Raw genomic sequence first — 56206 nt, 5'->3', positions numbered from 1 at the left:
GCGATCGCGCCGCCCTCGAGCGTGGCGCTCGGATCGGGGACCACGAGCTCCTCGTCCACCTCGAGGCGCACGCCGATGCCCGTGCACGTGGGGCAGGCACCGAAGGGGTTGTTGAAGGAGAAGGTGCGCGGCTCGATCTCGTCGAGGGCCAGCGGGTGCTCGTTGGGGCAAGCGAGCTTCTCGGAGAAGGTGCGCTCGCGCTCCGGGTCCTCGGCGTCGCGGTCGACGAACTCGATCAGCACGCGGCCGTCGGCCAGGCCGAGGGCCGTCTCGACCGAATCGGTGAGGCGCTGCTGCACGCCCTCCTTGATCGCGATGCGGTCGACGACCACCTCAATGGTGTGCTTGACCTGCTTGGCGAGCTTGGGCGCGTCGGCGAGCTGGATCGTCTCGCCGTCCACCCTGGCGCGGGAGTAGCCGGAGCCCTGGAGCTCCTTGAACAGGTCGACGAACTCGCCCTTGCGGGCGCGGACCACGGGCGCGAGCACCTGCAGGCGCGTGCGCTCGGGCGACTCCATGAGCCGGTCGACGATCTGCTGCGGGGTCTGCTTGGTGATCGGCTCGCCGCAGATGGGGCAATGGGGGTGCCCGATGCGCGCGAAGAGCAGGCGCAGGTAGTCGTGGATCTCGGTGATGGTTCCCACGGTGGAGCGCGGGTTCTTGGAGGTCGACTTCTGGTCGATCGAGACCGCCGGGGAGAGGCCCTCGATGAAGTCGACGTCGGGCTTGTCCACCTGGCCGAGGAACTGCCGCGCGTAGGCGGAGAGCGACTCGACGTAGCGGCGCTGCCCCTCGGCAAAGATCGTGTCGAAGGCCAGGGAGGATTTGCCGGAGCCGGAGAGGCCCGTGAACACGATCATGGCGTCGCGCGGCAAGTCCACGCTGACGTTCTTGAGATTGTGTTCCCTGGCCCCCTGCACCACGAGGCGCGTGAGGTCTGGGCGTGCGGGCACGGAGGATCGCGAAGTCGTCTTGGGCACGTGCGCGAGTCTAGTGCTCACCCCCGACAGGAACCGTCATGCAGCTCTCATCCAGCCAAGAGCGAACGCAGCAGGAAGCGGTTGCGCACCCGGATGAGGTGGCGCAGGTACGGGACCAAGAGCACGGGTTCGGCGAGGGCGCCGGCGAACGGCGAGGCGAGCTGAATCCGGTCGATCATGCGCGTCCCGCCGCCCGCCGGGACGAAGAGGTGCTCGTGGCGGAAGGAGCCGAAGGGCCCCTTGAGCTGCTGGTCGACGAAGCGCAGGGGCTCCTCGAGCTCGCTGATGACCGAGGTCATCGTGAACGGCACCCCGAAGTGCCACGCCCGCCACGTGACGCTCTCCCCCAGCCCGATCGTCCCGCTCGTCACGCCGGCGATGGCCCGCTCGCGCGAGAAGCGCATGGAACCCAGGTGCGCGTCGATGCTCAGCGAGGCATCGAACACGGCCCGCACGGGAACGGGCAGGTGCGTGACGAGCTCGAAGCCGCGCACGACGCCTACCGCCCCGCGAGCGCGGCCCGGACGAGCCCTAGCACGGCGTCGTCCTCCATGCCCGCCTCGTGCGCCAGCTGGGCCAGCCGCTCGACGGCGCCCAGCACCTTGGCGGGGACGCTCGCCCCGCGCCCGGTCACCACCGTGCCGTTGCGCCCGCGCGTCTGCACGAGCCCTGCTTCCTCGAGCTCCTTGTAGACCTTGGCCGCCGTGTTGGCGGCGAGGCCGAGCTGGGCAGCGAGGGCGCGCACGCTGGGCAGCTTCTCCCCCACGGCGATCTCACCGGAGGCGATGCCCGCAGCGATGGCCCGGCGCACCTGCCGATACGGCGGCTCGCCGTCCTCGCTGGGGCTGAAGTCCTCGAGGATGCTCACGGGGGGCTCCTTCGTGTCGGTGGGTTTACCGTGGGGGCATGAGTTCCCCCGTGGAGATCTTCTCCGATGATGCCCTGACCGTGCACGCCCTGTCCGTCTCGGAGATGGACAACCGCTGCTACCTGATCAGCGATCGGGCCAGCGGCGCGCAGGTCCTCATCGATGCGGCCGACGACGCCCCCGCCCTGCGCGAGCTCCTCGCGGGGGCCACGTGCGAGGCCGGCGAGCTGCTGATCGTGACGACCCACGCGCATTGGGATCACACCCGCGCCCTCCCCGCCTTCAGCGGGGCGCGCCTCGCCGCCGGGGCCGACGACGTCGCCGCGATCGAGTCCCAGCGCGGCGTCCGCATCGGCGAGGCCGTGGGTCACGGCGACACGCTCGCCTCCGGCCCGCTGCGCCTCGAGGTGATCGGCCTGCGCGGGCACACGCCCGGCTCTATCGCCCTGGTCCTGCGCCGCCCGGAGGCCACCCTGCTCTTCACGGGCGACAGCCTCTTCCCGGGCGGCGTCGGCAACACCGACCACGATCCCGAGCGTTTCGCCTCCCTGCTCGGGGACGTCGAGGACCGCCTCTTCGACGCCTTCGGGGACGACGCCCGCGTGCTGCCCGGCCACGGCGAGGGCACCACGCTGGGCGCCGAGCGCCCGCAGCTCGGGGCCTGGCGCGCGCGGGGCTGGTAGCCTCCGCCCGCGGCCGGGAGGGGCCCACGAAGGCGCCGCCGCGCCGTCGTGCGTTCGGCGCGCGGGGCCCCTGCCCAGCCCCGGCGGACCCGGCCGCTCAGGCCGGGGGCCGCCTGGCGACCACGAAGATCCGGCGGAACGGGAGCGCCGTGAGCGCCGAGCCGTCCGGCGCGGCCGAGGCCGGGTAGGCGGAGCGCAGCTCGGATCCGTACTCCGCCTCGAAGGCGGCTGCCTCGCCCGCGTCGAGCGCGTCGAGGACCGGGCGCAGGCCCGTTCCCCTGACCCACTCGAGCACCGGGTCGGTGCCGGGCAGCCACTGCACGTAGGTGGTCTCCCACGCGTCCACCTCCCAGCCGGCGTCCACGAAGCCCTGGGCGTACGCGGCCGGGGTGTCGACGCTCTCGCCGCCCCTCAACACCCCGGCGAGGCGCTCGCGCCAGTGGGGGCGCCCCGCAACCTCCCGCATGAGGGTGTGGCTCGGCGCTCCGAAGTTGCCTGGCACTTGGAAGGCGAGCCAGGCGCCCGGCTTGAGTTCGCCCCGCCACCTGGCCAGCAGCTCACGGTGGTCGGGGAGCCACTGCAACATGGCGTTGGACACCACGACGTCGGCCTGGCTCAGGTCGACGGCGCGCGCGTCCTCGACGGCGAAGTGCAGGCGCTCCGTCTCGAGGGCCTTGGCCCGCTCGATCATCTCGGCCGAGGAGTCGAGCCCCAGGATCTCCGCTCCCGGCCAGCGCCGCGCGAGCGTGGCCGTCGCCGTGCCCGGGCCGCAGCCGAGGTCCACGACGTTTGACACGTCGTCGGCGCCAACCCGCGCCACGAGCTCGTGGAAGGGTCGCTCGCGGTGATCGGCGAAGCGCACGTATTGATTCGGATCCCATCGCATGGGCCTCACGTTAGGCCGGCACCGCGGCCGGCGAAACCCCGGGCGGCCGTGGTGGCTCCAGCGCCGGGGCCGCGCCGCGCCGCGTAGGCTGGTGCCCATCATGAACCTTGCCGATCGCGTGCCCACCGTCACCTCCGCCCAGCTTCCCGAGGCGGCCTACGAGGCGTTCACCGACTGGGTGAGCGACCGCGGGCTGAGCCTCTACCCCGCCCAGCACGAGGCCGTCATGGAGCTCGTGGAGGGCAACAACGTCATCCTCGCGACGCCCACGGGCTCGGGGAAGTCGATGGTCGCCGTCGCCGCCCACTTCGTGGCGCTCGCACGGGGCCAGCGCAGCTACTACACGGCGCCCATCAAGGCGCTCGCGAGCGAGAAGTTCTTCGACCTCATCGCGATCTTCGGCGCGACGAACGTGGGCATGGTGACGGGCGATTCGGCCGTCAACCCCGACGCCCCGATCATCTGCTGCACGGCGGAGATCGTCGCGAACCTGGCCCTGCGCCACGGCGAGGACGCCGATGTGGGCGCCGTGATCATGGACGAGTTCCACTTCTACGCCGATCCGCAGCGCGGCTGGGCCTGGCAGGTCCCGCTCATCACGCTCCCGCAGGCGCAGTTCCTGTTGCTCTCGGCGACGCTCGGCCCCACGGAGTTCTTCGAGGAGGACCTGGCGCGCCGCACGGGGCGCAAGACCGTCACGGTCTCCGGCGCCGAGCGGCCCATCCCGCTGTACCACCACTACGGCGTCGAGCCCGTCCAGGAGACCCTCGAGGAGCTCGTGCAGACGCACCGGGCCCCCGTCTACGTGGTTCACTTCAGCCAGCTCGAGGCGATCGAGCGCGCCCAGTCGCTGCTTTCCGTGAACCTGTGCACGCGCGAGGAGAAGGACCGGATCGGCGAGCTGATCGGCGGCTTCCGCTTCTCGGCCGGCTTCGGCAAGGTCCTGAACAAGCTGGTCCGCCAGGGCATCGGCGTGCACCACGCCGGCATGCTCCCCAAGTACCGCCGCCTCGTGGAGCAGCTGGCCCAGTCCGGCCTGCTCAAGGTCATCTGCGGCACCGACACCCTGGGCGTGGGCATCAACGTGCCGATCCGCACGGTGCTCATCACGGCCCTGTCCAAGTTCGACGGCGACCGCACGCGACACCTCGGGGCGCGCGAGTTCCACCAGATCGCTGGCCGCGCGGGCCGGGCGGGCTACGACACCGCGGGCGACGTCGTGGTGCAGGCCCCGGAGCACGACATCGAGAACGCCAAGGCCATGGCCAAGGCGCGCGGCAAGTTCGGCGACGATGCGAAGAAGCTGCGCCAGGTCAAGAAGAAGCAGGCACCGCAGGGCTTTGTCTCCTGGACGGAGAAGACGTTCGAGCGCCTCGTCAACGCCGCGCCCGAGCCGCTGAACAGCTCCTTCAAGGTCACCAACTCGATGATCCTGAACCTGCTGGCCCGCGAGGACGACTCCTTCCGCGCGGCCCGGACGCTCCTGACCGAGAACCACGAGCCGCCCGTGCGCCAGCGCGAGCACCTCCTGCGCGCCCTCGGCATCGTCCGCGAGCTCCTCGCCACGGGCGTCGTCGAGCGCACGGCGGAACCGGACCGCTACGGCAACCACCTGCGCCTCACGGTCACCCTGCAGGAGAACTTCGCGCTGAACCAGCCGCTCTCCGGCTTCGCCATCGCGGCCCTCGAGATGTTCTCCCCCGAGGAGCCCTCGCACGCGCTCGACGTGCTCTCCGTCATTGAGGCCACGCTCGAGAGCCCGCGCCAGGTCATCGGCGCGCAGATCAAGAAGGCCAAGGGCGAGGCCATCGGCGCCATGAAGGCCGAGGGCGTCGAGTACAACGAGCGCATGGCCCGCCTCGACCTCATCACGGAGCCCCGCCCGCTCGAGGAGCAGCTCCAGGCCGCGTTCGAGCAGTACCGACAGGGTGCAGCGTGGCTCTCCGACCAGGAGCTCAAGCCCAAGTCCGTGGTGCGGGACATGTTCGAACGCGCCATGGATTTTGGCGACTACGTTCAGTACTACCAGCTGGCCCGCTCCGAGGGCGTGCTCCTGCGCTACCTCACCGACGCCTACAAGGCGCTGCGCCAGACCATCCCCCAGGAGGACCGCACCGACGCCCTCCAGGACATCGTGGTGTGGCTCGGCGAGATCATCGAGCAGACCGACTCCTCCCTGCTGGACGAGTGGGAGGCGCTCGCGGCGGGCAAGGCCCCGGAGGATGCCGCCGAGGAGATCGCCAAGGCCCCAAGCCGCCTCACGGACCACGAGCGCGCCTTCAAGGTCATGGTCCGCAATCAGCTCTTCCGCCGCGTCAAGCTCTTCGGCGCCGAGGACGACCGGGCGCTGGGCGCCCTGGACGGCGAGGCCGGCTTCGACGCGGACGCCTGGGCCGATCTGCTTGACGACTACTTCGCCGAGCACGAGGATCTCGACGACGGCCCGGGTGGCCGGTCGCCGGCGCTCGTCACGATCACCCCGGGCAAGGGTGCCGACGGGCAGCGCGTGTGGCGCTGCCGCCAGGCCTTCGCGGACCCCGAGGGGGACCACGATTGGGGCTTCGACGCCGAGGTCGACCTCGACGCCTCCGACGAGGCGGGCGAGGCAGTGATACGCGTCACGCGGATCGGCCGCCTAGACGGCTGATCCGCGCGGCGGGGGCTCAGGCGAGTCGATAGACTGGCGTCATGTCGTCTTTCTCTCGCATGACCCCCGTCCGCCGCGCGGCCCTGCTGGCCGCACCCCTGGCCGTCGCCGCGGTGGCCCTGAGCGCCTGTAACCCCGTTCACGTGAACGAGATCGTCTCCCCGACGCCGTCGGGCTCGGCGCTCGCCACCCCGTACACCCCGCACGAGTCGGAGGCCACCTCCGAGTCGGCCGCCCCGGTGGATGCCTCCACCTTCTTCTCCTCGACGTCCGTCGCCAAGTACTCCGTCGCCTCGGTGACGGTGGACGGCGCCACGGTGGAGCCCGGCGTGTTCAAGGCCGTCTCCATCTTCGGCAACGCCGAGGACGGCTCCGCCACGTTGACCACGATCGGCCTGTGCGACGGCTCCGTCTACGCGCTCTCCGGCAAAGGCGCCACCGTGACCTCCACGGCCGGCGAGGCCTGGAGCACCGCCAAGTGCGGCGACGCCGAGGGCGAGGCCGTGGCGAGCAAGGTGCACTCGATCCTCGAGGGCAAGCTCACGGCCAGCGCCGAGGGCGACGAGATCACCCTCAAGGGCGCCAAGGGCTCCCTGGTCCTGACCGCGGCTCACTGACGCCCATGATTGCGCGCCCCGCCACGCTCACGTCCCGTACCCCGGAGACCACGTGGCGGGGCGCCGTCGCGTCCTCGCTGCGTTTCTCCGTTCCGCTGCGCCACGGGGACGACTCCCCCGAGGGCCTCGAGCTCTTCGCCCGCGCCGTGCGGGCCGACGCCCCCGGCAGCGAGGAGCTCCCCTGGTTGCTCTTCCTGCAGGGTGGACCGGGCTTCCCCGCCCTGCGCCCAACGGGCGGTGCCTCGGGCTGGCTCGGCGAGCTACTCCCCCGCTTCCAGGTCTTGTTGCTTGACCAGCGCGGCACGGGCGGCTCGAGCGCCGTCGAGGCCGCCACGCTTGGGGCGCTCGGCACACCCGAGGCGCAGGCCGAGTACCTCTCCCACTTCCGCGCCACCGATATCGTGGCCGACGCCGAGGCCGTGCGTCAGGCGCTCTCGATCGAGCGCTGGAGCACCCTCGGCCAGTCCTACGGCGGCTTCGTCACGCTGAGCTACCTCTCGCTCGCTCCCGCGTCGCTCGAGCGCTGCCTCATCACGGGCGGCCTGGGCGAGATCCGCGGCGACGCGGCGGCCGTCTACCGCGCCACCTACGCGCGCATGGCCGAGCGCGAGGCGGAGTTCTTCTCCTGGTTCCCCGAGGACGAGGCGCGCTTGCAGCGCGTGTACGACGTCGTGCGGGAACGCCGGGCGGCCGGCTCACCCCAGCACCTGGTCGACGGAAGCGAGGTCACCGAGACCACGGTGCAGCGCCTCGGCATGTTGCTGGGCGGCAACGGCCGCGTGCAGGGGCTGCACTTTGCGCTCGAGACCGCCGTCGTCGAGGCGCCCGAAGGTGCGCGCCTCAGCGCCGGCTTCCTCGGTGTCTTACAGGGGCAGCTGGACCACGCTGGCCACCCGTTGTATTGGCTGCTCCAGGAGAGCATCTACTCGAGCGGCGCCCCCACGGCCTGGGCTGCCTCGCGCGTGCGCGCGGCGGACTTCCCCGAGTTCCTCCCGAATGCCCCGCGCCCGCGCCTGCTCGGTGAGATGGCGCTGCCCTCGGACTACGAGGAATCGGTGGCGCTGCGCCCGCTCGCGCCGCTGGCCTGGCTGCTCGCGGAGCACGAGGGCTGGCCAGCCCTCTACCGCCCCGAAGTGCTCGCCGAGAACACCGTGCCCGTGGCCGCCGCCGTCTACACGCATGACGTCTACGTGGATCGCGAGCTCTCGCTGGCCACCGCCGCGGCCGTCCGGGGCCTGCGGGTGTGGGAGTCGGATCAGCTGCACCACGACGGGCTGGCCGACGAGCCGGGGACGGTGCTCGGCGCGTTGCTCGAGCTCACCGACGCGGCGGCCGCCGCTCAACGCTGACACCACAGCATCGCGGGGTGAGCCGCCTGCGCCCTTGCGCAGGGGGCTCACCCCGTTGTTGTGCCCGGCCGGGCCGGCTCAGCGGCGGGGCATGCGCGCGAGGATCAGCGCCGTCATGACGACCGCCACCGCAAGGCTCGCTGCGTTGAGTCCCTGGTCGCCGAGGAACTGCAGGAGCGCGCCGGAGCCGAGCCCGGCGAGCACGCCGCCCGCGCTCATGGCCGAGTCGGTCAGGCCCTGGGCCGCCACCCGGTGTTCGCTCGGCACGCGGTCGGAGACTACAGCGGAACCCGTGATCGAAGAGAACGACCACGCCAGCCCCAGGACAAAGAGCGCCACGGAGACGAGCGGGTGGTTCTGCGGCGCGAGGATGCACACGATCGCCGAGGCGGCAAAGAGCGCCTGCGCCGCGAGCAGGGCGGGGCGGTGGCCCCAGCGGTCGACGCACCACCCCACGAGCGGGCTCAGCGCGTACATGCCACCGATGTGGCCGGAGAGAGTCAGCCCGATGAGCGCCAGGACATCCGGGCTCGGGTCACCGGTGCCATGGTAGACGTGCTGCAGGTGGATGGTGGTCATGGACATCACCGCGACCATGCAGGCGTGGCCGGCGGCGACGGCCGCGACGCCCACGCCGGCGCCCGGTGCCCCGCGCAACGCGGCGAGGCCCTGCTTGAGCGAGGGCTTGTGCCCCGGCGCCGCTCCCACGCCGGGGGCGAGCGGGTCCGGCCGCAAACCAACCCAGATCATGAGGGAGGCGAACGTCAGCCCCACCGCGGAGAAAAGGAAGGCCCCGGCATCGGTCGGCAGGCCGAACGCGGCGGCGACGCGGGCCCCGGGACCGGCGAAGCTGGGGCCTAGCACGGCGCCGATCGTCAGCGCCCACACCACGAGCGACAGGTCCCGGGCGCGGCGACCCGGGGCCGAACCATCGGTCGCGGCGAAGCGCGCCTGCAGGTTCGTGGCGCTGCCGACGCCCAGACCGGCGGCGGAGAGCAGCAGGAGCGGGTAGCTGCCCAGCCCGGCGGCGGCGATCATGCCGATCGCGCCAGCGGCGCCGATGAGGTAACCTGTGTCGAGCGCCGGGCGGCGCCCGGCCGCCATGGCTGCGCGTGCCAGCGGGAGCGCGGCCAGCATGCCACCGAGCGAGATGGCGACGGCGACCGTGCCGCCGAGAGACTCACTTCCGCCCAGCTTGGCGGCCAGCAGCGCGCCGAGGGCCAAGCCGGCGCCGTTGCCGAGGCCCGAGAGGACCTGTGCCGAGGCCAGCACCGCGAGGTGACGGCGGTGCTCGCGGACCTGCTGAGGGGACGGGGGCGCGGCGGCTTCTGCGGTACTCACCCGACCACCCTACCGACGCTCGCGGCCCACCCGGGTCAGGCACCGTCGTCGTGCTCCCCTCCGCCCTCCCCGCGCCGAGCCGGCCGCCCTCCGGCGCCCCACCTGCCGCCGCTACCTGACGCCCCACCGGGCGTCGCTTCGGCCGCGCGCGGCGCCGCAACGCGGCGGGCCCCGCCTCCCGTCCAGGGGAGGCGGGGCCCGCCGAGGTGATCACGCGTCCGCGCGGATCGCCGGATCGCCGCGCGGCTCAGTGACCGGAGCTGGTGCGCGGCTCGGGGTCGTCGTGGCCCGACTCGTCGGCCACGGAGTCCATCTCGGCGCGCAGCAGCGATTGCTGCGTGGCCTCCTCCTCGGCCTGCTTCGCCTTGTGCTCCGCCGCGGCCGCCTTGCCGGCCGGCGAGAGGAGCGAGGCAACGATTGCCACGACGAGCGTGCCCACGATGACGAAGAGCGAGAGGTTGGTGTCGATGTGCGGCACCGGGACCGGCTGGCCGCCGTTGATGAACGGCAGATCGTTCTTCTCGAGGGCGTGCAGGACCAGCTTGACGCCAATGAAGGCCAGGATGACCGCGATGCCGTGCTTGAGGTACACGAGGCGATCCATGAGGCCGCCCAGCAGGAAGTAGAGCTGGCGCAGGCCCATGAGGGCAAAGATGTTCGCCGTGAACACGATGAACGGGCTCTGAGTGATGCCGAAGATCGCCGGGATCGAGTCGATGGCGAACATCAGGTCGGTCATGCCGAGGGCGATGAACACCGCGATCATGGGGGTCCACATGCGCTTGCCGTTGATGGTGGTGCGCAACTTGTTGCCGTCGAAGTGGGGCGCCACGTTCATGCGGGCCGTGAGCTTCTTGACGAGGCCGGGCTCGTCCTCTTCCTCGTCCTCGCCGGAGGTGGCCTCGCGGATCTGCTTGTAGGCGGTGAAGAGCAGGAACGCGCCGAAGATGTAGAAGACCCAGGCGAAGTTCTCGATGATGGCGGCGCCCACGAGGATGAAGATGCCGCGCAGGACGAGGGCGATGATGATGCCCACCATCAGGACCTCTTGCTGGTACTTCCTCGGCACGGCGAAGTTCGCCATGATGATGATGAAGACGAAGAGGTTATCGACCGAAAGCGAATACTCGGTGACCCAGCCGGTGAGGAACTGGAGCGCATCGACGTCGCTCACGAAGACCCACATGAGCCCGAAGAAGATCAGGGCGAGGGAGACGTAGAACGCGACCCACAGGCTTGCCTCCTTCATGGAGGGGATGTGGGGGCGCTTGACCACATAGAGCAGGTCAAAGAGCAGCACCGCGATCAGGACAACAAAGGACCCGATCTCGAACCACAAGGGGATGGGCGTTGTCTGCGATGCATGGCCGGTAGCTTCGCCGGCCGCCATCAAGATGGAAGCGGAGTGAATCACTGTCCGCCTTTCAGTGCGTTGTGAAACCCCTGTCCTTGCGGGAGGGGTATGAACCATTCCCGCAAGTCTCTCCGCCACGCCCCGAAGCCTCACAGAGGATCGGGGGCGACCGCTGCGACCGGCTCGGGGCGCCCGTACTTCTTCGGACCCACCGTGCGTGTTGACGATCTGCAGCGCTATCGGATACTCCCCTACGCTGGCGACAAGCTTACCGCAGAAGATGTTTCAGCGGCGTGAACTTTGACGCGAGCCTTGCCAAAGCTCCCCTACTCGGCCGCCTTCATGGCGCGCAGCTCCTTCTTGAGGTCCGCCACCTCGTCTCGCAGGCGCGCCGCGAGCTCGAACTGGAGATCGCCCGCCGCCTGGTGCATCTGCTCCGTGAGCTGGGCGATGAGGCCGATCAGGTCCTCGCTCGGGGCGGCGACGAGGCCGTCCTTGCGCAGGGCGTCCTCCGCCTTGGCGGCGCCGGCCGCGCCGGCCGCGCCGGTGATGCCGCGCTTGCCCTTGCCGTAATCGAAGCGCCCGAGCAGCTCCGCGGTGTCCGCGTCCTCGCGGGCCAGCTGGTCCGTGATGTCGGCGATCTTTTTGCGCAGCGGTTGCGGCTCGATACCGTGCTCGCGGTTGTACGCCTCCTGGATCTCGCGGCGACGCTCCGTCTCCTCCAGCGCGCGCTTCATGGAGTCGGTGATCCGGTCGGCGTACATGTGCACCTCGCCGGAGACGTTACGGGCCGCGCGGCCGATCGTCTGGATGAGCGAGGTGGTGGAGCGCAGGAAGCCCTCCTTGTCCGCGTCGAGGATCGCCACGAGGGAGACCTCGGGAAGATCGAGTCCCTCGCGCAGGAGGTTGATGCCCACGAGAACGTCGAAGACACCTTGGCGCAGCTCGGAGAGCAGCTCGACGCGGCGCAGGGTGTCGACGTCGGAGTGCAGGTACTGCACCTTGACGCCGTTCTCCGCGAGGTAGTCGGTGAGATCCTCGGCCATGCGCTTGGTCAGCGTCGTCACCAAGACGCGCTCGTTCTTGGCGATACGCTCGTTGATCTCGCCCAGCAGATCGTCGATCTGGCCCTTGGTCGGCTTGACGATGACCTGCGGGTCAACGAGGCCCGTGGGGCGGATGATCTGCTCCACCACGCCGTCCGCCTGGCCCAGCTCGTAGTTGCCGGGGGTGGCCGAGAGGAACACGGTCTGCCCGATGCGCTCGAGGAACTCGTCCCACTTCAGCGGGCGGTTGTCCATGGCGCTGGGCAGGCGGAAGCCGTGTTCCACGAGGGTGCGCTTGCGCGACATGTCCCCCTCGTACATGGCGCCGATCTGCGGGACCGTCACGTGGGACTCGTCGATGATCAGGAGGAAGTCGTCGGGGAAGTAGTCGAGGAGGCAGTGCGGGGCGCTGCCCGGGCCGCGGCCGTCGATGTGCCGCGAGTAGTTCTCGATGCCGTTCGTGAAGCCCATCTGGGCCATCATTTCAAGGTCATACGTGGTGCGCATGCGCAGGCGCTGGGCCTCGACGAGCTTGTGCTGCCCCTCGAGTTCCTCGAGCCGTTCAGCCAGCTCGGCCTCGATGGTGCCGATGGCCTTCTGCATGCGCTCGTGGCCGGCCACGTAGTGCGAGGCCGGGAAGATGTACATCTCCGTCTCCTCGCGCACGACCTCGCCCGTGAGCGGGTTGAGCGTCTGGATCGCCTCGATCTCGTCGCCAAAGAACTCCACGCGCACGGCGAGTTCCTCGTACATGGGGATGATCTCCACGGTGTCGCCCCGCACGCGGAAGGTGCCGCGGTGGAAGTCGATGTCGTTGCGCGCGTACTGCATGTCAACAAAGCGGCGCAGGAGCTTGTCCCGGTCCAGCTCCTCCCCCACCTTGAGGGTCACCATCTGCTCTATGTACTCCTCCGGCGTGCCCAGGCCGTAGATGCAGGAGACGGTGGCGACCACGATGACGTCGCGGCGCGTGAGAAGGGCGTTCGTGGCGGAGTGGCGCAGGCGCTCGACCTCCTCATTCACCGAGGAGTCCTTCTCGATGAAGGTGTCCGTCTGCGGGACGTAGGCCTCGGGCTGGTAGTAGTCGTAGTACGAGACGAAGTACTCGACGGCGTTGTTCGGCAGCAGCTCACGGAACTCGTTGGCCAGCTGGGCCGCGAGCGTCTTGTTCTGCACCATGACGAGCGTGGGCCGTTGGACGGCCTCGACGAGCCAGGCGGCCGTGGCCGACTTGCCGGTGCCGGTGGCGCCCATGAGGACGACGTCCTTCTCGCCTGCGTTGATGCGGGCCGTGAGCTCGGCGATGGCCGTGGGCTGATCGCCGGCGGGCTGGTACTCCGAGATGACCTCGAAGGGGGCCACCACGCGTTCGATCTTCTGTGCCAGGGACATACACCCAGCCTACGGCCCTCCCCTGACGCCTTGCTTGGCTTTCAGCCGACAGCGGGACGGCACGACGGCGCGCGGCCGGGTCGGGGCAGTCACCTAGCCCTCGCGGGAGGCCAGGAGGCGCCCCCAGAGGGCCCGCACCTGGGCCTCGAGCTCGGGCAGGCCGGCGTCATTGATGATGAGCTGCGTCGCCACGGCGGCGCGTTCCTCGTCGCTGGCCTGGGCCTGGATCCGCCCGAGCGCCTGCTCGCGGCTCATGCCGCGGTCACGCTCCATGCGAGAGAGCCGGACCTCGAGGGGTGCCTGGACCACGATCACCTCGTCGAAGGACGGTGCCTGACCGGTCTCCACGAGCAGCGGGATGTCCTCGACGACGAGCTGCTCGGCCGGCGCGGCGGCCAGGCGGGCGGCCGCCTCGGCCCGCACGAGGGGGTGGATCAGGCCGTTGAGGCGTTCCCTGGCCTGGTCATCGGCGAAGACGAGCGCGCCGAGGGCCGCGCGATCGAGCTGGCCCTCCGGCGTGAGCATGGCCGGCCCGAAGGCCTCGACGATGGCGGCGAGCCCCGCGCCGCCGGGTTCCTGCAGCTCGCGCACGATCCGGTCGGCGTCGATGATGAGGGCGCCGCGCTCGGCGAGTAGCGAGGCGACGGTTGACTTGCCGGAGGCGATGCCGCCCGTGAGGCCGATGCGGGGGCGCTGAGAGCTCATGGCCTCATTCTGCCGCACCGCCTCGGGCCGCTCTCGCCGATGCCGCCCGCTGCGCTCGCGTGTCAGTGGAGGAAGGCATAGGGCCCGGCCATGAGCCGGGACACGAAGGCCACGGCGAGCATGCCCCACACGGCCGACCACGCAAGTGCGCGGTGCCAGCGCACGCTCCACGGGCGACCGCGGAGCAGCCAGACCGCGAGCCAGACCAGCCCTCCGAGGACCGGCCCCACGAACGGGGAGACGGGAAGGAGGAGGATCCCCCAGCCGTTGACGTCGGAGCAGGCCGCGCCGGAGTCAGCGCACCCGATGCCGGACAGGATCACCATGAAGGTGCCGCCCCAGTGAAGGAAGGCAGCAAGGACGCTGCCCCAGATCCACAGCAGGCGAGGCGAGAGCGGAAAGACCTCCGCTTCAACCCCCGGATCCGGTGGCGGCGGCAGGGCGGCCGGGACGAGCGACGGCGGCGGCGGTAGGGGTTGGGGCGGTGGCGGCCCGGGGAACCACCGCTCGGGCGTGGGTTCGGGTTCCTGCGTCATGACCCCAGCCTGCTCCCCCCACACACCGCCGTGGGCCGCCGCAGTGAGGCCCTGTGGAGGGAACTAAACTGTGAGGGTGACGCCCTTCCCTGCACCCCCCGGCCCCGAGGTGCGTGCCCTGCGCTTCACGTGCATTCTTGCGCCCATCGAGCACACGCTGGAGATCCAGCGCTCCGTGTTCCTGACGCGCCTGGTCCCCGTCACCTCCGAGGAGGCGGCCCGCGACGTCATCGAGTCCCAGCGCCGGGCCCACCACGACGCGAGGCATCATTGCAGCGCGTTCGTGCTCGGCGCCGACCGCGAGACCCAGCGCTCCAGCGACGACGGCGAGCCGTCCGGAACCGCGGGCGTCCCCATGATGCAGGCCCTCCTCCAGCGCGAGACGATCGACGGTCGGCGCGACCTCAGCGACGTCGTTGCCGTGACCACGCGCTGGTTCGGCGGCATCCTGCTCGGCGCCGGCGGCCTCGTCCGCGCCTACTCCGATTCCGTCTCCCAGGCGGTCTCGGCCGCGACGCTGCGCCCCTTCGAACGGGTCCGCGAGCTCGTTGTGGTCCTGCCCATGTCTGAGGCCGGCCGCGGGGAGAACGTCCTGCGCCACCTCGAGCACCCGGTGCTTGGCACCGACTACAGGAGCACCTCCGTGGAGGTGACCCTGGGCGTCGAGGACACCGAGTCCGCCCTTGATGCCGCCCGTCAGCGCGTCGAGGCGGCGCTGCAGGGTGCCGCCAGCTTCCGCCTGGGAGAGGCCGCGTGGTCGGCATGAGCGAGGCCTTCCCCCTTCCCCTCGAGGCCCTGCGCCGCCGGCCCGACGTGGAGGACCCCACACTGCAGGCCTACGACGCGACCGACCTCCTGCTCGTGGAGCGGTCCCTCGAGGAGATCGCCGCCGCCGAACTGAGCGGCACGGACGTGCTCATCCTGGGTGAGCGGCACGGCGCGATCACCTTGGGGCTCGCCGCCTCCGGCCTGCGCGGCATGAGCGTCTACCAGGATCGGCTGGCCCACGAGCGCGCGCTCGAGGCCAACGCCGCCGAGCTCGGCCTGGGCGGCAGTTACCGGCAGCTCTCCGACGTCGCGGAGGCCGCGGCCTCCGCGCGGCTCGTGCTCTGGCAGCTTCCGCGCCAGGTGGGCGCCGTGCGCCGCACCGTCGCCGAGCTCGCCGGCGTCCCGAGCGGAGCCCTCCTGGTGGCCGGCGGCCGCGTCAAGCACCTCAGCGTCGGCATGAACGCGCCGCTCGCCGAGGGCTTCGGCGCGGTCGAGCCGCAGCTCGCGCAGCGCAAGTCGCGCCTCCTCCTGGCCCGCCGGAATCCAGAGCTCGTCCTCGCCCCGGCCCCCGAGGATCGTGCAGCCGTCTCGGTCGGCGGTCGCCGCCTCGAGCTGCGCGGCGCGGCGGAGGCCTTCGGCGGTGCGGCCCTCGACCCGGGAACCAAGCTCCTGCTGGAAACCCTCGCGGCCCGCGGTGGGATGGAAGCCCTCTCTCCCGCTAGCGTCGTCGATCTCGGTTGCGGCAACGGCACCATCGCCGCCTGGGCGGCCCTGGCCTGGCCGGCCGCCACGGTGGAGGCCACCGATGACTCGCGCGACGCCGTCGCCTCGGCGACCGCCTCGCTCGAGGCGAGCGGCGTCGCCGGCCGCGTCCGTGTCGTGAGGGCCGATGGAGGCGACCACCTCGCGGAGGCGAGCGCCGACGTCGTGCTCCTGAACCCGCCTTTCCACCAGGGCGGCACGGTGCACACGGGCATCGCCACGAAGCTCATGCGCCAGGCGGCGCGGATGCTCCGCCCCGGCGGGACGCTGTTCTGCGTGTGGAACTCGCACCTGCGCTATCGGCCTCGCCTCGAGCGGCTCGTGGGGCCCACGGAACAGCTCGGCCGGGACCGCACCTTCACCGTCACCGCGTCGACCCGGCGCGGCTGAGCCGGGGCCCGACCCCCGAACGCCCGTCAGGCCCGGCGCAGCCGCCCGTCAAGGTCCGGCCAGTCGACCCGCGTGCGCTCCGCGGGCGCGAGCGCCTTCGTCTGCAGCGCCGGCGCCACCACGATGCCCTGCGGCGAGACCTCGAGCAGCGCGAGGCGCGTCGGCGCGCCGTCGAGCAGCCACTCCTCGGCGAGGTGCCGCAGGCCGATCTCCTGCAGCCGCTCCTCCCCCTCGACCCACTCGGTGGGCTCCCCCACGGCGTGGCCGAGCACGGACCGGGGCAGCAGCCGCTCGTAGCCCGCGTCGAGGGGCTCGAGCCAGCCCACCGTTTCGCCGTCCTCGCGCGTGACGCGCACCCATTCCTGCACCGCGGTGCTCCTGTCTTGTTGCTGGGGTAAAACAACGGGGCGGGCCCCTCCCGTGCTGGGAGGAACCCGCCCCGTTAGGCGGTATGAACCGTGCCGGTCAGGCGACCGGCGCCGGATCAGTTGCCGGTCAGCTTCTCGCGCAGAGCGGCGAGGGCCTCATCGGAAGCCAGCGTGCCGTGCTCGGCCTCCTCGGCCACGGGGGCCTCGGAGGAGTACGAGGCCGGGGCCGGAGCGGCGGTGCCGGCGGCGGCATCCTGCTCGGCGGCGGCGGCAACCTGCTTCTTGTGGGCCTCCCAGCGAGCCTGGGCCTCGGCGTACTGAGCCTCCCAGGCGGCGCGCTGGGCCTCGTAGCCCTCGAGCCACTCGTTGGTCTCCGGATCGAAGCCCTCGGGGTACTTGTAGTTGCCCTGCTCGTCGTACTCGGCGGCCATGCCGTACAGAGCCGGATCGAACTCGGTGCCCTCGGGATCGACGCCCTCGTTGGCCTGCTTGAGGGACAGCGAGATGCGGCGACGCTCCAGGTCGATGTCGATGACCTTGACGAAGATCTCCTCGCCCACGGACACAACCTGCTCGGCGAGGTCGATGTGACGCTCGGCCAGCTCGGAAATGTGCACGAGGCCCTCGATGCCGTCCTCGACGCGCACGAACGCGCCGAAGGGAACGAGCTTGGTGACCTTGCCCGGGACAACCTGGCCCAGGGCGTGGGTGCGGGCGAAGGCCTGCCACGGATCTTCCTGGGTGGCCTTCAGCGACAGCGAAACGCGCTCGCGGTCCATGTCGACCTCGAGGACCTCGACGGTGACCTTCTGGCCAACCTCGACAACCTCGGACGGGTGATCGATGTGCTTCCAGGACAGCTCGGAGACGTGCACCAGGCCGTCGACGCCGCCCAGGTCCACGAAGGCACCGAAGTTGACGATGGAGGACACGACGCCCTCGCGGACCTGGCCCTTCTCGAGCTTGTTGAGGAAGTCGGTGCGAACGGCCGACTGGGTCTCCTCGAGCCAGGCACGGCGGGACAGAACCACGTTGTTGCGGTTCTTGTCCAGCTCGATGATCTTGGCTTCGAGCTGCTGGCCGATGTAGGGGGCCAGGTCGCGGACGCGACGCATCTCGACGAGGGAGGCGGGCAGGAAGCCGCGCAGGCCGATGTCGAGGATGAGGCCACCCTTGACGACCTCGATGACGGTGCCGGTGACGACGCCGTCCTCTTCCTTGACCTTCTCGATGTCGCCCCAGGCACGCTCGTACTGAGCGCGCTTCTTGGACAGGATCAGGCGGCCTTCCTTGTCCTCCTTGGTGAGGACGAGGGCCTCGACGGTGTCGCCAACCTCGACGACGTCGGACGGATCCACATCGTGCTTGATGGAGAGCTCGCGAGACGGGATGACACCCTCGGTCTTGTAACCGATGTCCAGCAGGACCTCGTCGTGATCGACCTTGACGACCTGGCCCTCAACGAGGTCACCGTCGTTGAAGTACTTGATCGTGGCGTCGACGGCGGCGAGGAAGTCCTCAGCGCTGCCGATGTCGTTGACGGCAACCTGCGGGATTCCGGTCTTGTCCGGGTTCGTGATCGTCATGTAGAAGGGGCTCCGATACGGATAGGAAATCGGTCGGTCTGCGGTCCGCATGACCGCCACACCGAGTGGTTAGGGGTGGTACTGCGTTCGCGCACGCGAAGGCGCGGACTGTCCTAGTCTACGGTCGCGTGGGCCCTCGGGTCAAAGCCGGAGCGGGCCGTGAGGGATCTCACAGCCCGCTCCGCTCGCCCACCGCGGGAGTCCTAGAACGTGTAGCTATTGCGGGGGGCGCGGCCCGGGGCAAAGAGGGCGTTGAGCCCGGCCAGTTCCGCCGCCTCGGCGTGGGCACGGCCGTAGCGCACGAGCTCGCTCACGCTGACCGTGCCGAGGTAGAGCGACCCCAGAGCCTCGGCGTCGAGCCGCAGCCGCGGGGCGTCCGCTCCCGCACCGCTCACGCCGGGGGCGCACAGCGTCTCCCCCGCGTCGCGGCTCAGGGTGAACTCACCGGCGATCAGGTCGAGGCGATCCTCCACCTCCAGCACCACGGCGCCGTCGGCGCTGAGGCCGCGGGCGTTGAAGGCCTCCACGACGTCCAGGACGCGCACCCAGAGGTGATCGGCCCGGCGCCCGCGGACGACGTCGCGCTGGTTCACGAGCGCCCAGCCCAGGGCGAAGTCGTCCGGTGCCTCGCGCCACACGAGCTCCTCGACGAGGTCCGTAGCGGCCAGGGCCTCCCACAGCGCCAGCTCGGCGAGCTGGTCCGCGGCGCCGAGGTCCACGACCTTGAGGCGCGTGGGCTGCACGTCGAAGCCGGCAAAGCTGCTGAGGGCGTAGCCGCGCACGGCGCCGTCAGGGCCCGTCACGACGAGCGGGCGCACGTCCCGCTCGCCGCCCTTAATCGCCCAGGCGTTGCTGTCTCCGGCGGCGCGGGAGCGGTAGGCGTGCGTGTGCCCGGTCTGGCCAGGCGTCGCGAGCTGGAAGGCCGCGTAGGCGTCCTCGTACAGGGCAGGGAAGGCCTCCCAGGACGGCATGAAGACGCTCAGCTGGGCGGCCTTGAGCGTCTCGGACACGGCCGGGCGCAGCCCCAGCCCGTCGCGCACCTGGATGGTCACCTCGGTCGAGTAGGCGGCGCAGCCGTAACCGTAGCGCCCGTAGATCCCGCCCTCGGAGGCCGTCAGCAGCGAGAGCGGCACGCCGGCGGCCTTGGCCCTGGCCAGCGCCCCGCGCATCATCGTGGAGAGGATGCCGCGGCGGCGGTGCGTGCCGCGGACCGTCACCTCGGTGACCATCTGCGCCGGCAGCGTCACCCCGTCGGCCACGCCCACGGACCCCACGTAGTCGCCGAACGTCGCCACGGGCCGCGCCGCGTGGACGGCGCCCGCCGGCTGCGCGTCGTCGTACACGGCCGTCAGGAGCGTGTTCTCCGCCCGGAAGCGGTCCAGCTGCTTGATCTCCAGCTCCGCGCCGCGCGGGGCGTCGAGGAAGCCGTAGTCGATGGCGCGGACAAACTCCGCCGCCCGCTCGTCGGCGGTGCCGGCGGCGCCCTGGACGGTGAACGACTCGTAGCGCAACGCGCTCATGAACTGACTCCTCGGACTCGGGGGGGTGATGTGCTTTCGGGGCGGAGGGCTCAGTGCGCCGCCGCGTGCCACGTGGTGCCGACGCCCACGTGCACATCGAGCGGAACGGAGAGCTCCATGGCCGATCCCATCTCCTCCTCCACGAGGGCCGTGACCGCCTCGAGCTCGCCCGGGGCGACCTCGAGCACGAGCTCATCGTGGACCTGCAGGAGCAGGCGGGAGGCGAGCTCGGCGCCCTCGAGGCGGGCCTGCACCTTGAGCATGGCGACCTTGATGATGTCGGCCGCCGTGCCCTGGATGGGCGCGTTGAGCGCAGCCCGTTCGGCGGCATCCTTGGCCTGGCGGATGTCCGACTTCAGGTCGGGAAGATTGCGGCGGCGGCCGAGCAGCGTCTCCGTGTAGCCGTCCTTATGCGCCTGCTCCACCACGCCTGAGAGGTAGGTCTTCACGGCCCCGAAGCGCTTGTAGTAGTCGCTCATGAGGGTGCGGGCCTCGTCCACGCCGATGTTGAGCTGCTTCGACAGGCCGAAGGAGCTCAGCCCGTAGGCCAGGCCGTAGCTCATGGCCTTGACCTTGGAACGCATCGCCGAGGTCACGTCCTCCGGCTCCACGCCAAAGACGTGCGACCCGACGAAGCGGTGCAGGTCCTCGCCGTCCTTGAAGGCCTGGATGAGCGCCTCGTCCTGGGCCAGGTGCACCAGGATGCGCATCTCGATCTGCGAGTAGTCGGCGGTCAGGAGGGTCTCGAAGCCCTCGCCCACCGTGAACACCTCGCGGATCCGACGCCCCTCCTCCGAACGCACCGGGATGTTCTGGAGGTTCGGGTTGAGCGAGGACAGGCGTCCCGTCGCCGCGATCGTCTGCGCGTACGTCGTGTGAATGCGACCGTCCTCGGCCACGGCCTTGCGCAGGCCCTCGACCGTCTGCTTGAGCTTGGAGGCATCGCGGTGCGCCATGAGCGCCGCCAGGAAGGGGTGACCCGTCTTCTCCAGGAGCTCCTGCAGGCTCGCGGCGTCGGTGGTGTAGCCGGTCTTGATCTTCTTGGTCTTGGGCAGGTCGAGCTCCTCGAAGAGCACCACCTGCAGCTGCTTGGGCGAGCCGAGGTTGACCTCGTGGCCGATCGCCGCGTAGGCGGCCTCCTTGGCCTGCTCCATCTGCGAGCCGAAATCGGCGATGAGCTCGTCAAGCCGGGCCACGTCGACGGCGATGCCGGCGGCCTCCATGTCCACGAGCACGCGGGAGAGGGGCAGCTCGAGATCGCGCAGCAGCGGAGTCTGGCCGTTCTGCTCCAGCACGGGGGCGAGCACCTCGTGCAGGCGGCGCACCGCATCCGCGCGGCGGGCCGCCGCCTGGCGCGACGCCGTGTGGTCGAGATCCAGCGCCAGCTCGCCCTGGGTGGTGGCCGGGGCCTCCTCCTCGAGGGACTCCTGCAGGTAGATCTGCACGAGATCGGCGAGGTCGTCGCTGCGGCGATCCGGCTGATCGATGTAGGCGGAGATCATGGTGTCGTCCACGATCCCCTCCAGCGTCAGGCCGCGCGCGGCGAAGGCCTTGAGCGCCGCTTTGGCGTCGTGCAGCACCTTCGGGGCTGCGGCGTCGGCCAGGTAGGCCTCGAGGGCAGCCGTGGCGGCGGCATCGAGCTCCGTGGGGTCGACCCACGCCGTGGCCCCCTCGCGCGCCAGTGCGATGGAGGCGACGTCGCCCGGGGCGCCCGGCAGGGCGCCGTCGGGCTGCTCGATCTGCACGGCGAGGGCGTGCACGGCGCCCGCGCCGGCGGCGAACCACTCGCCCAGCGCCGCGGCGTCTGCCAGGAGCTGCACCTCGGGGACCTCGACCTGCTCCACCGGCTCGGCGCTGACGGCAAACACCTCGGCCACGCGCTTGCGGAGGGTCTTGAATTCGAAGCGCGTGAACAGCGCGTCGAGCTCCTGGGCATCCGGCGCCCCCAGTTCCATGTCCTCGAAGCTCACGGGCAGCTCGAGCGTGCGCACGAGGGCGTTGAGCTTGCGGTTGCGCCGCACGTCGTCGGCGTAGGCGCGCAGGTTTTCGCCGGTCTTGCCCTTGATCTCGTCCGCGTGCTCGAGCACCTGCTCGGAGGTGCCGTACAGGTTGATCCACTTCGCGGCGGTCTTGGGGCCCACGCCGGGAACGCCCGGCAGGTTGTCGGCCTTCTCGCCCACGAGCGCGGCGAGGTCGGGGTAGTTGGCCGGCCACACCCCGTACTTCTCCATGACGGCGTCGGCATCCATGGCGGGGATGTCGGAGACACCCTTCTTGGGATAGAGCACCGTGACGTGATCGTCGATGAGCTGGAAGGCGTCGCGGTCGCCGGAGACCACGATCACGTCGAAGCCGGCCGCCTGGCCCTGGGAGGAGACGGAGGCGACGATGTCGTCCGCCTCGTAGCCCTCCATGGAGATGGTGGGGATGTTGAGGGCGTGCATGAGCTGCTCGATCATCTCGATCTGCCCCTTGAACGGCTCGGGCGTCGCGTCGCGGCCGCCCTTGTACTCCTCGTACTCCTCCGAGCGGAAGGTGGGCCCCGAGAGATCGAACGCCACGGCCACGTGCGTGGGTTCGCGCTGCTCGATCATCTTCAGGAGCATGGAGGTGAAGCCGTACACCGCGTTGGTGAACTCGCCCTTGTCCGTGTAGAAGTTCTCGTAATTGAGGGCATAGAAGGCCCTGAAGGCCATGGAGTGGCCATCGAGGACGAGGATGCGGGGGCGGGGAGCGTCCACGGAAGCGGACTTGGCGGCGTCAGTCACAGGTGCAAGCCTAGTGCCCATGAACGACTTGCACCCAGAGCCCGCCCCCTCCACCGCCCGGCCGGACGCCGCTCCCTTTGCCGCTCAGCTGCGGGCCGCCGGCGTGCCGGAGTCCATCTGGCCCATGCTGGCCTCGCACGGCGTGGGCGAGCTCGTGCCCAAGCTCGGCATCGTGTTCACCCGCATGGAGGCCGAGCGCGTGGAGGCCACCATGCCGGTGGCCGGCAACACCCAGGTGGTCGGGCTGTTGCACGGCGGCGCTACGGCCGCCCTGGCGGAGACGCTCGGCTCCTTCGCCGCCGCCCTGCACGCGCAGGGGCGCAAGAACCCCGTGGGCGTCGACCTGAACATCACCCACCACCGCGGAGCCCGCGAGGGGCTCGTGTACGCCGTGTGCACCTCCCTACACCTGGGCCGCACGAGCACGAGCCACCAGATCGCCGTGAGCGACGCGGAGGGCCGGGCCATCGCGACGGCGCGCATCACCAATCAGCTGCTCGAGCCGCGCTAAGGCCGGGCTCCCACGGGGCCGGAGCCGACAAGGGGTGGGTGGCTCATGCCACCCACCCCTTCGCCAGCCGCCAGGCGCGTTCATCAGTCGGTGAAGCGCACCGAGCGAACCCACGTGATGTTGACCTCCCCGAGGTTCTTCGAGTGGTCCCAGCCGGCCCCGGCGCCGTTGGCGAAGGCGCCAACATTGACCTTGAGCGAGTCCTTGACCTTCAGCAGCTCTCCCTTGGCCGCATCGAAGGCCCAGATGCCGTTCTGCACATACAGCCCGTGGTCACCCGTCTGGCTCACGTTGAAGACCAAGCGGCGTCCGCCGAAGGCGCCCTCCGCATAGTCGTACGTGCGGTCGAAGTTCAGGCGCCACGCGCGCTTGAGGGCCAGATCCATGACCACCGTGCCGCCGTCCGGATCGTTCACCGCGATCTGCCGACGATCCGGCGAGGCGGTGACCGCGCGGCCAAACAGGGTGGAGCCCTGCGCCAAGCGCAACTGCGTCTGCGAGGAGCCGCTGGGCGTGAAGAGCTGGAGCGCCCGGCCCCCGGCGCCGTCGTTGCTCCAGCGCAGCACGCCGCCGAGGGTGGGGATGCTGACGACGCCCAGCGTGCGGTCGATCCTTGACACCGCCCCGCCATCGAGCGGGACCGTCCATTCGCGCGTCTTGGCGCCGGCGTCACCGCTCACGAACAGGGCATCCCTGCCGCACTCGTCCCGGCCGAGCACGAGCTGCTTGAGTCCGATGCTCCAGCCGCCGGCTCCGAAGGCCGCATCGCTCGAGTCGAAGAGCGGCACTGGGTTCCTGCCCTCGCCCGCGAGCAGGACGGCGCGGGTGCGGAAGGCACCATCCACGTGGTCGCGCACGACCCACACCAAGCGCTGCCCGAGGGACAGGACGCGCCCCGCGGCGTACTGGGTCCACGGATCCTGAGCCGCAGAGGAGAAATAGGGAGTCAGTCCGCGCTGCTGGTCCACCACAAAGAGGCCGGCGCGGCCCGCATGGTAGCCGGCCCCATACAGGCGACCCGTGGGCAGAACGGCACCCGCCGTGAAGGAATTCACGGCAGGAAGGCCCTTGTCGACAACGTAGGAGTACCCGCGGGTCTCGGCCGCTGCATACACCGAAAGATCGGTGGGGATGACGGGGGTCCGGTCGGGCCACAGGTATCCGCTGGCGGTGCCCGCGGCCGGCTGGGCGGGCACCTGCAGCCCGGAGGGCTGCGCCGCCCGGGCCGGGCCGGCCAGGGCGGACATCGTCGCGGCGGCGCCCACGGCGCCGAGCGCCCCGAACAGGACGGTGCGTCGCGCGGGGGTCCCCGCGCCGTCGTGCTGTGAAATGGTCATGCCCATATCTCACACCGTGATTCTCCGAGGATCGAGGCCGGCAGGAAGATATCTTCGGACGTACGCAGAGGGCCCCGCCTCCCGGGAGGGAGACGGGCCCGTGCGACGCGCGAGGCGGGCGGGCCTACAGGCCCACAAGCTTGCTCAGCGCCGGCACGATCAGCACGATGCCGAAGAGCACCACGATGCCCGAGACCACAAAGCAGGCCCAGGAGCCCACGCGGTGCAGCGTGCGGTTGCGATCCTCGTCCTCGGCCACGGCCTGCAGGCGCACGCCCAGGCCGTAGAGGCCCACGATCACGAGCGCGGCCAGGATGGTCACCACACCGACCTGCACAAAGGCGATCCATTCGACCATGATCAGTTCTCCTTGTGCTCGGCGGGGGCGGAGGCGGGCTCCGTGACGGATTCGGTCTCGACCAGGGCGGCGGCCGCCTCCGGGGACTCGGCGGTGCCCTCGGCCTTCACGGCACGACGGCGGGCGGCGGCCTCTTCATCCAGCTTGCGGCGCGTCTCGCGCAGCTCGGCGGCCGCGAGGTCCTTGGCGTGCTTGGCCGCCTCGTTGGCGGCGCGGCGGGCGCGCTTGGCCTCCATCTCGGCGCGCTGGGCCGCATTGCGGGCCTTGCGCGCCACGGAGCGTCGCTCCTTCTTGGTGGGGATGTGCACCGCCGCACCCGAGGCGTCCACGTCGCTCATGGCATTGTGGTGCCCCACGGCATCCTTCTGCGAGTAGATGAAGATGCCGAGGATGGAGCCGAGGCCGGCCACGATGAGCACGATCATGCCGACGAGGCCGAGGTGCGTGAGCCCGGCCGCGATGGCACCGACGATCGCGGCGGCCGGCAGCGTGAAGAGCCAGCCGGTGGCGATGCGTCCGGCGGTTCGCCAGCGCACGCCGGCGCCCTTGCGGCCCAGGCCCGAGCCGATGACGGAACCGGAGGCAACCTGGGTCGTGGAGAGCGCGAAGCCGAGGTGCGAGGAGGCCAGGATCGCGGAGGCCGTGGAGACCTCGGCGGCGAAGCCCTGCGCGGGCTTCACGTCGGTGAGGCCCTTGCCCATGGTGCGCATGATGCGCCAGCCGCCCGTGTACGTGCCGAGGGCGATGGCCACGGCACACGCGGCGACGACCCAGAGCTCGGGGCCGGAGCCGGCGCTCTGGTGCCCGGCCGAGATCAGGACCAGGGTGATGATGCCCATGGTCTTCTGCGCGTCGTTGGTGCCGTGGGCCAGCGCAACCAGCGAGGAGGAGAAGATCTGGCCAACGCGGAAGCCGCCGCGACGCGGCGAGGCCGTGCCGGAGGGGCGCTTGGTGATCCAGTAGGCCAGCTTGGTGGCCAGGAACGCGGCGAAGCCGGCGATGAGCGGCGCGGCCAGCGCGGGCAGCAGCACCTTGTCGACGAGGGTGCCGTAGTTCACGGCGCCGAAGCCGGCACCGACGATCGCGGCACCGATGAGGCCGCCGAACAGCGCGTGAGAGGAGCTGGAGGGCAGGCCCTTGAGCCACGTGATCAGGTTCCAGATCACGGCGCCCATGAGGCCGGCCAGAATGATGGACGGCGTGATCGCCACCGACCCCGGTCCCTCGCCCTCGTTGATGATGCCCTTCGAGACGGTCTTGGCGACCTCGGTGGACAGGAACGCACCCACGAGGTTCAGTGCCGCCGCCAGCGCCACCGCGGTCTTGGGCTTGATCGCGCCCGTCGCGACGGGCGTCGCCATGGCGTTTGCCGTGTCGTGGAAGCCGTTGGTGAAGTCGAAGAACAGCGCGAGAGCGATGACGATGACCACGAGCAAGAGCGGGTCCATGCGTTTCCTCGTATCAGGGTGAGAGGGAGGGGTGCTGCCGATCACCGGCGCCGGAGGGCGCGGGTCACCTGGCGTTTACCCTGCGTTCAGGCAGGGCCGCCATCTATCTTAGGGCCTGAATGCCGTGCGCGGGACCGAGCGTTCCCCTGGCCACACCACCGGAAAACGACGCCGGCCCCCTCGGGCAAGCACGCTGGGGTGCTGCCGAGGGGGCCGGTTCACGGTGCCCGAGGCGGGACTCGAACCCGCACGACTTTCGTCGCCGCATTTTGAGTGCGGTGCGTCTACCAATTCCGCCACTCGGGCCTGAGCGGCTGCTGTGTGTGCAACTGCTCCGGATGCGCGTGCCAAAAGTGCTCGCGCGCCTCCACTCTACTAGTCTATTCACGGTTGACGCGCAACGGAGCGCTTCCCCTCCCCCTGAAACGCGCCCCCTCGCAAGGAGTCACCATGAGCACCCAGCCCGCCCGCCGCGTGATCGTCGCAGAAGACGAAACGCTCATCCGCCTCGACATCGTCGAGATGCTGGAGCAGGAGGGCTACGAGGTGGTTGCGCAGGCCGCCAACGGCGAGCAGGCCGTGGCCCTGGCCAAGGAACACCGCCCCGATCTGGTGCTCATGGATGTCAAGATGCCCATCATGGATGGGATCACGGCGGCCGCCGCCCTGACCGCCGAGCGCATCGCCCCCGTGGTCCTCCTCACGGCCTTCAGCCAGCGCGAGCTCGTCGAGCGCGCCCAGGAGGCCGGCGCCATGGCGTACGTCGTGAAGCCCTTCACGCAGGCGGACCTCATCCCCGCAATCGAGATCGCCATCTCGCGCGGCGAGCAGATCGCCGCCCTGGCGAACGAGATCAGCGATCTCCAGGAGCAGTTCGAGACCCGCAAGCTTGTGGACCGGGCCAAGGCACGCCTCATGTCTTCGCTGGGCCTCACGGAGCCCGACGCCTTCCGCTGGATCCAGAAGACCTCCATGGATCGCCGCCTCTCCATGCGCGAGGTGGCCGACGCCGTGCTGGATCAGATCCAGCCCAAGTAGGCCTCCCCGCGCCTCACCGACGGCGGCCCCACCTCACGGTGGGGCCGCCGTCGTGCTGTGTGGTGACGTCACATCCCTGGCACGACGACGCCCCCCGGCCGCGCGTGAAACGCGCCCAGGGGGCGTCGTGGCCGGGGACCGGCCGAGCGAGGACTCAGCCCTCGTTCATGCGGCGGACGATGTCCTCCGCGGCCTGCTCGCGGGTCCGCCAGGGGCGGATCTCCTCGTGACGGGTCTCGTTGCGCTCACCGGCCGGGCCACCCTCGAGGATGTCGCCGATGCGGTGCACGCGCAGGGAGTTCGTCGAACCGGCCTTGCCTGGCGGCGAACCGGAGACGACGAGCACGAGGTCGTCGTTCTCCACGAGGCCGTCGGCGAGGAGCAGCTCCTCGACCTGCTGGCTCATCTTGTCCGTGTGATCCACAAACTCGACCAGCTTGGGCGTGATGCCCCAGAACAGGCACATGTAGTTCACGGTCTGCTTGTTCGAGGTGAAGCCGAACATCGGGGTCGCCGGACGCATGCGCGAGAGGCGACGGGCCGAGTCACCCGTCTGGGTGAAGCCCACAATGTACTTGGCGCCCACCTCCTGAGCCACCTCGACGGCCGCGCGGGTCACCGCACCGCCGCGGGTGCGGGGCCGTGCCAGCAGGGCCGGGATGCGGGTCAAGCCGTGCTCCTCCGTGGAGGAAATGATGCGGGCCATGGTCTTGATGGCGCCGATCGCGTACTTGCCGACGCTCGTCTCGCCCGAGAGCATGACGGCGTCCGCGCCGTCGAGCACGGCGTTGGCGCAGTCCGAGGTCTCGGCGCGCGTGGGCGTCGGGGACTCGATCATGGACTCGAGCACCTGCGTGGCGACGATGACGGGCTTGGCCCAGCGGCGGGCCAGCTCCACGGCGCGCTTCTGCACGATCGGCACGTCCTCGAGCGGCAGCTCGACGCCCAGGTCACCGCGGGCGACCATGATCGCGTCAAACGCGTCGATGATCTCCTCGAGGGCCTCGACGGCCTGCGGCTTCTCGATCTTGGCGATGACGGGGACGCGACGTCCCTCCTCGTCCATGATCTGGTGCACGCGGTCGATGTCATCGGCGCGGCGCACGAAGGACAGGGCGACCATGTCGACGCCGGCGCGCAGCGCCCAGCGAAGATCGTCCTCGTCCTTGTCACTGAGGGCGGGCACGTTCACGGCCACGCCGGGCAGGTTGATGCCCTTGTGATCGGAAACCTCGCCGCCCACGACGACCTCGGTGATGACGTCGGTGTCGGTGACGGCCAGCGCGCGCAGGCGCACCTTGCCGTCGTTGATCAGCAGCGTGTCGCCCGCGGCGACATCGCCCGGGAGCCCCTTGAAGGTGGTGCCGCACTCCTGTGCGTTACCGGGAACGTCGCGCGTGGTGATCGTGAAGCGATCGCCCTCCGCGAGGACGTGGGGGCCGTCGGCGAACTTCTCCAGGCGGATCTTGGGGCCCTGCAGATCGGCAAAAACGCCGATCGCCTTGCCGAGATCGCTGGAGGCCTGTCGCAGATTGGCCAGAATGTTTGCGTGCGTCGCGTGGTCGCCGTGACTCATGTTGAGTCGGGCCACATCCATGCCAGCCTCAATCGCCTCCCTGGCCTTATCCAGGGTGGCGATGGCGGGTCCGAACGTGACGACGATTTTGGCTCGTCTCACCGGTGGCTGCCTCTTTCGTACTCGATGGCATGCTTAAAAAGGGGCGACGTCCTCGGCGCTCCGTTCGGGTGATGGCCGACGTTCCTACCTTGTGTCGACCATCACCCACCTTACTACCTACGCGAGCGAGAATCCGCGATCGGTGGGTCGAACGGGGTCCGGGAGTGCCTCGCCACCCAGGAAGCGCTGCACGGCGGCCGCCGCGGAACGCCCCTCGGCGATGGCCCACACGATGAGCGAGGCGCCGCGGCCGGCGTCGCCCGCCACGAACACGCCGGGCGCCGTGGCGAACTGGGCGTCGCGCACGAACAGCCCGCGCTGCGGCTCCTCGAGGGCCAGCTGCTCCCCCGCCTGCTCGGTCTCGGCTCCCGTGAAGCCGAGGGCCAAGAGCACGAGGTCCGCCTGGATGATGCGCTCGGTGCCGGCCTTGGGCAGGCGACCCTCCGGCGTGTACTCGGTCTCGGCCACCTTGAGGCCCGTGAGCACGCCGTCCTCGCCGACAAACTCGACCGTGGAGGCCAGGTAGGTGCGCTCGCCACCCTCCTCGTGCGCCGAGGCGACCTCGAAGAGCGCTGGGTGCAGCGGCCACGGCTGCGAGTTCGGGCGCTCGCTCGGGGGCCGCTTGCCGATCGCGAGCGTCGTCACGGACGCGGCGCCCTGACGGTGCGCCGTGCCGATGCAGTCGGCGCCCGTGTCGCCGCCGCCAAGGATGACGACGTGCTTGCCCTTCGCGTCGATCTGGCCCGGGACCTCCTGGCCGTCCACGGCGCGGTTGGCCTGCACGAGGTACTCCATGGCCTGGTGCACGCCCGGGAGCTCGCGGCCGGGGAGGGGCAGCTCGCGGCCCACGGGGGCGCCCGTCGCGACGATCACGGCGTCGTAACGGCGGCGCAGCTCGTCCCAGCCGATGTCGGTGCCGATGCTCACGCCGGTGCGGAAGCGGGTGCCCTCGGCCTCCATCTGGGCGATGCGGGCGTCGAGGATCTCTTTCTCCAGCTTGTAGTCGGGGATGCCGTAGCGCAGCAGCCCGCCGATCTTGTCGTCGCGCTCGAACACGGCGACGGTGTGCCCGGCGCGCGTCAGCTGCTGGGCGGCGGCCAGGCCGGCCGGGCCGGAGCCGACCACGGCGATCGTGTGCTCCGTGAGGCGCAGCGGCGGCTGCGGCTCGACGCCGGACCCCGCGAGGGCCGCCTCGGCGATGGACACCTCGACCTGCTTGATGGTGACGGCCGGCTGGTTGATGCCGAGCACGCAGGAGGACTCGCACGGGGCCGGGCACAGGCGCCCGGTCAGCTCGGGGAAGTTGTTGGTCGCCTGCAGGCGATCCACCGCCTCCTCCATGCGGCCTCGCCACACGAGGTCGTTGAACTCGGGGATGAGGTTGCCGAGCGGGCAGCCCGAGTGGCAGAAGGGCACGCCGCAGTCCATGCAGCGCCCGGCCTGCGCCTTGACGACGCGCGGGTCCGGCTTCTCATAGACGTCCTTGAAGTCCAGCAGGCGCACCGGGACGGGCCGGCGGGCCTGGGTCTGGCGTTCACGGGTGTTCAGGAATCCACGGGGATCAGCCACGGGTCGCCTCCAGGATGCGCTCCCAGGCGGCTTCGCCGTCCGGGTCAAGTCCGTCCGCGACCGCCAGCTCGCGCGTGCGGAGCACGGCGGCGTAGTGGCGCGGCATGATTTTGGTGATGCGGGCCGCGGTGTCCTGGAAGTCCAGGAGCAGGCGGGCCGCGACGTCGGAGCCGGTTTCCTCGCCGTGGCGCGTGAGCAGCTCGCGCACCAGCTCGGAGTCCTCGGTGGGCAGGGCCGTGACGAGGAGCTCCCCCTCGGCGGCCTGGGCGTTCAGGCGGCTGCGGTCGAGGTCAAGGACGTAGGCCACGCCGCCGGACATGCCGGCCGCGAGGTTGCGGCCCACGGGACCCAGGATGAGGGCGGTGCCGCCCGTCATGTACTCGAGGCCGTGATCGCCGATGCCCTCGACGACCGCCGTGGCGCCGGAGTTGCGCACGAGGAAGCGCTCGCCCACGTGGCCGCGCAGGAAGAGCTCGCCGGACGTGGCGCCGTAGCCAACCACGTTGCCAGCCACGACATTGTCCTCGGCGACGAAGGCAGCCTCGCGGCCGGGGCGCACGATGACACGGCCGCCGGAGAGCCCCTTGCCCGCGTAGTCGTTGGACTCGCCGAAGAGACGCAGCGTGATGCCCTCGGGCATGAAGGCGCCCAGCGACTGACCCGCCGCCCCGGAGAGCGTCACGTCGATCGTGTCGGGGGCGAGGGTCTCGATCCCAAAGGTCTTCGTCACGATGTGGCCGAGCATGGTGCCCACGCTGCGGTCGGTGTTGACGACGTCGAGCGCGATGCGCACCGGCTCACGCCGCTCGAGGGCGTCGGCGCTGAGCTCGATCAGGCTGTGATCGAAGTGGGCTTCAAGCTCGTGCTGCTGCTGGGTCGAGTTGTACAGCGTGCCCCCGCGCGGGCGCTCGTACTCGCCGAACAGGCCGGTGAGGTCGAGGCCGTCGCTCTTCCAGTGGTGGATGGCGCGGTCCGTTTCGAGCAGCTCGGCGTGGCCGACGGCCTCCTGGATGCTGCGGAAACCGAGCTGCGCCAGGAGCTCACGCACCTCCTGGGCCAGGTACTCGAAGAAGGTGATGACGAACTCGGGCTTGCCCGTGAAGCGCGAACGCAGCTCGGGGTTCTGGGTGGCCACGCCCACGGGGCACGTGTCCAGGTGGCAGACGCGCATCAGGATGCAGCCCTGCACCACGAGCGGGGCGGTGGCGAAACCGAACTCCTCGGCGCCCAACAGGGCGGCGATGAGCACATCGCGGCCGGTCTTGAGCTGGCCGTCCGCCTGCACCACGACGCGATCGCGCAGGCCGTTGAGCAGCAGGGTCTGCTGTGCCTCGGCGAGGCCGAGCTCCCACGGAGCGCCGGCGTGCTTGAGCGAGTTGAGCGGGCTGGCGCCTGTGCCGCCGTCGTGACCGGAGATGAGCACGACGTCGGCCTTGGCCTTGGTCACGCCGGCCGCCACGGTGCCGATCCCGACCTCCGAGACAAGCTTCACGTGGACGCGGGCACTCGGGTTGGCGCGCTTCGCGTCGTAGATCAGCTGCGCGAGGTCTTCGATCGAGTAGATGTCGTGGTGCGGCGGCGGGGAGATGAGGCCAACGCCTGGCGTCGAGTGGCGCGTCTTGGCGACCCACGGGTACATCTTCTGGGCCATGAGCTGGCCGCCTTCGCCGGGCTTGGCGCCCTGCGCCATCTTGATCTGGATGTCGTCGGCGTTGGAGAGGTACAGGCTCGTCACGCCGAAGCGGCCGGACGCGATCTGCTTCACCGCGCTGCGGCGCTCCGGATCCAGCAGGCGGTCGACGTCCTCGCCGCCCTCGCCCGTGTTGGACTTGCCGCCCAGGCGGTTCATGGCGATCGCGAGAGACTCGTGAGCCTCCTGCGAGATGGAGCCGTAGCTCATGGCACCCGTGGAGAAGCGCTTGACGATCTCCGAGATCGGCTCGACCTCATCGATGCTGATGGGCTCGCGCTCCTCCGTCTTGAAGCGGAAGAGGCCGCGCAGGGTCTTCAGCTCCTCCGCCTGGCTGTCCACGCGCGAGGTGTACTCGCGGAAGATGTCGTAGCGGCGCTCGCGCGTGGCGTGCTGGAGCTTGAACACCGTCTCCGGGTCGAAGAGGTGCGGCGGGCCCTCGCGGCGCCACTGGTACTCGCCGCCCGTCTCGAGGCTGCGATGCGGATCGGAGTTGCCGTCGTTCGGGTACGCGGAGGCGTGGCGCTGGCGCGTCTCCTCGGCGATGACGTCGAGTCCGATGCCGCCCATCTGGGTGGCGGTGCCGGCGAAGTACGCGTCGACGACGGGCTTGGCCAGGCCGAGGGCCTCGAAGGTCTGCGCGCCGCAGTAGGAGGACACCGTGGAGATGCCCATCTTGGACATGATCTTCAGGACACCCTTGCCGAGCCCCTTGATGAGGTTCTTGGCCGCCTGCTCCGGCTCCAGGCCGGGCAGCACACCCGTGCGGGCCAGGTGCTCCACCGTCTCCAGGGCCAGGTACGGGTTGACCGCGGTGGCGCCGAAGCCGATGAGGGCCGCGACGTGGTGCACCTCGCGGACGTCGCCGGCCTCCACGAGAAGGGAGGTGCGCACGCGGTTGGCGGCGCGCAGCAGGTGATGGTGGACCGCAGAGGTCAGCAGCAGCGACGGGATGGGGGCCCACTGCGCGTTCGAGTCGCGATCGGAGAGCACGATGAACTTGACGCCGCGGTTCACGGCGGCCGAGACCTTCTCGCAGATCTCGGTCAGGCGCGCCGCCAGCTCCTGGGCACCGCCCTCGGGGCGGTAGAGGCCGCGCACACGCAGGGTCTCCTTGCCTCCGGCGGCGTCGCGCGAGTTGGCGACGCGGGCGAGCTGATCGTTGCTCATGACCGGGAAGTCCAGGGCGATCTGCGTGGTCGGCTCGAAGCCGAGCGAGAGCAGGTTGCCGTCGGGGCCGATCGTGGTGCGCAGGCTCGTCACGAGCTCCTCGCGCAGGGCGTCGAGCGGCGGGTTGGTGACCTGCGCGAAGGATTGGACGAAGTAGTCGAAGAGCAGGCGCGGGCGCTGGGCCAGCACGGCGATGGGCGTGTCGGTGCCCATGGCGCCGAGCGGCTCGGCGCCGGTCTGCGCCATGGGGCCGAGCAGGATGCGCAGCTCCTCGTGCGTGTAGCCGAAGGTCTGCTGGCGCACCTCGATGGAGCCGGCGCCCGAGACCACGTGCTCGCGCTCGGGGAGATCGGAGAGGGAGCGCAGATTGGCCTTGACCCACTCGCGCCACGGGTTGGCGGCGGCGACCTCGGCCTTGATCTGGGCGTCCTCGACGATGCGGCCCGCTGCCGTGTCCACGAGGAACATCTTGCCGGGCGAGACGCGCCCCTTCTTGACGATGGTGCGCTGGTCGAGGTCGACGACGCCCACCTCGGAGGCGAGCACGACGAGGCCGTCCTCGGTCACCCAGTAGCGCGAGGGGCGCAGGCCGTTGCGGTCAAGCACGGCGCCCACGAGGGTGCCGTCCGTGAAGGCCACGGCGGCCGGGCCGTCCCACGGCTCCATGAGCATTGAGTGGTACTCGTAGAACGCGCGCTTGTCGGCGTCCATGGAGAGGTCGTTCTCCCAGGCCTCGGGGATCATCATCATGATCGCCTGCGGCAGCGGGCGGCCGGAGAGCATGAGCAGCTCGGCCACCTCGTCGAAGGAGGCGGAGTCCGAGGCGCCGGGGGTGCAGATCGGGAAGAGCTCCTCGGGTACCTCGCCCAGCAGCGGCGAGGCCAGCTGGGACTGGCGGGCACGCATCCAGTTGCGGTTGCCCTTGACCGTGTTGATCTCGCCGTTGTGGGCGATGGTTCGGAACGGCTGGGCCAGCGGCCACGAGGGGAAGGTGTTGGTGGAGAAGCGCGAGTGGACCACGCCGATCCGCGAGGCGAAGCGCTCGTCGGAGAGATCGGGGTAGAACGGCTGCAGCTGCGCCGTGGAGAGCATGCCCTTGTAGACGATGGTCTGCGAGGAGAAGCTCGGGAAGTAGACACCGAACTTGGCCTGCGCCCGCTTGCGCACGCGCCAGACCCGGGCGTCCAGGTCCGTCGCGTCGTCCTCGCACGGGGTCACGAAGAACTGGGCAAAGCGGGGCATGCTCGCCAGGGCGGCCTCGCCGATGCCGCTGGTGTTGATGGGGAGCTCCCGCCAGCCGAGGACCGTGAGTTCCTCGTCCGCGGCCATGACTTCGAGGCCGGCGCGGGCCATGGTCTCGTCGGCGTCGTTTGCGGGCAGGAACGCCGTGCCCACGGCGTAACGTCCGGCGGCGGGGAGTTCGAAGTCCACCACAGCGCGGAAGAAGGCATCCGGGACCTGCACGAGGAGGCCGGCTCCGTCGCCCGTGCCCTCGTCGGCACCGACGGCGCCGCGGTGCTCGAGGCGACGCAGGGCGTGCAGCGCCTGCTCCACGAGCTCGTGCTGGGGCTCGCCGTGGAGGCGGGCGATCACGGCCAGGCCGCAGGCATCCTTTTCGTTGGCGGGGTCGTAGAGACCCGTCGCCTTCGGGATGGAGGCAAAGGCCTCGAAGGGGTTGGGGGCCGGTTGGTCCGGGAGGGGCGCGTGCGGGCGCTGCGTCATGGCGGGAATCCTTCACATCGAGGAGCTCGGCATCCGCGCGCTGAACGTGGGTTCGCGCTGATGCCGTTGGCCGACTCCTCGAGGGGCCGCGGGTGTGCCCCCGGGGCCGGCTGGTCCGCTCCCGCGCCGCGTGGCGCAGGGGTGGTGGTCCACGTCCTTGTGGGCCCGCCGCCTCGAGTGCGTCGAGGCGACGAAGTGCGATGTCCTCCCCTGGTGTGGCGAGCCCCCATCGCTGCGGGTCAGACCCGCGCCGCGCCCCCGGTCCGGAGGCGCACCTCACACGCTACGAACGTTATGTGTCGAGGGTGTTTCGCGCCAGTCACGCAAGAGTTGCCTCCCGACGCCGCCATGTTGCAGTCAAGTTTCTTCTCCCGAGGGAGCGTAAAAGGGCGGTCACCCGCGTAGGGTGGCCGCCCTTCGCTCGCCGCGCAAGAGTGCAGCGGTGCGGCTCAATTCTGCTTGGGCGCCTCGGGGACTTTGGCCTCCTCGGCCGGGGACGCGACGTCGTCCGCCGTGGGGTACGGGCTCTCCTCTTCGGCCTCCGCCGGCTCCGGGGACGCCTTGGCCTCCTGGGATGCCGGCGCCGCCTTCTCCGCCGGCGTGGCGTGGGCACCAGCCGTGGCTCCCGACTCCTTCGTCGGGGCCGCGGCCTCCTCCACGCCGTCCTGGACCGACTCCCCCGCCGGCGCGCGGCCGGGCAGGTACATGAAGTCCTCGCCCTTCATGCGGCGCGAGCGGATGAGGCAGAACAGGAAGATCAGCAGGGCAAGGACCAACACGATGAGCGAGGTCCACACGTTCAGGCGGGCCGTGATGCCGCTGATGGTGATCATTTGCGCCTCGTCGATGCGCATGGCCTCGATCCAGGTGCGGCCGGCCGTGTAGATCACGACGTAGAGCCACACGAGGGCGCCGAAGCGCAGCTTGAAGCGGCGGTCGACGAGCAGCAGAGCGGCCACGCCGGCTAGGCTCCACAGGGACTCGTAGAGGAACGTGGGGTGGAACAGCGTGTCGGCCGGGTAGCCGGCCGGGAAGTTCGGGCTGCTCGGGTCGATCTTGAGGCCCCACGGGAGCGTCGTGGCCGAACCGAAGAGCTCCTGGTTGAACCAGTTGCCCCAGCGGCCGATGGCCTGGGCCAGCAGCACACCGGGGGCCGCGGCGTCGGCAAACGCCGAAAGCCGCACGCCCGCCCGGCGCGTGCCGATCCAGGCGCCCAGCGCGCCGAGGGCGATCGCGCCCCAGATGCCCAGGCCACCGTTCCAGATGTACAGGATCTTGATGGGGTCGCCGGTGCCGTCGTAGTTCGGCCCGAAGTACGCATCGGGCGAGCTGAAGACGTGGTACAGGCGGCCGCCGATGATGCCGAACGGAATGGCCCAGATGGCGACGTCCCAGATGACGTCGCTCTGACCGCCGCGCGCCTTCCAGCGCCGCAAGGTGAGCCAGAGGGCGGCGATGATGCCGAGCAGGATGCACAGGGCGTACGCGTGGATCGTGAGGGGGCCAAGCGAGAAGCGGGCAAATTCCTCGGGCGGCGAGGGGATCGCCCCCGGCGCCAGGGCTGCGGCGATCATCCCTGGTCCTTCCCGCTCAGGTGGGCGGTCAGCGCGGCGACCGCGGGGACGCCGCCCTCACCGAGCGCCGCCACGAGGGCCGTGCCGACGATGACGCCATCGGCGTAGGCGCCGATCTCCTCGACGTGCTCGCGGCGCGAGACGCCCAGGCCAACACACGCGCGCGGGGCGCCGGCCTCGTGGGCGGCATCCACGACGCCGCGGGTGGCGGCCGAGACCTCGGAGCGAGCACCCGTGACGCCCATGACGGAGACGCAGTAGACAAAGCCGCGGCAGGCCTCGACGGTCATCGTGACGCGCTCGGGCGTGCTCGAGGGGGCCGTGAGGAACACGCGATCGAGGCCAAACTCGTCGCTCGCCGCGAACCACTCGGCGGCCTCGTCCGGAATCAGGTCCGGCGTGATGAGGCCAGCTCCGCCGGCCTCGGCGAGGCGGCGGGAGAACTCGCGCACGCCCATGCGCATGACCGGGTTCCAGTAGGTCATGACCATCACGGCGGCGTCGCAGCGGGCGGTAATGCCGGCCACGATGTCGAAGATGCTCGCCACGCGGAAGCCCTTTTCTAGTGCCTCGGTCGTGGCCGCCTGGATGACGGGACCGTCCATGACGGGATCCGAGTACGGGATGCCGACCTCGATCACGTCGGCGCCGTTCTCCGCCATGGCGACGGCGGCGTCGATCGTGGCCTGCACGTCCGGGAAACCGGCGGGCAGGTACGTGATGAGGGCCGGGCGGCCCTCGGCGCGGGCGCGCTCGATGGCGGCGGCCGACTTGGAGGCGATCTCAGTGCTCGCGTTCACGCTCATTCACCCTTCCGCGCGGTGTCTTCGTCGATGAGGCCGAACCAGGCGCCGGCCGTGCCCATGTCCTTGTCGCCGCGGCCGGAGAGGTTCACGAGGACGATCTTCTCGGACGGGTCGATGCCCTCGGCGCTGGCCTGCTCCGCGAGCCGCTGGCCCACCTTGAGCGCGCCGGCCAGGGCATGGGAGGACTCGATGGCAGGGATGATGCCCTCGGTGCGGCTCAGTAGCCGCAGGGCGTCCATGGCCTCGGTGTCCGTGATCGGCTCGTACGTGGCGCGGCCGATGTCGTTGAGGTAGGAGTGCTCCGGACCCACGCCCGGGTAGTCGAGCCCGGCCGAGATCGAGTGGGACTCGATGGTCTGGCCGTCCTCGTCCTGCATGAGGTAGGTGCGGGCGCCGTGCAGCACGCCGGGCATGCCGAGCGTGATGGTCGCGGCGTGGCGCCCCGTCTCCACGCCGTCGCCGCCGGCCTCGAGGCCGTACAGGGCGACGTCCTGGTCATCCAGGAAGCCGTGGAAGATGCCGATGGCGTTGGAGCCGCCACCGACGCACGCGCACACGGCGTCTGGCAGCCGCCCGGCCTGGGCGAGCATCTGCTCGCGGGCTTCGTCGCCGATGACCTCGTGGAAGTAACGGACCATGGCCGGGAACGGGTGCGCTCCCGCGGCGGTGCCGAGCAGGTAGTGGGTGTGATCCACATTGGTCACCCAGTCGCGCAGCGCCTCGTTGATGGCGTCCTTGAGCGTGCGGGAGCCGGCCGTCACGGGGATGACGGTGGCGCCGAGGAGCTCCATGCGGGCCACGTTGAGGGCCTGCCGGCGCGTGTCCTCCTCGCCCATGTACACGACACACTCCATGCCGAAGAGCGCGGCGGCGGTCGCGGAGGCCACGCCGTGCTGGCCGGCGCCGGTCTCGGCGATGAGGCGGGTCTTGCCCATGCGCTTGGCCAGCAGCGCCTGACCCAGCACGTTGTTGATCTTGTGCGAGCCGGTGTGGTTCAGGTCCTCGCGCTTGAGGAAGACGCGCACTCCCCCGGCGTGCTCGGCGAAGCGCTTGGCCTCGGTGAGCAGGGAAGGGCGGTTGGCGTAGTTGAGCAGGAGATCGGTGAACTCCGCCTCGAACTCCGGATCGGCCTTGGCCTTCTCGAAGGTCTCCTCGAGCTGATCCAGGGCCGCGATGAGCGACTCGGGCATCCAGCGTCCCCCGTAGTCCCCGAAGTAGGGTCCGGGGGCATGGCGCAGGCCCTCGCCCGCCAAGAACCGATCGGCCGCGCCGTCTGGCAACGGGGACTGCGTGGTCATGATGCTCCTTTGGATACGCCCGGCGCGCCGACCGGTCAAGCCGACGGCGCGCTCGGGAGAGAGGCTCAGGTGGTCTGCGCTGCCGTGCGCTCGCGCGCGCCGGCTGCGGTGAAGGAGGCCACGGCTTCGCGGGGGTTCTCGCCCTTCACGAGGGCCTCCCCCACGAGCACGGCGTCGGCGCCGGAGCGCGCGTAGTCGATGACGTCGTCCACGCCGCCGACGCCGGACTCGGCGACGGCGATGGCACCGGCCGGGATGAGCCCGGCCAGGCGCGCAAAGGTGGAGTTGTCGACGTCGAGCGTCTTCAGGTTGCGCACGTTGACGCCGATGAGGCGGGCACCCGCCGCCACGGCGCGGGCGATCTCGTCCTCCGTGTGGGTCTCAACGAGCGCGGTCATGCCGAGCGACTCGGTCAGCTGCAGGAACGCGGCCAAGGTGGCGTCGTCCAGCGCCGCAACGATGAGCAGCACGAGGTCGGCGCCGTGGGCACGGGCCTCGTAGATCTGGTACTCGTCGACCGTAAAGTCCTTGCGCAGGACGGGAACGTCGACGGCCGCACGCACGGCGTCCAGATCCGCGAGCGAGCCGCCGAAGCGGCGCTGTTCCGTCAGGACCGAGATCGCCGCCGCACCGCCGGCCGCATACGCAGCGGCCAGGGTGGCGGGCTCGGGGATCTGCGCCAGCTCGCCCTTGGAGGGAGAGCGGCGCTTGACCTCGGAGATGACGCCGAACGGGCGCTGCGCGCTGGGCGTCAGCGCCGCGAGGGCGTCGCGCGCGGGTGCAGCCGCCGCGGCGGCGGCCCGCACCTGTTCCAGCGAGAGCTGGGCGCGGCGCGTCTCGAGGTCCTCGCGGACCCCGGCGATAATGTCGTCGAGGACGCTCACGGCGAGAGTCAGTGACCCTTGGTGTGCTTGCCGCCCACGCCGTAGCCGGCGGCCTTCAGCACGGCGCCGACCACGAGGCCGGCGAGGATGACCACGCCACCGGCCCAGAACAGGATCCAGTTCGGGATGGTGAAGGCAACGCAGGAGATCAGGAAGCCGACAAACATAACGCCAAACATGGCCCAGGCCGCGACCGTGTTTCCGTGGCCCAGCTCCTCTGCCAGGACCGGATCGGCGGTGGTCTGCTGCTCGGTGGTCACCATGGGGTGGTCTCCTTCGTGGGTGCGGCCCCGACGGGCCGCTAGTTCAGGTGATGCGTGTGGGTGGTCAGAAACCACCGCTTGTCATTGTGCCACTACACGGCGTAGAAACGGCCATTGGCGACACGCACGGCGCAGGAGCGCCGGGCAGGATCAGTGGAAGCGGGCCCCGCGGATGCCGTCCTCGCCGTCGGTGGGATCCGAGCCCTCGGTGAAAGCGTCCCAGCGGTCGATGTCATCCATGGTGGCCTCGGTGACGACGGCGCGGCCGCTCGAGGTGCGCTCGTAGCGGTGGCCGTTGCGCCAGCCCCGGGATCCGAGCGCGAGGGCCACGGCCCCCAAGACCAGGAGCACGCCGCCCACGACGCTGACCCACGGCCACACCGAGACGGTGTACGTCGTGTCGACATTGGCCAGGCCGTAGGCCTCGCCGACCTTGGCGGAGGCCGCGGTCGCCGGATCCGCCAGGACCGGCACGACAAAACCGACGATGGCGGCGCCGACGAGCGCCTGCACGACGGCCACGATGTACCGGGCCACGAGGCCCGAGATCGTGACGGCGACGGCGCAGGCGATGCCCACGACGGTCAGGGCCATGACGGCGCTTGCCGCCTCCGTGCCGGACACGGCGACGGCGCTCAGCTGCACGCCGGTGTTCGGCGGCGGCACGGTGATCCAGGTGCGCGTCACGCCGAGCAGCGACACGAGGCCGCCCGCGAGGCTCAGCAGCACCACATTGCGGCGCGAGAAGGGCGAGGGGCGCTTGGCCCCGGCGGTGGCGTCGGTGCTCATGCCCGCTCCCCCTCGGCGTCCGCGCGGCGCACGCTACCGGCCGCGTACACGGCGCGCAGCGGGGCAAAGGACTTGTTCATCGATTCGAGCGACTCGGCGTCCGGGTCGGAGTCGGCGACGATGCCGCCGCCGGCCTGGATGGACGCGACGCCGTCGCGCAGCACCGCGGTGCGAATCGCGATGGCCATGTCCATGTCGCCGGCCAGGTCGAAGTAACCGACCACGCCGCCGTAGACGCTGCGGCGCACCGGCTCCAGCTCGTCCAGCAGGGCGAGCGCGCGCGGCTTGGGTGCACCCGAGAGCGTTCCCGCGGGGAAGGTCGCCGCGAGCACGTCGTAGGCGCTCACCCCGTCCTCGAGTCGCCCCACCACGTTGGAGACGAGGTGCATGATGTGGCTGAAGCGCTCCACCTCCATGAACTGCGTGACCTCCACTGTGCCAGGCTCGCACACGCGCGAGAGGTCGTTGCGGGAGAGGTCGACGAGCATGAGGTGCTCGCTGCGCTCCTTCTCGTCGCCGAGCAGGTCCTTCTCGAGGAGCTGATCGTCCTCGTAGCTGCCCCCGCGCGGACGCGAGCCGGCGATGGGGTGGGTCAGGACCGTGCGGTCCTTGACCGTCACGAGCGCCTCCGGGGAGGAACCGATGACGGAGTACGCCCCGGCGTCCGGGTGCTCGAAGGTGTATAGGTACATGTACGGGCTGGGGTTGGTGGCGCGCAGCACGCGGTAAACGTCCAGCGGAGCGGCATCGGTCGCCAGGTCGAAGCGCCTGGCCACGACGGCCTGGAATACCTCGCCGTCGACGATGGCCTCCTTGGTGCGCGCGATCGCTTCGCGGTAGGACTCCTCCGACCACGTGTGCGTGGCCTGGGCGAAGAGCTCCTCGCGGCTCACGTCGAGCCCGCTCATGACGTACGGCGCCTCGGCGCCCGCCGAGGGCTGGCCGAGCTCGCGCACCATGCGGTGCAAGCGCCGGACGGCGTGCGCGTAGGCCGCCTCGACGCCCGTGTCGAGGCCGTCCCGGTTGTAGGCGTTGGCCACGAGCGTGAGGGTTCCCTCGACGTTGTCGTGGATCGCCATGTCCGTGACGAGATTCATCGCCAGCTCGGGCAGGTGCAGATCGTCCAGCGGCGGGTGCGGCAGGCGCTCCCAGTGGCGCACGGCCTCCCAGCCGACAAAGCCGGCCAGGCCCGAGGTGAAGGGCGCCACGGAGGCGGAGCGGGGCGCGGCCAGGTACGCCACGGTGTCGCGCAGCACCTCGACCGGGTTGCCCTCGGCGGGGACGCCGGCCGGCGGGGTGCCGAGCCAGGTGGCCTTGCCGTCGCGCGTCGTCAGGGTCGCGGCCGAGGCGGCGCCGATGAACGAGTAGCGGGACCACACGCCCTCCGCGGCGCTCTCCAGCAGGAAGGTGCCGGGGCGGCCGGCGGCCAGGCGCTCGTACACGCCGACCGGCGTGAGCGAGTCGGCGAGGACCGTCATGGTCACGGGCACCACGCGGGCGCCCCGGGTGGCCTGGGCAAATCGCTCAGTTGAGGGGTCGATGACGCCGTAACGGGGCACGGCGCCTCCTTTCTCGCGCGGGTGGCGGTGGGGCCCGGTCAACCCGGGCCTCGGCGGCCGCTGGTGGCCGTCCGCCGGACTTAGGACTGGGTGGGGCGCAGCAGCTCGCTGCCGACGACGGCACCGAGATCGCGGCCGTCGAAGCACGTGCGGGTGCCGGTGTGGCAGGCGGCGCCGACCTGATCGACGCGCACCAGCAGGGCGTCGCCGTCGCAATCGAGGGCCACGGAGCGCACGTACTGCACGTGCCCCGAGGTGTCGCCCTTGCGCCAGTACTCGCGGCGCGAGCGGGACCAGAAGGTCACGCGGCCGCTGCTGAGCGTGCGGTGCAGCGCCTCCTGATCCATCCACCCGAGCATGAGCACCTCGCCGGTGTCGTGCTGCTGGACGATCGCGGCGAGCAGGCCGTGCTCGTTGAGCGAGAGCGCCTCGGAGATCGACGCATCGAGGTTCGGGGAGGCGGGGCGGGGGTCGGAAACAGGCTCAGACATGGTGCATCCATGGTACGTCGGGTCACAGCAAGGTACCGACGCGGTGTCGCCCGGAACCCGCGGGCGCGCGCCGTGTTACGTTCGGCGGGATGGACTTTGCACTTTCTTCCCGCGATGCCCTGGCCGAAGCGCTGCTGGCGGCCGGCCCCAGCGCGCCAACCCTCTGCGAGGGGTGGGAGGCGCGGCACCTCGCCGCCCACCTCGTGCTGCGCGAACACTCGGTCTGGGCCGCCGGCATCGTGGGCGGCCCCTTGCGGGCCGGCATGGAGCGCCGCCTCGCCTCGATGGCAGACGCCGCCTCCTCCCCCGCCGACTTCGCCGCGCTCGTGGCGACCTTCCGCGCCGGCCCCGGCAAGCTCAGCCCGCTGCGCGCGGCCAAGGTGGACGCTGCCGCGAATCTGCTCGAGTATTTCGTGCACACCGAGGACGTGCGCCGGGCGCGCGAGCAGTGGGCGCCGCGCGCCCTCGAGGGTGCCTACGCCGCGGCGCTGTGGGGCCAGCTGCTGCAACGCTCCGCCGTGCTACTGCGCAAGGCCCCCGTGGGCGTCATCCTGGTGCGGCCGGACGGTGTGCGTGCCCGCGCGCGCAGGGGCGCCGACTCCGTGGCCGTCACGGGCGGCATCGGCGAGCTTGTCCTGTACCTGCACGGGCGCGGCGAGCACGCCCTCGTGACCTTCGAGGGCGCACCCGAGGCGGTCGCCGCCCTGCGCGGCTTCCGCCCCACGGTCTGACGCGCCGTCCCCACTGCCAAGACATCAGCCAACGACGGCGTGTGGCGTCGCTCCCTCAAGGGGAGCGACGCCACACGCCGTCGTGCATCAAAGAGCTCAGCGCACCACATGACCGGCTGCGCGCATGGCCGCCTTGACCGTGGCGATCATGTCGTCCGGACCGAAGTGGAAGACCGAGGCGGCCAGCACCGCGTCGGCCCCCGCCTCCACGGCCGGGGCGAAGTGCTCGGGCTTGCCCGCGCCGCCCGAGGCGATGAGCGGGACGCTCACCTCGCGGCGCACGGCGCGGATCATCTCCAGGTCGAAGCCGTCCTTGGTTCCATCGGCGTCGATGGAGTTCAGGAGGATCTCCCCCACGCCGCGGCGCGCGGCCTCGGCCGCCCAGGCCACGGCGTCGATGCCCGTGCCCTCGCGTCCACCTTTGACGGTCACCTCGAAGCCGGAGGGCAGGCCCTCCTTGTCCGAGCGCTTCGCATCGAGCGAGAGCGTGAGCACCTGCGAGCCGAAGCGCTGGGTGATTTCGTTGATGACGTCGGGGCGCACCACGGCGGCGGTGTTGATGGAGGCCTTGTCGGCCCCCGCGCGTAGCAGCTTGTCTACATCGGCCACAGCGCGCACGCCGCCGCCCGCCGTCAGCGGGATGAACACCTCGTCCGCCGCGCGCGCCACGACGTCGAAGACGGTCTCGCGGTTGCCAGAGGAGGCCGTGACGTCGAGGAAGGTGAGTTCGTCTGCACCGGCGCGGCCGTAGCGCTTGGCCAGCTCCACGGGATCACCGGCGTCCCGCAGACCCTCGAAGTTCACCCCCTTGACCACGCGGCCGTTGTCGACGTCGAGGCAGGGAATCACGCGAATAGCGACGGACATGATGCTCTTTCGGGCTGGCGTTGACGGGGCAGGGCGGGCCGGCGCTCAGATGCGGCAGGCGTTGATCGCCGTCACGAGGATGGCGCGGGCGCCCAGATCGTAGAGGGAATCCATGACCTGGTTGGTGGTCTCCTTGCGCACCATGGAGCGCACGGCGACCCACTCCGAGTCCTTGAGCGGGGAGACCGTGGGCGATTCGAGCCCGGGGGTGAGCGCCGAGGCCTGCTCCACGAGGTCCTTGCGGATGTCGTAGTCGAGCAGCACGTAGCGGCGGGCCACGAGGACGCCCGTGAGGCGGCGCTGCAACACGTCGAGGCCGGCCGGGTGGTGGCCGGTGCGGCCGATCAGCACGGCCTCCGACTCCATGAGCGGCACACCGAACGGCTCCAGGCCCGCCGCCCGCATGGTGGAGCCGGTCTCCACGACGTCGGCGATCGCGTCGGCCACGCCGAGGCGGATCGAGGTCTCGATCGCTCCGTCCAGGCGGACGGTGCTGGCGTCGATGCCCTGCTCCTTCAGGAAGTGATCCACGAGCACGCGGTAGCTCGTGGCGATGCGCTTGCCGCACAGCTGCTCCGTGTCAGTGAAGGTGCCGGCCGGGCCGGCAAAACGGAACGTCGACTTGCCGATGCCGAGCGGCATGAGCTCCTCGGCGTCGCCGTTGACATCGGCGTCGAGGAACAGATCGCGCCCCGTGATGCCGAGGTCCAGCACACCGCGGCCTACGTACACGGCGATGTCGCGCGGGCGGAGGTAGAAGAATTCGATCTCGTTCTCGGGATCGGTGATGGCCAGTTCGCGGGAATCGCGGCGCTGGCGGTAGCCGGCCTCCGTCAGCATGGAGGTCACGGCGTCGGAGAGGGAGCCCTTATTGGGCACGGCGATGCGGAGCATGGTTCAAGCCTTCCTGGGGTGCGCCCGCCTTGAGGCGCTAGGGGTGCGCTCTCCGGCCGGGGCCGGGCGCAGTCAAAAGTGGGGCGGGGCGGCCGCCGGGCGCGTGAGCGCCGCGGCGGCTACAGGTGCTTGTAGACGTCCTCGAGGGAGATGCCCTTGGCGAGCATCATCACCTGGAGGTGGTAGAGGAGCTGCGACATTTCCTCGGCGGCTTCATCCAGCGTCTCGTACTCGGAGGCCATCCACACTTCGGCGGCCTCCTCGACGATCTTCTTACCGATGAAGTGCACGCCGGCGTCCAGCTCGGCCACGGTTCCCGATCCCTCGGGGCGTTCCTGCGCCTTGGCGGAGAGCTCCGCAAAAAGCGATTCGAAGGTTTTCACGCCTTCCAATCTACCGCGCGGCCCCCTCCCTCCCCGAACCCATGACGCATGTGAGGTGCACGACGTCGCGTGGCCAGCTCCCGCCGCCCGCCCGCCTGAGCGGGCGGGCGGGTGCCCGGCTTAGGGGCGCAGGCCGGCGAGGTCGATGGCGGCGCGCGCCGCCTCGTAGCCCTTGTCCTCGCTGGCGCCCTCGCCGCCGGAGCGGGCCAGGGCCTGCTCGCGCGTGTGGCACGTGAGCACGCCGTTGCCGATGGCCGTGTCGGTGTCCAGGCCCACGCGGCCGAGCCCGTCCACGGCGAAGCGGCAGACGTGCTCGAAGTGCGGGGTCTCCCCCTCGATGACGGCGCCGAGCGCCACGACGGCGTCGGCGGTGCCGGCCAGCCGGGCCGCCGCGAGCGGCAGCTCGAGGGCCCCGTCGACGTAATGGACCCGGGGGTCCTCGATCCCCTCGTCCCGGGCCGCCCGCAGCGCGCCGTCGACCAGCAGCTCCACGATGTCGGCGTTCCAACGCGTGGCCAGCACGGCCAGGGCGAAGCCGGGCCGCGGCGGCCGCCGCGTGGCGGCGCCCGCGGAGCCGCCCGCCGAGCCGCCCGCTGCGCTGAACGGCGCCCCCGCGCCGCTCACGCCGTCGCCCCGTTGAACAGATGACCCATCTTGTGCTCCTTCGTCTCCAGATAATGGATGGCCTCCGGGTGCGTGACCCGCAGCGTGGGGACCATCCCCACGACCTCGATGCCGTGCTCCCGCAGCGCCTCGGCCTTGGCCGGGTTGTTGCTCAGTAGCCGCACGCGGCGCAGCCCGCGGGCCGTCAGGGCGGTGGCCGCGTGGGCGAAGCCGCGTTCATCGGCCTCCCGCCCCAGCGCGAGGTTGGCCTCGACCGTGTCGGCTCCGGCGTCCTGCAGGGCGTAGGCGCTGAGCTTCTGGGCGAGGCCGATGCCGCGCCACTCGTGGCCGCGCAGGTACAACACGCTCGCCTCTCCCCGCGCCGCCAGCCCCAGGGCCTCCCCCAGCTGCTCGCGGCAATCGCACCGCAGCGAGCCGAGGGCCTCGGAGGTGAGGCACTCGGAGTGCAGGCGCACGAGCGGCGCCTCGCCGGCCTCGGCCCGGCGGGCGCCGGCCGCGGCCTCGATCCAGAGCACGGGGGCGGCGTCCGAGCCCCACGCGGCCACCCGCAGGGCGCCGTGCTCGCTGGGGAGCGCGGCCCACGGACCGAAGCCGCCGGCCGCGATGTCGTCGAGATCAAGGTCCACGAGCCCGTGCGTCGCGGCAAAGGCCAGCACCTCGGCACCGCGCAGGACCTGTCCGTCCTCCCCCACGGGCTCGCCGATGACGCCCACCTCGCCGAGACCGGCGAGCCGGCTGAGTTCCACAGCCGCCTCCGTATGCCCGCGCCTGCCGCGCAGGCCCTCCGGGTGGGCGGCGAGCGGGAAGACGTGGCCGGGGCGCGTGAGCCGTTCGGGCCCGGCGTCTGGATCGGCCAGGGTGCGCAGCGTGAGCGCGCGCTCGGCGGCGCCGATGCCCGTGCCCACCCCCACGGCGTCGCACGAGACGGCGTAGGCCGTCCCCTTGGGGTCCTCGTTGTTCGCGACCATGGGCGGCAGACCCAGCGCGGCGGCGCGGGTACCCGGCATGGGCGCGCACAGCACCCCGAGGTGTGCCGCACGAGGAAGCCCACCCACTCCGCCGTGGCGTTCGAGGCCGCGAGGATGAGGTCCGCCTCGTCCTCGCGGTCGGCGTCGTCACTCACGAGCACGGGGCGCCCCCGGCGCAGTTCCTCGAGCGCGAGCAGCAGGCGCGCCGCGGCGTCGCGGCCGGGTGCGGCGCTCATGCCTGCACCGCCTGGGCGGCGACGTCCGCGAGGCGGGCGGCGTAGCGGGCCAGGACGTCGGCCTCCAGGTTGAGCCGCTCCCCCGGAACGGCGGTGCCGAGCGTCGTGGCCTCCAGCGTGGCGGGGATGAGGGCCACCTCGAACCAGGCCTCGGCGCTGTGGGGCGTGGAGACCTCCGCGACGGTCAGGGAGACGCCGGAGAGGGCGATCGAGCCCTTCTTCGCCACGAGGCCCGCGAGGCCGACGGGCAGGGAGACCCGCAGCCGCGCATCGCCCGGCTCGTCGGTGCGTTCGAGGAGCTCGCCCACGCCGTCCACGTGACCTTGGACCACGTGGCCGTCCAAGCGCCCGTCCGCGGCCAGGGCGCGTTCGAGGTTGACCGCGTGCCCCGGCGCCAGCGCGCCGAGGCTCGTGAGCTCGAGGGTCTCGAGCATGACCTCGAAGCTGGCGCTCGCGCCGCCGCCGGCGGCGTCGCGCCCGATCACGGTGAGGCACGCGCCGTCGACCGCGATGGAGGAACCGAGCGGCGCGGTGCCGAGCCAGGCGGGGCCGGCCACCGTGAGGCGGGCCAGGCTCGGGGCGGTGAAGTCGAGCGAGACGACGCCGCCGCGCGCCTCGATGATGCCGGTAAACATGAGTTGTCCTTTCCTTCCCCGCGGCCGCACGAGGGTGCGCGGGGATGGCGCCGCGTCGGTGCGCGTCGCTGAACGAAGGTGATGAAGGGGGCGCCGGAGGAGCCGGGGCTCAGGCGGCGGGGCTCAGATGGAGCAAGAGGTCGGGACCGAGCCGCTCGGGCTCCCGCCCGGCCGGATCGGGACTCCAGCGCACCGGATCGCGGACGGGACGTGCGGCCAAGGCCGCCGTCGCGTCAACGCCCGGGCCGAGGAACGCGGGGGCGACATAGAGGTAGAGCTCGTCCACCAGATCGGCCTCGATGAACGCCGCGAGGAGGGTCGGGCCACCCTCGAGCAGGACGTGATCCGCCCCGCTCGCCGTGAGCACGGAGAACGGATCGTGGGCGGGCACCCGCACGACGGCGCCGCCCTCCGCCGCGCGGACGGCCAGCCGGTGGCTGGCCGACACGGGCGAGGCGCCGGCCACCACGCCGGGCAGCTCGCGTTCCGGCTCGCCGGGAAGCCGGACCGTGAGGGCCGCGTCGTCGGCGAGCACCGTCCCGGTGCCTACGACGATGGCCCCCACGCGCGCCCGCACGCCGTGCGCATGCTCGAGGGCCTGGGGCGAGGTGATCCAGCGCCCCCTGCCCTGGGCGTCGGCGACCTTGGCGTCGAGGCTCTGGGCCAGGTGGGCCGTGGCGAAGGGCCGTCCGGCCGCCCGGGCCAGCTCCCACCGCGCCTTGAGGCGACCGGCGGAGGCGGGATCGGCGTCGGCGTGCACCTCGACCCCCGCCGCTGCGAGCTCGCGCCCTCAGCCGGCGTTGGGGGTGGGGTCGGGGGCCGCATAGACCACGCGACCGATCCCGGCGTCGAGGATGGCCCGCACGCACGGACCCGTCCGGCCGCTGAGGCGGCACGGCTCGAGGGTGACCACGAGCGTGAGCTCAGCGGCCAGTGCGCGCCAGTGCGGTGGGAGCGCGGCCAGGGCCTCGACCTCGGCGTGGGGATGCCCAGCGCCCCGGTGGAAGCCGGCGGCGACGAGCTCTCCGCCGGGGGCCAGCACCACGGCGCCCACGAGCGGGTTGGCTCCCCTCGTGCCGCGCAGCGCTTGGGCCTCCGCCTCGGCAAGAGCCCCGGCCCAGCGGGCGGGGGTGGCCAGGCTCATGGCCTCAGGCGGCGTTGCCGGGGCCCAGCGTGGGATCCAGGTGCCTGGTCTCCACGGAGGGCTTGTCGTGCTTGTTGGCGCGGGCCCACACGATGAAGCCGATCACCGTGAAGCAGCCGTAGAAGAGGTACATGAAGGCCGTCGCGTAGTAGCCGGCGCTGAAGAGCAGCGGCACGCCCACGACGTCGACCGCGACCCAGATGAGCCAGAACTCGGTCCACCCCTTGGCCATGCCCCAGGTCGCCAGCAGCGAGCCGACGAAGGTCCAGGCGTCGGCCCAGACGGGATCGTAGGAGCCCAGCGCGCGGAAGAGGGGCGTCAAGGCCACCGTGCCGATCAGCATCGCGGCGATCAGCCCGATGCGGGTGGGCCACGAGGCCCAGCGCGGCGTCACGGCCGTGCCGCCCTCGTTCTTGGCGCGCTTCCACTGCACCCAGCCGTAGACCGACACCGCGATGAACATGATCTGGCGGCCGGCCTGGCCGAGCAGGCTCGGCGCGTCGCTGGCGGGGTTGAGCAGGGTGCTCAGGAAGACCGTGAGCAGGAGCAGATTGCCGATGATGCCCACGGGCCACGCCCACACCTTGCGGCGCATGCCGCCGAGGGCGCTCGTGAGGCCGAAGACGTTGCCGATTACCTCGCGAACGAGCAAGGTTTGGCCACCCGGCAGGGTGAAGTAAGAGTTGAAGGCGTCAGTGAGCCACCGCAGGAAATCCATGTTGTTCTCCTCTCGAAACCTAGCGGCGGCTCCGGGGGAACGTTAAGGACTTCGTGCGCGTCAGGACGCGAGGGTGCCCAGAACGGGCACCATCAACGACTGATGCGGCCCGAAAGGCCCCATTCGTGCTTCTCCCATCCAGACTTTGACTGTCGGTACCGGAATTCCACCGGTTCAACCATTCGCATTTCGCCTACGTCGAGGCGAGTGGAGCGAGCGGGTCGCGGACTATCACCGCCGGTTCGGAATTTCACCGACCCCGGAGCACGTTGATGTGTGTGCGTCCATGAAAGCACCGTTGATGGCTCAAGCGAAATCCGCGTGAAGCGAGTGTGACCGGATGTGACCGAGGGATCGGTCGTACCCTGATGGCATGGTGCTCAACGTCCACCGACGCGTGTTGCCCGTGCCCGTGAGCCAAGCGGGGTGGGCCATCGACGAGCTGCTCGCCCCGTCGACCATCTGGCCGGGCGACGCGTGGCCGGCCATGCGGCTTCGCCCCGGCCTCGTGGAGGGGCCAGCGGCGGGCACGGTCCGGTGCGATACAGCGTGGTGACGCTGCGGCCGGGCCGCGCGGCGCGCGGGCGTCCAGCCGGTCCTCAGAGCGCCGCGGCGGACGCCCTCAACCCGGCGATGGCCGCCGCGACGTCGTCCGACCCGTAGACGGAGGAACCTGCCACGAAGGTGTCTGCCCCGGCCTCGGCCGCGATCTTGATCGTCTCGGCCGTCACTCCGCCGTCCACCTGCAGCGCGACGCTGGCGCCGGATCCGTCGATCGCCGCGCGGGCGCGACGGATCTTGGGCACCACGACGTCGAGGAAGGCCTGCCCGCCAAAGCCCGGTTCCACCGTCATGAGCAGGAGCATGTCGAGCTCCGGCAGCATGTCGATGTAGGGCTCCAGCGCCGTGACGGGGCGCAACGCCATCGAGGACTTCGCCCCCAGCGAGCGCAGGGTACGCGCCAGCTTGATCGGAGCTGTCGCCGCCTCAGCATGGAAGGTCACCGACGCGGCGCCGGCCTCGGCGTAGGCCGGCGCCCAGCGATCGGGATCGCTGATCATGAGGTGCACGTCAAGCGGGATCGGCGACACCCGCTGGATCCCCTCGACGAGCGGAAGACCCAGCGTGAGGTTCGGCACGAAGTGGTTGTCCATGACGTCCACGTGCACGGCATCCGCGCTCGCGATCGCGGTGAGCTCCGACTCCAGGTTCATGAAGTCGGCGGAGAGGATGCTCGGATGGATGCTGCAGGCCTGGCTCATGCTTCAACTCCTGGGGGTGGGTGGGGGTGGGCTCAGTCGCGCGTCAGAAGCGCCATGAACATCGCGTCGGTGCCGTGCGCGTGCGGGAACAGCTGAACGCTCGAACCCGTGTCGGAACCGATCGTCGCATCCGCGGGGCGCGTCGCAGCAACCGTCGCGGGGAGCGCCGCTGAGTCGACGGCCGCCCCCGTATCGAGCAGGCGGACGTCCTTGCGCCGGTGTAGCACCGCCTCGACGACGGCCAGGGTCTCGGCCGGGTGCGGGGAGCACGTGACGTAGGCGAGCACGCCGCCGGGGCGCAGGGCGTCCAGGCCCGCGAGCAGCAGCTCCTCCTGCAGGGCGCTCAGCGCCGGGATGTCGCTCGGCTGCTTGCGCCAGCGCGCCTCGGGCCGGCGGCGCAGGGCACCCAGGCCGGAGCACGGGGCGTCCAGCATGATGCGGTCGAAGAAGCCGGGGGCCTCCTTGCCGTAGCGGCGGCCGTCGCCGACCTCCACGTGCCAGGCGTCCTGCTCCACGGCGCGCATGCCCTCGACCACGAGCTTGGCGCGGTGCTGCGCCACCTCGTTGGCCTCGAGGTGGGCGCCACGCTCGGCCGCGAGGGCGCCCAAGAGGGCAGCCTTGCCGCCGGGGCCGGCGCACATGTCGAGCCAGGCGACGTCACGATCCCCCGCGGGCAGCTCCGCGCCCGCCAGAGCGCGCGCCACGAGCTGCGAACCGGCGTCCTGCACGCGGGCCGCGCCGGCGTCCACGCCCGGCAGGCGGGCCGGGTCTCCCCCGGCCTCGGCCAGAAGGGCACCCGGCACGAGTTCCGAGCGCACTGCGCCGGCCTCCTCGAGCGCCTCGATGTCGCCGAGCCCTGGCAGGGCCACGAGGTTGACGACGGGCGCCGCGTTATCGGCCTCGAGCAGCTCGGGCAGCTCCGCCGCTTCGCGCCCGTGCGTCGTCAAGGCGCCGCGCAGGGCGCGCACGATCCACTCGGGGTGCGAGGTCAGCACGCTCAGGCGCGCCGTCTCGTCCTTGGCCGCGTCGACGATCGCGGCGTCCCACTCCTCCGTCTCCCGCTCGCTCACGCGGCGCAGCACGGCGTTGACGAAGCCACCCGCGCCGGCGCCGACCTTGTCGCGTGTGAGCGCCACCGTGGCGGAGAGGGCGGCGTGCGCCGGAACGCGCATGTCGAGCAGCTGGTAGGTGCCGAGGCGCAGGGCGTCGAGCACGTTCGGGTCGATCTGCTTGAGCTTGCGGTCCGTGCACATCGCGATGACGGCGTCGAGCCGGCCCAGGCCGCGCAGGGCGCCGTAGGTGAGCTCGGTGGCGAAGCCGGCGTCACGCTTGTCCAGGCCGTGGCGGCGGATGGCGGCGGGCAGCGCCAGGTTGGCGTAGGCGTCGTCGTCCTGGACGGCGCGCAGCACCTCGTAGGCCGCCGCGCGGGAGGGGTCGGCCGTGCGGGCACGCTCGGACGGGTTCAGCGTTCCGTACTGGCGCGGGCCGTCGCCCTGGCCGCGGTGACGCTGGCGGCCGGCCGCGTCGCGGCGGTCGGAGCCGCCGGAACCGCGCGAGCCGCGGCGCGTACCGCCGGAGCGGCCCTGACCGTCGCGGCCGCCACCGGCGTTGCCGCCTCGCCCCTGGCCGGAGCGGCGTTCGTTGTTCTCGCCTGCGCCGCTCATCCGAGCCTCACCTTCGTGTTGTCGTGGAGACCGCGCGCCCAATCGGCGGCGGCCATCATCTTCTTTCCGGCCGGCTGCACCTGGCCGAGGGCTACGGCGTGGGAACCGGTGCCCACGAGCACGCGCGGGCGCTTGCCCGGCTCCACGCGCAGCTCGCCCGGAGCCAGGTCGTCGACCTCGGGCACGAGGGCAACGGCGCCGAGCTTGAGCACCGCGCCGTCCAGCTCGGTGTAGGCACCCGGCTCCGGAGTGACGCCGGCAATGCGCCCGTGCACCGCCTTCGCGGCCTGGGCAAAATCGATGCGGCCGTCCTCGCGCCCCAGCTTGGGGGCGAAGGTCGGCTCGCCGCTCTGTGCCACCGGAGTGACCTGGCCGGCGAGATAGCCCACCACGGCCTGCGAGAGCAGCTCGGATCCGGCCTCGGACAGGCGCTGAAGCAGGGAGCCGGTGGTGTCCTCGGGCCGCACCGCCTCGGTCATCATGCCGAGCATGGGGCCCGTGTCCAGGCCCTCCTCGAGGAGGAAGACGCTCGCGCCCGTGATGTCGTGGCACTGGATCAGCGCGTGCTGGACCGGCGCCGCGCCGCGCAGCAGCGGGAGCAGCGAGAAGTGCAGATTGACCCAGCCGTGCCGCACGGCGTCGAGCGTGCGGCGCGGGATCAGCCCGCCGTAGGCGACCACCACGGCGAGCTCGGCGTCGAGCGCTGCGATCGCGGCGTGCGTCTCATCGTCGATGCGCGTGGCCTTGATCACGGGCAGGCCGTGGGCGGCCGCCTCCTGCGCCACGGGCGAGGGGGTCAGGACGCGCTTGCGCCCGAGCGGCGCGTCGGGGCGGGTGAGGACGGCGACGATCTCGTGGCCGTCGGCGAGGAGCCGGCGCAAGGGAGCCACGGCCGTCTCGGGGGTTCCCGCATAGATGAGGCGGCTCATTTGAGGCCTCCCTGGGCCGCCGCACCGAAGGCCGAACCGCCGAAGGAGGCCCCACCGAAGGCGCTGCCGACAGCGCTGGCGCGCTCCTGCAGCACGGACTGGGCGTTGGCCTCGAAGCCCTCCTCGCGGATGGCGCGCCAGGCACGCTTGCGCTCCTCGCCCGAGAGCTTGTCGACGTAGAGCGTCCCGCCCAGGTGATCCGTCTCATGCTGGAAGCAGCGGGCCAGGAGCCCCTCGCCCTCGAGCTCGAGCGGGGCACCGGTGATGTCCTGGCCCGTGACCCGCACGCGGGCGGGCCGATCGAGCGGGAAGCCGAGACCGGGGACGGAGAGGCAGCCCTCGGAGCCGTGGTCGATGCGGGCGTCTGCGCCGCCGAGCACCTCGACGACGGGGTTGCAGACCGTCCCTCGCTCCTCACCCACGTGATAGGTGAAGATGCGCAGGCTCACGCCCACCTGGGGGCCCGCCAGGCCCACGCCGGCGACCTCCTCCATCGTCTCGTGCATGTCTGCGGCGAGCTTGGCGAGGGTGTCGTCGAAGCGCGCCACGGCGTCGGCCGGGGTGCGCAACACGGGGTCGCCCACCAGGCGCACGGCCAGGATCGTCACGGGGAGGTCCTCCTGAAAGGTCATCAACGGCGGCACCGAACGCACGGCACCACCCCAAGTTTAGGGCCAGCGCGGCGGCGGGCGGCCGTGGCCGGCGTCGCGGGGCGCCCCGCGCCGGGATCAGGCTCCGGCCGGCGGCGGCACGGGGCGCAGGGCCGGTCCGAGGCCGGCGAGCTGGTGCCCCGCCTCCCAGACCTGGCGCAGCGCCCAGAAGCGCCGCCAGGAGGCGGGGAGCACGGCGTCCTGCGCCCGTTGCGTGAGCACCTCGGTCTCCCCCAGGGCCACGCCGAGCAAGACAACGTCCTTGGCGTGCGGCCAGGGCTCCCACGCGCCCCGCGCGCCGTCCACGAGCTGTTCCTGCGCTTGGGCCCCCGCCGCGAGCTGCATCACGACCTTGGGATCCAGCGGCTTCACCCGCCCGTCCCGCGAGGTGCCCTTGGTCTTGTAGTCGATCAGGCAGACGCGCCCGCCGATCTTGGCGACCAGGTCGAGGGTTCCCGCGTAGCCCACCTCGTGGTTCCACACCGTGATCTCCGGGGCCAGCGGCTGCACCTCATAGGCGTCCCACCATTCATCGAAGCGATCCGCAAAGGCACCCTCGCCGTGTGCCTTGAGGACCTCGCGGTGGCCGGCGACGTCGTGCACCTGCCCGAGCTGGCGCAGCGCCACCTGCTCCGCGTAGGCGTGCACGCGGTCGCCTCGCGCGGCCGCCTCGTCCCGATACCGCTCGGCGGCGGAGGAGGCGTCACGGGCGATGGAGCGCAGCTGGGCCGGCGAGCCGAGCGCGTTCCCCAGGCGGGCGTCCTGCACCACGGCGGTCGCCGCCATGTGACCGGCCCAGCCGGCGAGGTCCGGCGGCGCCTGCCCAATGACGGTGGTGATGGAGGGGACCTCCGGAAGGCCACCGACCTGGCGGGAGTACATCCGGCCGAAGTCGGTGGCGTGGGCAAGCTGCGGCTGGGTCATGCCGCCCATCCTCACACGGTGGGCCGACAGGCGGGCCGGGGCGCAGGGATCTTTGGAATTCCGGACCCAAAACAAAACGCGATTGCATCGAGGGAGGAAGCCCCGATTTGGAGGATGCCCGCCGGATGCGTTAGAGTCTTCACTCGTTGGAACGACGCGCTTGATCCTCTCGAAGACCTCGAGATGAGCCAAGAACGAAGCACCACATGCGGACATAGCTCAGCTGGCTAGAGCGCCACCTTGCCAAGGTGGAGGTCGCGGGTTCGAATCCCGTTGTCCGCTCGCAATTCACTTGAATCCGGTTCGCCGGACACCGTGCTCGCACGGACATGGTGGGGTGGCCGAGAGGCGAGGCAGCGGCCTGCAAAGCCGTATACGCGGGTTCGAATCCCGTCCCCACCTCCACAAGTGAAATGCAGCCCATATGGGCGCGATTAGCGCAGCGGTAGCGCGCTTCCCTGACACGGAAGAGGTCACTGGTTCGATCCCAGTATCGCGCACGAAACTCGGTCTCTGACCAGGTTTTACGCGGACATAGCTCAGCTGGCTAGAGCGCCACCTTGCCAAGGTGGAGGTCGCGGGTTCGAATCCCGTTGTCCGCTCGTCTGAATCTCGATTCTCCCTCGCGGGGGTTGACAGCAGCAGGCGCGATTAGCGCAGCGGTAGCGCGCTTCCCTGACACGGAAGAGGTCACTGGTTCGATCCCAGTATCGCGCACGGTAGGAACCCTTGGGTTCAGACCAGACATGCGGACATAGCTCAGCTGGCTAGAGCGCCACCTTGCCAAGGTGGAGGTCGCGGGTTCGAATCCCGTTGTCCGCTCGCA

51 protein-coding genes, 7 tRNA genes, 1 pseudogene and 1 riboswitch (1 of these 60 cut by a window edge) are annotated in these 56206 nt (G+C 71.0%); of the genes and pseudogenes, 16 read left to right on the top strand and 43 right to left on the bottom strand.

All coding sequences use genetic code 11. From position 1 onward, the window contains the following. The 3 genes in view from uvrA to DWB68_RS11250 are tightly spaced (at most 47 nt apart) and all read right to left on the bottom strand, a layout consistent with a single transcriptional unit that may run on beyond the window. Nucleotides 1-980, bottom strand: partial view of an excinuclease ABC subunit UvrA gene (gene uvrA / locus DWB68_RS11260; protein WP_233548763.1) — the 5' end (the start) only. Its footprint begins 1903 nt before the window's first position; 980 of the gene's 2883 nt are visible here — the first part of the coding sequence; the start codon lies at nt 978-980; its stop codon lies beyond the left edge, outside the window. Between the two features lie 47 nt (nt 981-1027). Further along, nucleotides 1028-1474 (bottom strand): SRPBCC family protein, encoded by a 447-nt coding sequence (locus DWB68_RS11255; protein ID WP_119425221.1) that lies wholly within the window; start codon nt 1472-1474, stop codon nt 1028-1030. 5 nt (nt 1475-1479) lie between these two features. After that, entirely contained in the window at nt 1480-1848 is a 369-nt protein-coding gene (locus DWB68_RS11250) for a GntR family transcriptional regulator (RefSeq protein WP_199700439.1), read from the bottom strand. 38 nt (nt 1849-1886) lie between these two features. Between DWB68_RS11250 and DWB68_RS11245 the strand changes: the two genes are divergently transcribed. After that, on the top strand, nt 1887-2531 hold the full coding sequence (locus tag DWB68_RS11245; RefSeq protein ID WP_119425220.1) for an MBL fold metallo-hydrolase: 645 nt from the start codon (nt 1887-1889) through the stop codon (nt 2529-2531). A gap of 97 nt (nt 2532-2628) precedes the next feature. Here the strand turns inward: DWB68_RS11245 and DWB68_RS11240 are convergent, their stop codons facing one another. Beyond that, nucleotides 2629-3417 carry a trans-aconitate 2-methyltransferase gene (locus tag DWB68_RS11240; RefSeq protein WP_119425219.1) on the bottom strand — a complete coding sequence of 263 codons (789 nt, stop codon included), beginning with the start codon at nt 3415-3417 and terminating at the stop codon, nt 2629-2631. A 100-nt stretch (nt 3418-3517) separates the two neighbouring features. On the opposite strand from DWB68_RS11240, the gene DWB68_RS11235 reads away from it, so the two are divergent. Genes DWB68_RS11235 through DWB68_RS11225 form a run of 3 tightly spaced genes read left to right on the top strand, consistent with a single transcriptional unit; the run spans nt 3518 to nt 8030 of the window. After that, the gene (locus tag DWB68_RS11235; RefSeq protein WP_119425218.1) at nt 3518-6064 is read left to right on the top strand and encodes a DEAD/DEAH box helicase; all 2547 of its coding nucleotides are present in this window, start codon (nt 3518-3520) and stop codon (nt 6062-6064) included. 41 nt (nt 6065-6105) lie between these two features. Further along, nucleotides 6106-6681: a hypothetical protein gene (locus DWB68_RS11230; RefSeq protein ID WP_147391657.1), complete on the top strand. Its 576-nt coding sequence runs from the start codon at nt 6106-6108 to the stop codon at nt 6679-6681. Between the two features lie 5 nt (nt 6682-6686). Continuing rightward, nucleotides 6687-8030, top strand: coding sequence for an alpha/beta fold hydrolase (locus DWB68_RS11225; RefSeq protein ID WP_119425216.1), 1344 nt, complete (start codon nt 6687-6689; stop codon nt 8028-8030). Nucleotides 8031-8108: 78 nt separating this feature from the next. Here DWB68_RS11225 and DWB68_RS11220 read toward each other — a convergent pair whose 3' ends face one another. From DWB68_RS11220 to DWB68_RS11200, 5 genes are all read right to left on the bottom strand, one after another. Beyond that, nucleotides 8109-9371: an MFS transporter gene (locus DWB68_RS11220; RefSeq protein ID WP_119425215.1), complete on the bottom strand. Its 1263-nt coding sequence runs from the start codon at nt 9369-9371 to the stop codon at nt 8109-8111. A gap of 247 nt (nt 9372-9618) precedes the next feature. Then, nucleotides 9619-10761, bottom strand: coding sequence for a TerC family protein (locus tag DWB68_RS11215; protein WP_119425231.1), 1143 nt, complete (start codon nt 10759-10761; stop codon nt 9619-9621). Nucleotides 10762-11051: 290 nt separating this feature from the next. Next, on the bottom strand, nt 11052-13163 hold the full coding sequence (gene uvrB, locus DWB68_RS11210) for an excinuclease ABC subunit UvrB (protein WP_119425214.1): 2112 nt from the start codon (nt 13161-13163) through the stop codon (nt 11052-11054). 93 nt (nt 13164-13256) lie between these two features. Further along, a complete protein-coding gene (coaE, locus tag DWB68_RS11205) occupies nt 13257-13868 on the bottom strand; it encodes a dephospho-CoA kinase (protein ID WP_119425213.1) in 612 nt (203 codons plus the stop codon). A gap of 62 nt (nt 13869-13930) precedes the next feature. Next, nucleotides 13931-14404 (bottom strand): hypothetical protein, encoded by a 474-nt coding sequence (locus DWB68_RS11200; protein WP_119425212.1) that lies wholly within the window; start codon nt 14402-14404, stop codon nt 13931-13933. Nucleotides 14405-14480: 76 nt separating this feature from the next. Between DWB68_RS11200 and DWB68_RS11195 the strand changes: the two genes are divergently transcribed. Together DWB68_RS11195 and DWB68_RS11190 are read left to right on the top strand one after the other, a co-directional pair. Next, a complete protein-coding gene (locus DWB68_RS11195; protein ID WP_233548761.1) occupies nt 14481-15170 on the top strand; it encodes an IMPACT family protein in 690 nt (229 codons plus the stop codon). Beyond that, on the top strand, nt 15167-16324 hold the full coding sequence (locus tag DWB68_RS11190; RefSeq protein WP_119425229.1) for a class I SAM-dependent methyltransferase: 1158 nt from the start codon (nt 15167-15169) through the stop codon (nt 16322-16324). The genes DWB68_RS11195 and DWB68_RS11190 overlap by 4 nt, the downstream gene beginning before the upstream one ends. 26 nt (nt 16325-16350) lie before the next feature. Here the strand turns inward: DWB68_RS11190 and DWB68_RS11185 are convergent, their stop codons facing one another. The 4 genes from DWB68_RS11185 to polA all read right to left on the bottom strand — a co-directional run bounded on the left by DWB68_RS11185 (nt 16351) and on the right by polA (nt 22587). Beyond that, nucleotides 16351-16692 carry a hypothetical protein gene (locus tag DWB68_RS11185; RefSeq protein ID WP_119425211.1) on the bottom strand — a complete coding sequence of 114 codons (342 nt, stop codon included), beginning with the start codon at nt 16690-16692 and terminating at the stop codon, nt 16351-16353. Nucleotides 16693-16808: 116 nt separating this feature from the next. Continuing rightward, nucleotides 16809-18278, bottom strand: coding sequence for a 30S ribosomal protein S1 (rpsA, locus tag DWB68_RS11180; RefSeq protein ID WP_119425210.1), 1470 nt, complete (start codon nt 18276-18278; stop codon nt 16809-16811). A 203-nt stretch (nt 18279-18481) separates the two neighbouring features. Beyond that, a complete protein-coding gene (locus DWB68_RS11175) occupies nt 18482-19798 on the bottom strand; it encodes a GNAT family N-acetyltransferase (RefSeq protein WP_119425209.1) in 1317 nt (438 codons plus the stop codon). Between the two features lie 50 nt (nt 19799-19848). Further along, a complete protein-coding gene (gene polA / locus DWB68_RS11170; protein WP_119425208.1) occupies nt 19849-22587 on the bottom strand; it encodes a DNA polymerase I in 2739 nt (912 codons plus the stop codon). Here polA and DWB68_RS11165 point away from each other — a divergent pair. Further along, complete coding sequence (locus DWB68_RS11165; RefSeq protein WP_119425207.1) at nt 22586-23077, top strand: hotdog fold thioesterase; 492 nt, start codon at nt 22586-22588, stop codon at nt 23075-23077. The two genes, polA and DWB68_RS11165, sit on opposite strands and share 2 nt — an antisense overlap. An 83-nt stretch (nt 23078-23160) precedes the next feature. Here the strand turns inward: DWB68_RS11165 and DWB68_RS11160 are convergent, their stop codons facing one another. The 4 genes from DWB68_RS11160 to DWB68_RS11145 all read right to left on the bottom strand — a co-directional run bounded on the left by DWB68_RS11160 (nt 23161) and on the right by DWB68_RS11145 (nt 26526). After that, a complete protein-coding gene (locus tag DWB68_RS11160; RefSeq protein ID WP_147391656.1) occupies nt 23161-24414 on the bottom strand; it encodes a TolB-like translocation protein in 1254 nt (417 codons plus the stop codon). A 124-nt stretch (nt 24415-24538) separates the two neighbouring features. Continuing rightward, nucleotides 24539-24772: a hypothetical protein gene (locus DWB68_RS11155; RefSeq protein ID WP_199700438.1), complete on the bottom strand. Its 234-nt coding sequence runs from the start codon at nt 24770-24772 to the stop codon at nt 24539-24541. Nucleotides 24773-24774: 2 nt separating this feature from the next. Beyond that, nucleotides 24775-26220 (bottom strand): inorganic phosphate transporter, encoded by a 1446-nt coding sequence (locus tag DWB68_RS11150; protein ID WP_119425204.1) that lies wholly within the window; start codon nt 26218-26220, stop codon nt 24775-24777. A 224-nt stretch (nt 26221-26444) separates the two neighbouring features. After that, nucleotides 26445-26526 (bottom strand) — tRNA-Leu (locus DWB68_RS11145). A 144-nt stretch (nt 26527-26670) separates the two neighbouring features. Between DWB68_RS11145 and DWB68_RS11140 the strand changes: the two genes are divergently transcribed. Further along, on the top strand, nt 26671-27258 hold the full coding sequence (locus DWB68_RS11140; protein ID WP_119425203.1) for an ANTAR domain-containing response regulator: 588 nt from the start codon (nt 26671-26673) through the stop codon (nt 27256-27258). A 154-nt stretch (nt 27259-27412) separates the two neighbouring features. Here DWB68_RS11140 and pyk read toward each other — a convergent pair whose 3' ends face one another. The 11 genes from pyk to hisI all read right to left on the bottom strand — a co-directional run bounded on the left by pyk (nt 27413) and on the right by hisI (nt 42751). After that, on the bottom strand, nt 27413-28936 hold the full coding sequence (pyk, locus tag DWB68_RS11135; RefSeq protein ID WP_119425202.1) for a pyruvate kinase: 1524 nt from the start codon (nt 28934-28936) through the stop codon (nt 27413-27415). Nucleotides 28937-29053: 117 nt separating this feature from the next. Continuing rightward, nucleotides 29054-30505: a glutamate synthase subunit beta gene (locus DWB68_RS11130; protein ID WP_119425201.1), complete on the bottom strand. Its 1452-nt coding sequence runs from the start codon at nt 30503-30505 to the stop codon at nt 29054-29056. Continuing rightward, a complete protein-coding gene (gene gltB / locus DWB68_RS11125) occupies nt 30498-35087 on the bottom strand; it encodes a glutamate synthase large subunit (RefSeq protein ID WP_119425200.1) in 4590 nt (1529 codons plus the stop codon). The genes DWB68_RS11130 and gltB overlap by 8 nt, the downstream gene beginning before the upstream one ends. 449 nt (nt 35088-35536) lie before the next feature. Next, nucleotides 35537-36661, bottom strand: coding sequence for a prolipoprotein diacylglyceryl transferase (lgt, locus tag DWB68_RS11120; protein WP_199700437.1), 1125 nt, complete (start codon nt 36659-36661; stop codon nt 35537-35539). Next, a complete protein-coding gene (gene trpA / locus DWB68_RS11115; RefSeq protein WP_407645697.1) occupies nt 36658-37461 on the bottom strand; it encodes a tryptophan synthase subunit alpha in 804 nt (267 codons plus the stop codon). Before trpA ends, lgt begins: the two co-directional genes overlap by 4 nt. Before the next feature lie 2 nt (nt 37462-37463). Next, nucleotides 37464-38765, bottom strand: coding sequence for a tryptophan synthase subunit beta (gene trpB, locus DWB68_RS11110; protein ID WP_119425198.1), 1302 nt, complete (start codon nt 38763-38765; stop codon nt 37464-37466). A 65-nt stretch (nt 38766-38830) separates the two neighbouring features. Next, entirely contained in the window at nt 38831-39649 is an 819-nt protein-coding gene (gene trpC / locus DWB68_RS11105) for an indole-3-glycerol phosphate synthase TrpC (RefSeq protein WP_119425197.1), read from the bottom strand. A gap of 8 nt (nt 39650-39657) precedes the next feature. Continuing rightward, nucleotides 39658-39912 (bottom strand): HGxxPAAW family protein, encoded by a 255-nt coding sequence (locus DWB68_RS11100; protein WP_119425196.1) that lies wholly within the window; start codon nt 39910-39912, stop codon nt 39658-39660. A gap of 150 nt (nt 39913-40062) precedes the next feature. Continuing rightward, nucleotides 40063-40701 (bottom strand): Trp biosynthesis-associated membrane protein, encoded by a 639-nt coding sequence (locus DWB68_RS11095; RefSeq protein WP_119425195.1) that lies wholly within the window; start codon nt 40699-40701, stop codon nt 40063-40065. Then, nucleotides 40698-42260, bottom strand: coding sequence for an anthranilate synthase component I (locus tag DWB68_RS11090; RefSeq protein ID WP_119425194.1), 1563 nt, complete (start codon nt 42258-42260; stop codon nt 40698-40700). The genes DWB68_RS11095 and DWB68_RS11090 overlap by 4 nt, the downstream gene beginning before the upstream one ends. 80 nt (nt 42261-42340) lie before the next feature. Beyond that, complete coding sequence (gene hisI, locus DWB68_RS11085) at nt 42341-42751, bottom strand: phosphoribosyl-AMP cyclohydrolase (protein ID WP_119425193.1); 411 nt, start codon at nt 42749-42751, stop codon at nt 42341-42343. 89 nt (nt 42752-42840) lie between these two features. Between hisI and DWB68_RS11080 the strand changes: the two genes are divergently transcribed. Further along, entirely contained in the window at nt 42841-43482 is a 642-nt protein-coding gene (locus DWB68_RS11080; RefSeq protein WP_119425192.1) for a TIGR03085 family metal-binding protein, read from the top strand. A gap of 96 nt (nt 43483-43578) precedes the next feature. Here DWB68_RS11080 and hisF read toward each other — a convergent pair whose 3' ends face one another. From hisF to pnuC, 10 genes and pseudogenes are all read right to left on the bottom strand, one after another. Next, entirely contained in the window at nt 43579-44349 is a 771-nt protein-coding gene (gene hisF / locus DWB68_RS11075; protein WP_119425191.1) for an imidazole glycerol phosphate synthase subunit HisF, read from the bottom strand. 45 nt (nt 44350-44394) lie between these two features. Further along, a complete protein-coding gene (hisG, locus tag DWB68_RS11070) occupies nt 44395-45243 on the bottom strand; it encodes an ATP phosphoribosyltransferase (RefSeq protein WP_119425190.1) in 849 nt (282 codons plus the stop codon). Nucleotides 45244-45362: 119 nt separating this feature from the next. Then, nucleotides 45363-45626, bottom strand: coding sequence for a phosphoribosyl-ATP diphosphatase (locus DWB68_RS11065; protein WP_119425189.1), 264 nt, complete (start codon nt 45624-45626; stop codon nt 45363-45365). Between the two features lie 120 nt (nt 45627-45746). Beyond that, nucleotides 45747-46250, bottom strand: coding sequence for a 6,7-dimethyl-8-ribityllumazine synthase (gene ribH / locus DWB68_RS11060; RefSeq protein ID WP_233548760.1), 504 nt, complete (start codon nt 46248-46250; stop codon nt 45747-45749). Continuing rightward, nucleotides 46247-46765: a GTP cyclohydrolase II RibA gene (ribA, locus tag DWB68_RS16795; RefSeq protein ID WP_233548765.1), complete on the bottom strand. Its 519-nt coding sequence runs from the start codon at nt 46763-46765 to the stop codon at nt 46247-46249. Before ribA ends, ribH begins: the two co-directional genes overlap by 4 nt. A gap of 144 nt (nt 46766-46909) precedes the next feature. Beyond that, nucleotides 46910-47454, bottom strand: a pseudogene (locus DWB68_RS16790) (3,4-dihydroxy-2-butanone-4-phosphate synthase); the annotation flags it as partial. Next, nucleotides 47451-48089: a riboflavin synthase gene (locus DWB68_RS11050; RefSeq protein ID WP_119425188.1), complete on the bottom strand. Its 639-nt coding sequence runs from the start codon at nt 48087-48089 to the stop codon at nt 47451-47453. The pseudogene DWB68_RS16790 and the gene DWB68_RS11050, both read right to left, overlap by 4 nt. 109 nt (nt 48090-48198) lie before the next feature. After that, complete coding sequence (locus DWB68_RS16785) at nt 48199-48849, bottom strand: RibD family protein (protein ID WP_233548759.1); 651 nt, start codon at nt 48847-48849, stop codon at nt 48199-48201. 30 nt (nt 48850-48879) lie between these two features. Next, nucleotides 48880-49233 (bottom strand): hypothetical protein, encoded by a 354-nt coding sequence (locus tag DWB68_RS16780; protein WP_233548758.1) that lies wholly within the window; start codon nt 49231-49233, stop codon nt 48880-48882. A 4-nt stretch (nt 49234-49237) separates the two neighbouring features. Further along, the gene (pnuC, locus tag DWB68_RS11040; RefSeq protein WP_119425187.1) at nt 49238-49951 is read right to left on the bottom strand and encodes a nicotinamide riboside transporter PnuC; all 714 of its coding nucleotides are present in this window, start codon (nt 49949-49951) and stop codon (nt 49238-49240) included. Nucleotides 49952-50073: 122 nt separating this feature from the next. Continuing rightward, a riboswitch (FMN riboswitch) is annotated at nt 50074-50222 on the bottom strand. 102 nt (nt 50223-50324) lie between these two features. On the opposite strand from pnuC, the gene DWB68_RS11035 reads away from it, so the two are divergent. Then, nucleotides 50325-50507 carry a hypothetical protein gene (locus DWB68_RS11035; protein ID WP_119425186.1) on the top strand — a complete coding sequence of 61 codons (183 nt, stop codon included), beginning with the start codon at nt 50325-50327 and terminating at the stop codon, nt 50505-50507. 43 nt (nt 50508-50550) lie between these two features. On the opposite strand, the gene rpe is transcribed toward DWB68_RS11035, so the two are convergent. The 5 genes from rpe to DWB68_RS11010 form a co-directional block, all read right to left on the bottom strand. Beyond that, nucleotides 50551-51213 carry a ribulose-phosphate 3-epimerase gene (gene rpe, locus DWB68_RS11030; RefSeq protein WP_119425185.1) on the bottom strand — a complete coding sequence of 221 codons (663 nt, stop codon included), beginning with the start codon at nt 51211-51213 and terminating at the stop codon, nt 50551-50553. Nucleotides 51214-51245: 32 nt separating this feature from the next. Continuing rightward, entirely contained in the window at nt 51246-52877 is a 1632-nt protein-coding gene (locus DWB68_RS11025) for an RsmB/NOP family class I SAM-dependent RNA methyltransferase (protein ID WP_119425184.1), read from the bottom strand. Further along, nucleotides 52874-53806 carry a methionyl-tRNA formyltransferase gene (fmt, locus tag DWB68_RS11020; RefSeq protein ID WP_119425183.1) on the bottom strand — a complete coding sequence of 311 codons (933 nt, stop codon included), beginning with the start codon at nt 53804-53806 and terminating at the stop codon, nt 52874-52876. Before fmt ends, DWB68_RS11025 begins: the two co-directional genes overlap by 4 nt. Then, nucleotides 53803-54414, bottom strand: a complete 612-nt coding sequence (gene def, locus DWB68_RS11015) for a peptide deformylase (RefSeq protein WP_119425226.1) — start codon at nt 54412-54414, stop codon at nt 53803-53805. The genes fmt and def overlap by 4 nt, the downstream gene beginning before the upstream one ends. A gap of 120 nt (nt 54415-54534) precedes the next feature. Further along, nucleotides 54535-55380, bottom strand: coding sequence for a PD-(D/E)XK nuclease family protein (locus tag DWB68_RS11010; protein WP_119425182.1), 846 nt, complete (start codon nt 55378-55380; stop codon nt 54535-54537). Between the two features lie 208 nt (nt 55381-55588). Between DWB68_RS11010 and DWB68_RS11005 the strand changes: the two genes are divergently transcribed. The 6 genes from DWB68_RS11005 (at nt 55589) to DWB68_RS10980 (ending at nt 56202) form a co-directional block, all read left to right on the top strand. After that, nucleotides 55589-55662 (top strand) — tRNA-Gly (locus DWB68_RS11005). A 49-nt stretch (nt 55663-55711) separates the two neighbouring features. Beyond that, a tRNA-Cys gene (locus DWB68_RS11000) sits at nt 55712-55785 on the top strand. 23 nt (nt 55786-55808) lie between these two features. Continuing rightward, nucleotides 55809-55880 (top strand) — tRNA-Val (locus DWB68_RS10995). Nucleotides 55881-55908: 28 nt separating this feature from the next. Further along, a tRNA-Gly gene (locus DWB68_RS10990) sits at nt 55909-55982 on the top strand. 43 nt (nt 55983-56025) lie between these two features. After that, nucleotides 56026-56097 (top strand) — tRNA-Val (locus DWB68_RS10985). Nucleotides 56098-56128: 31 nt separating this feature from the next. Further along, nucleotides 56129-56202 (top strand) — tRNA-Gly (locus DWB68_RS10980). Nucleotides 56203-56206 lie beyond the last annotated feature (4 nt).

Source organism: Galactobacter valiniphilus (assembly GCF_003575975.1).
In the GTDB taxonomy this organism is placed as follows: domain Bacteria; phylum Actinomycetota; class Actinomycetes; order Actinomycetales; family Micrococcaceae; genus Galactobacter; species Galactobacter valiniphilus.
Note: the sequence above shows the minus strand (reverse complement) of the source record. Positions and strands in the feature narration are given on the sequence as shown.

Excerpts from the sequence above, each read along its gene's own strand:
- DWB68_RS11245 (WP_119425220.1), top strand. The coding sequence starts at position 1,887 with ATGAGTTCCCCCGTGGAGATCTTCTCCGATGATGCCCTGACCGTGCAC.
- DWB68_RS11240 (WP_119425219.1), bottom strand. The coding sequence starts at position 3,417 with ATGCGATGGGATCCGAATCAATACGTGCGCTTCGCCGATCACCGCGAG.
- DWB68_RS11235 (WP_119425218.1), top strand. The coding sequence starts at position 3,518 with ATGAACCTTGCCGATCGCGTGCCCACCGTCACCTCCGCCCAGCTTCCC.
- DWB68_RS11230 (WP_147391657.1), top strand. The coding sequence starts at position 6,106 with ATGTCGTCTTTCTCTCGCATGACCCCCGTCCGCCGCGCGGCCCTGCTG.
- DWB68_RS11225 (WP_119425216.1), top strand. The coding sequence starts at position 6,687 with ATGATTGCGCGCCCCGCCACGCTCACGTCCCGTACCCCGGAGACCACG.
- DWB68_RS11215 (WP_119425231.1), bottom strand. The coding sequence starts at position 10,761 with ATGGCGGCCGGCGAAGCTACCGGCCATGCATCGCAGACAACGCCCATC.
- uvrB (WP_119425214.1), bottom strand. The coding sequence starts at position 13,163 with ATGTCCCTGGCACAGAAGATCGAACGCGTGGTGGCCCCCTTCGAGGTC.
- coaE (WP_119425213.1), bottom strand. The coding sequence starts at position 13,868 with ATGAGCTCTCAGCGCCCCCGCATCGGCCTCACGGGCGGCATCGCCTCC.
- DWB68_RS11200 (WP_119425212.1), bottom strand. The coding sequence starts at position 14,404 with ATGACGCAGGAACCCGAACCCACGCCCGAGCGGTGGTTCCCCGGGCCG.
- DWB68_RS11190 (WP_119425229.1), top strand. The coding sequence starts at position 15,167 with ATGAGCGAGGCCTTCCCCCTTCCCCTCGAGGCCCTGCGCCGCCGGCCC.
- rpsA (WP_119425210.1), bottom strand. The coding sequence starts at position 18,278 with ATGACGATCACGAACCCGGACAAGACCGGAATCCCGCAGGTTGCCGTC.
- DWB68_RS11175 (WP_119425209.1), bottom strand. The coding sequence starts at position 19,798 with ATGAGCGCGTTGCGCTACGAGTCGTTCACCGTCCAGGGCGCCGCCGGC.
- DWB68_RS11165 (WP_119425207.1), top strand. The coding sequence starts at position 22,586 with ATGAACGACTTGCACCCAGAGCCCGCCCCCTCCACCGCCCGGCCGGAC.
- polA (WP_119425208.1), bottom strand. The coding sequence starts at position 22,587 with ATGGGCACTAGGCTTGCACCTGTGACTGACGCCGCCAAGTCCGCTTCC.
- DWB68_RS11160 (WP_147391656.1), bottom strand. The coding sequence starts at position 24,414 with ATGACCATTTCACAGCACGACGGCGCGGGGACCCCCGCGCGACGCACC.
- DWB68_RS11155 (WP_199700438.1), bottom strand. The coding sequence starts at position 24,772 with ATGGTCGAATGGATCGCCTTTGTGCAGGTCGGTGTGGTGACCATCCTG.
- DWB68_RS11150 (WP_119425204.1), bottom strand. The coding sequence starts at position 26,220 with ATGGACCCGCTCTTGCTCGTGGTCATCGTCATCGCTCTCGCGCTGTTC.
- DWB68_RS11140 (WP_119425203.1), top strand. The coding sequence starts at position 26,671 with ATGAGCACCCAGCCCGCCCGCCGCGTGATCGTCGCAGAAGACGAAACG.
- gltB (WP_119425200.1), bottom strand. The coding sequence starts at position 35,087 with ATGACGCAGCGCCCGCACGCGCCCCTCCCGGACCAACCGGCCCCCAAC.
- lgt (WP_199700437.1), bottom strand. The coding sequence starts at position 36,661 with ATGATCGCCGCAGCCCTGGCGCCGGGGGCGATCCCCTCGCCGCCCGAG.
- trpB (WP_119425198.1), bottom strand. The coding sequence starts at position 38,765 with ATGACCACGCAGTCCCCGTTGCCAGACGGCGCGGCCGATCGGTTCTTG.
- DWB68_RS11100 (WP_119425196.1), bottom strand. The coding sequence starts at position 39,912 with ATGGTGACCACCGAGCAGCAGACCACCGCCGATCCGGTCCTGGCAGAG.
- DWB68_RS11095 (WP_119425195.1), bottom strand. The coding sequence starts at position 40,701 with ATGAGCACCGACGCCACCGCCGGGGCCAAGCGCCCCTCGCCCTTCTCG.
- hisI (WP_119425193.1), bottom strand. The coding sequence starts at position 42,751 with ATGTCTGAGCCTGTTTCCGACCCCCGCCCCGCCTCCCCGAACCTCGAT.
- DWB68_RS11080 (WP_119425192.1), top strand. The coding sequence starts at position 42,841 with ATGGACTTTGCACTTTCTTCCCGCGATGCCCTGGCCGAAGCGCTGCTG.
- hisF (WP_119425191.1), bottom strand. The coding sequence starts at position 44,349 with ATGTCCGTCGCTATTCGCGTGATTCCCTGCCTCGACGTCGACAACGGC.
- hisG (WP_119425190.1), bottom strand. The coding sequence starts at position 45,243 with ATGCTCCGCATCGCCGTGCCCAATAAGGGCTCCCTCTCCGACGCCGTG.
- DWB68_RS11050 (WP_119425188.1), bottom strand. The coding sequence starts at position 48,089 with ATGTTTACCGGCATCATCGAGGCGCGCGGCGGCGTCGTCTCGCTCGAC.
- DWB68_RS16780 (WP_233548758.1), bottom strand. The coding sequence starts at position 49,233 with ATGAGCCTGGCCACCCCCGCCCGCTGGGCCGGGGCTCTTGCCGAGGCG.
- pnuC (WP_119425187.1), bottom strand. The coding sequence starts at position 49,951 with ATGGATTTCCTGCGGTGGCTCACTGACGCCTTCAACTCTTACTTCACC.
- DWB68_RS11035 (WP_119425186.1), top strand. The coding sequence starts at position 50,325 with ATGGTGCTCAACGTCCACCGACGCGTGTTGCCCGTGCCCGTGAGCCAA.
- rpe (WP_119425185.1), bottom strand. The coding sequence starts at position 51,213 with ATGAGCCAGGCCTGCAGCATCCATCCGAGCATCCTCTCCGCCGACTTC.
- DWB68_RS11025 (WP_119425184.1), bottom strand. The coding sequence starts at position 52,877 with ATGAGCGGCGCAGGCGAGAACAACGAACGCCGCTCCGGCCAGGGGCGA.
- fmt (WP_119425183.1), bottom strand. The coding sequence starts at position 53,806 with ATGAGCCGCCTCATCTATGCGGGAACCCCCGAGACGGCCGTGGCTCCC.
- DWB68_RS11010 (WP_119425182.1), bottom strand. The coding sequence starts at position 55,380 with ATGACCCAGCCGCAGCTTGCCCACGCCACCGACTTCGGCCGGATGTAC.